General features: G+C 48.0%; 50 protein-coding genes and 1 tRNA gene (2 of these 51 only partly in view). 30 read left to right on the top strand and 21 right to left on the bottom strand.

Annotated elements, in window-relative coordinates; genetic code table 11:
- On the bottom strand, positions 1-854 hold the 5' portion of the coding sequence (locus tag ABWH99_RS08255) for a hypothetical protein (protein ID WP_375585811.1). Its footprint begins 76 nt before the window's first position; the window shows 854 of its 930 coding nt (coding positions 1-854); it begins with the start codon at positions 852-854; its stop codon lies off the left edge, out of view.
- Between the two features lie 197 nt (positions 855-1,051).
- On the bottom strand, positions 1,052-2,185 hold the full coding sequence (locus tag ABWH99_RS08250) for a hypothetical protein (RefSeq protein ID WP_375585810.1): 1,134 nt from the start codon (positions 2,183-2,185) through the stop codon (positions 1,052-1,054).
- Between the two features lie 782 nt (positions 2,186-2,967).
- Here ABWH99_RS08250 and ABWH99_RS08245 point away from each other — a divergent pair.
- Positions 2,968-4,026, top strand: a complete 1,059-nt coding sequence (locus tag ABWH99_RS08245) for a carbon-nitrogen hydrolase family protein (protein WP_375585809.1) — start codon at positions 2,968-2,970, stop codon at positions 4,024-4,026.
- A 300-nt stretch (positions 4,027-4,326) separates the two neighbouring features.
- Here ABWH99_RS08245 and ABWH99_RS08240 read toward each other — a convergent pair whose 3' ends face one another.
- Positions 4,327-5,982 carry a DUF5060 domain-containing protein gene (locus ABWH99_RS08240; protein WP_375585808.1) on the bottom strand — a complete coding sequence of 552 codons (1,656 nt, stop codon included), beginning with the start codon at positions 5,980-5,982 and terminating at the stop codon, positions 4,327-4,329.
- Between the two features lie 348 nt (positions 5,983-6,330).
- On the opposite strand from ABWH99_RS08240, the gene ABWH99_RS08235 reads away from it, so the two are divergent.
- From ABWH99_RS08235 to ABWH99_RS08205, 7 genes are all read left to right on the top strand, one after another.
- A complete protein-coding gene (locus ABWH99_RS08235) occupies positions 6,331-7,356 on the top strand; it encodes a hypothetical protein (protein WP_375585807.1) in 1,026 nt (341 codons plus the stop codon).
- A 90-nt stretch (positions 7,357-7,446) separates the two neighbouring features.
- Positions 7,447-8,100, top strand: coding sequence for a hypothetical protein (locus ABWH99_RS08230; RefSeq protein WP_375585806.1), 654 nt, complete (start codon positions 7,447-7,449; stop codon positions 8,098-8,100).
- Positions 8,101-8,109: 9 nt separating this feature from the next.
- Positions 8,110-8,721 carry a hypothetical protein gene (locus ABWH99_RS08225; RefSeq protein WP_375585805.1) on the top strand — a complete coding sequence of 204 codons (612 nt, stop codon included), beginning with the start codon at positions 8,110-8,112 and terminating at the stop codon, positions 8,719-8,721.
- Between the two features lie 928 nt (positions 8,722-9,649).
- Positions 9,650-10,102, top strand: a complete 453-nt coding sequence (locus ABWH99_RS08220; protein WP_375585804.1) for a nuclear transport factor 2 family protein — start codon at positions 9,650-9,652, stop codon at positions 10,100-10,102.
- 319 nt (positions 10,103-10,421) lie between these two features.
- Positions 10,422-10,943, top strand: coding sequence for a hypothetical protein (locus tag ABWH99_RS08215; protein ID WP_375585803.1), 522 nt, complete (start codon positions 10,422-10,424; stop codon positions 10,941-10,943).
- 127 nt (positions 10,944-11,070) lie between these two features.
- Positions 11,071-11,265: a hypothetical protein gene (locus ABWH99_RS08210; protein ID WP_375585802.1), complete on the top strand. Its 195-nt coding sequence runs from the start codon at positions 11,071-11,073 to the stop codon at positions 11,263-11,265.
- Between the two features lie 39 nt (positions 11,266-11,304).
- Positions 11,305-11,475: a hypothetical protein gene (locus ABWH99_RS08205; protein WP_375585801.1), complete on the top strand. Its 171-nt coding sequence runs from the start codon at positions 11,305-11,307 to the stop codon at positions 11,473-11,475.
- 243 nt (positions 11,476-11,718) lie between these two features.
- Here the strand turns inward: ABWH99_RS08205 and ABWH99_RS08200 are convergent, their stop codons facing one another.
- From ABWH99_RS08200 to ABWH99_RS08185, 4 genes are all read right to left on the bottom strand, one after another.
- On the bottom strand, positions 11,719-14,196 hold the full coding sequence (locus ABWH99_RS08200; protein WP_375585800.1) for a TonB-dependent receptor domain-containing protein: 2,478 nt from the start codon (positions 14,194-14,196) through the stop codon (positions 11,719-11,721).
- The gene (locus ABWH99_RS08195; RefSeq protein WP_375585799.1) at positions 14,159-15,532 is read right to left on the bottom strand and encodes an HTTM domain-containing protein; all 1,374 of its coding nucleotides are present in this window, start codon (positions 15,530-15,532) and stop codon (positions 14,159-14,161) included. The genes ABWH99_RS08200 and ABWH99_RS08195 overlap by 38 nt, the downstream gene beginning before the upstream one ends.
- A 35-nt stretch (positions 15,533-15,567) precedes the next feature.
- Entirely contained in the window at positions 15,568-16,671 is a 1,104-nt protein-coding gene (locus ABWH99_RS08190; RefSeq protein ID WP_375585798.1) for an imelysin family protein, read from the bottom strand.
- Positions 16,672-16,754: 83 nt separating this feature from the next.
- Entirely contained in the window at positions 16,755-17,903 is a 1,149-nt protein-coding gene (locus ABWH99_RS08185; protein ID WP_375585797.1) for a DUF4856 domain-containing protein, read from the bottom strand.
- A gap of 380 nt (positions 17,904-18,283) precedes the next feature.
- Between ABWH99_RS08185 and ABWH99_RS08180 the strand changes: the two genes are divergently transcribed.
- Positions 18,284-19,075 carry a helix-turn-helix domain-containing protein gene (locus ABWH99_RS08180; protein WP_375585796.1) on the top strand — a complete coding sequence of 264 codons (792 nt, stop codon included), beginning with the start codon at positions 18,284-18,286 and terminating at the stop codon, positions 19,073-19,075.
- 396 nt (positions 19,076-19,471) lie between these two features.
- Positions 19,472-20,896 carry an arylsulfatase gene (locus tag ABWH99_RS08175; RefSeq protein WP_375585795.1) on the top strand — a complete coding sequence of 475 codons (1,425 nt, stop codon included), beginning with the start codon at positions 19,472-19,474 and terminating at the stop codon, positions 20,894-20,896.
- A gap of 27 nt (positions 20,897-20,923) precedes the next feature.
- Here the strand turns inward: ABWH99_RS08175 and ABWH99_RS08170 are convergent, their stop codons facing one another.
- The 3 genes from ABWH99_RS08170 to rfbA form a co-directional block, all read right to left on the bottom strand.
- Positions 20,924-22,711, bottom strand: a complete 1,788-nt coding sequence (locus ABWH99_RS08170; protein ID WP_375585794.1) for a sialidase family protein — start codon at positions 22,709-22,711, stop codon at positions 20,924-20,926.
- Positions 22,712-23,318: 607 nt separating this feature from the next.
- Positions 23,319-23,678 (bottom strand): response regulator, encoded by a 360-nt coding sequence (locus tag ABWH99_RS08165; RefSeq protein ID WP_375585793.1) that lies wholly within the window; start codon positions 23,676-23,678, stop codon positions 23,319-23,321.
- A gap of 179 nt (positions 23,679-23,857) precedes the next feature.
- The gene (rfbA, locus tag ABWH99_RS08160; RefSeq protein WP_375585792.1) at positions 23,858-24,733 is read right to left on the bottom strand and encodes a glucose-1-phosphate thymidylyltransferase RfbA; all 876 of its coding nucleotides are present in this window, start codon (positions 24,731-24,733) and stop codon (positions 23,858-23,860) included.
- 266 nt (positions 24,734-24,999) lie between these two features.
- Between rfbA and ABWH99_RS08155 the strand changes: the two genes are divergently transcribed.
- From ABWH99_RS08155 to ABWH99_RS08125, 7 genes are all read left to right on the top strand, one after another.
- A complete protein-coding gene (locus ABWH99_RS08155; RefSeq protein WP_375585791.1) occupies positions 25,000-25,719 on the top strand; it encodes a hypothetical protein in 720 nt (239 codons plus the stop codon).
- Between the two features lie 78 nt (positions 25,720-25,797).
- Positions 25,798-26,811, top strand: coding sequence for a pirin family protein (locus tag ABWH99_RS08150; protein ID WP_375585790.1), 1,014 nt, complete (start codon positions 25,798-25,800; stop codon positions 26,809-26,811).
- Positions 26,812-27,897: 1,086 nt separating this feature from the next.
- A complete protein-coding gene (gene ppgK / locus ABWH99_RS08145) occupies positions 27,898-28,644 on the top strand; it encodes a polyphosphate--glucose phosphotransferase (RefSeq protein ID WP_375585789.1) in 747 nt (248 codons plus the stop codon).
- A gap of 6 nt (positions 28,645-28,650) precedes the next feature.
- Entirely contained in the window at positions 28,651-29,667 is a 1,017-nt protein-coding gene (locus ABWH99_RS08140; protein ID WP_375585788.1) for a phosphotriesterase, read from the top strand.
- A gap of 37 nt (positions 29,668-29,704) precedes the next feature.
- Positions 29,705-30,031: a hypothetical protein gene (locus ABWH99_RS08135; protein ID WP_375585787.1), complete on the top strand. Its 327-nt coding sequence runs from the start codon at positions 29,705-29,707 to the stop codon at positions 30,029-30,031.
- Between the two features lie 209 nt (positions 30,032-30,240).
- Positions 30,241-30,843: a DUF1080 domain-containing protein gene (locus ABWH99_RS08130; protein WP_375585786.1), complete on the top strand. Its 603-nt coding sequence runs from the start codon at positions 30,241-30,243 to the stop codon at positions 30,841-30,843.
- A gap of 205 nt (positions 30,844-31,048) precedes the next feature.
- Positions 31,049-31,876 carry a universal stress protein gene (locus ABWH99_RS08125; RefSeq protein ID WP_375585785.1) on the top strand — a complete coding sequence of 276 codons (828 nt, stop codon included), beginning with the start codon at positions 31,049-31,051 and terminating at the stop codon, positions 31,874-31,876.
- Positions 31,877-32,015: 139 nt separating this feature from the next.
- Here the strand turns inward: ABWH99_RS08125 and ABWH99_RS08120 are convergent, their stop codons facing one another.
- On the bottom strand, positions 32,016-33,416 hold the full coding sequence (locus ABWH99_RS08120) for a BNR repeat-containing protein (protein ID WP_375585784.1): 1,401 nt from the start codon (positions 33,414-33,416) through the stop codon (positions 32,016-32,018).
- A 362-nt stretch (positions 33,417-33,778) separates the two neighbouring features.
- On the opposite strand from ABWH99_RS08120, the gene ABWH99_RS08115 reads away from it, so the two are divergent.
- The gene (locus ABWH99_RS08115) at positions 33,779-34,660 is read left to right on the top strand and encodes a TSUP family transporter (protein ID WP_375585783.1); all 882 of its coding nucleotides are present in this window, start codon (positions 33,779-33,781) and stop codon (positions 34,658-34,660) included.
- A 293-nt stretch (positions 34,661-34,953) separates the two neighbouring features.
- A complete protein-coding gene (locus tag ABWH99_RS08110) occupies positions 34,954-36,399 on the top strand; it encodes a sulfatase (RefSeq protein ID WP_375585782.1) in 1,446 nt (481 codons plus the stop codon).
- Positions 36,400-36,897: 498 nt separating this feature from the next.
- Here the strand turns inward: ABWH99_RS08110 and ABWH99_RS08105 are convergent, their stop codons facing one another.
- The 5 genes from ABWH99_RS08105 to ABWH99_RS08085 all read right to left on the bottom strand — a co-directional run bounded on the left by ABWH99_RS08105 (position 36,898) and on the right by ABWH99_RS08085 (position 43,240).
- Positions 36,898-39,492 carry a family 16 glycoside hydrolase gene (locus ABWH99_RS08105; RefSeq protein ID WP_375585781.1) on the bottom strand — a complete coding sequence of 865 codons (2,595 nt, stop codon included), beginning with the start codon at positions 39,490-39,492 and terminating at the stop codon, positions 36,898-36,900.
- Positions 39,493-39,502: 10 nt separating this feature from the next.
- Positions 39,503-40,918, bottom strand: coding sequence for a sulfatase (locus ABWH99_RS08100; protein ID WP_375585780.1), 1,416 nt, complete (start codon positions 40,916-40,918; stop codon positions 39,503-39,505).
- A 299-nt stretch (positions 40,919-41,217) separates the two neighbouring features.
- Positions 41,218-41,451 carry a hypothetical protein gene (locus ABWH99_RS08095; protein WP_375585779.1) on the bottom strand — a complete coding sequence of 78 codons (234 nt, stop codon included), beginning with the start codon at positions 41,449-41,451 and terminating at the stop codon, positions 41,218-41,220.
- Positions 41,448-42,779 (bottom strand): S8 family serine peptidase, encoded by a 1,332-nt coding sequence (locus ABWH99_RS08090; protein WP_375585778.1) that lies wholly within the window; start codon positions 42,777-42,779, stop codon positions 41,448-41,450. The genes ABWH99_RS08095 and ABWH99_RS08090 overlap by 4 nt, the downstream gene beginning before the upstream one ends.
- A gap of 41 nt (positions 42,780-42,820) precedes the next feature.
- Entirely contained in the window at positions 42,821-43,240 is a 420-nt protein-coding gene (locus ABWH99_RS08085) for a (deoxy)nucleoside triphosphate pyrophosphohydrolase (RefSeq protein ID WP_375585777.1), read from the bottom strand.
- 101 nt (positions 43,241-43,341) lie between these two features.
- Here ABWH99_RS08085 and ABWH99_RS08080 point away from each other — a divergent pair.
- Positions 43,342-43,417, top strand: a tRNA-Gly gene (locus ABWH99_RS08080).
- Positions 43,418-43,646: 229 nt separating this feature from the next.
- Here the strand turns inward: ABWH99_RS08080 and ABWH99_RS08075 are convergent.
- Positions 43,647-46,199 (bottom strand): phosphoenolpyruvate carboxylase, encoded by a 2,553-nt coding sequence (locus ABWH99_RS08075; protein WP_375585776.1) that lies wholly within the window; start codon positions 46,197-46,199, stop codon positions 43,647-43,649.
- A gap of 238 nt (positions 46,200-46,437) precedes the next feature.
- Between ABWH99_RS08075 and ABWH99_RS08070 the strand changes: the two genes are divergently transcribed.
- The 10 genes from ABWH99_RS08070 to ABWH99_RS08025 all read left to right on the top strand — a co-directional run bounded on the left by ABWH99_RS08070 (position 46,438) and on the right by ABWH99_RS08025 (position 54,797).
- Positions 46,438-48,744, top strand: coding sequence for a putative monovalent cation/H+ antiporter subunit A (locus ABWH99_RS08070; protein ID WP_375585775.1), 2,307 nt, complete (start codon positions 46,438-46,440; stop codon positions 48,742-48,744).
- 3 nt (positions 48,745-48,747) lie between these two features.
- Positions 48,748-49,158, top strand: coding sequence for a Na+/H+ antiporter subunit B (locus ABWH99_RS08065; protein WP_375585774.1), 411 nt, complete (start codon positions 48,748-48,750; stop codon positions 49,156-49,158).
- Between the two features lie 2 nt (positions 49,159-49,160).
- Positions 49,161-49,514 (top strand): Na+/H+ antiporter subunit C, encoded by a 354-nt coding sequence (locus ABWH99_RS08060; RefSeq protein WP_375585773.1) that lies wholly within the window; start codon positions 49,161-49,163, stop codon positions 49,512-49,514.
- Positions 49,511-51,022 (top strand): proton-conducting transporter membrane subunit, encoded by a 1,512-nt coding sequence (locus tag ABWH99_RS08055; RefSeq protein ID WP_375585772.1) that lies wholly within the window; start codon positions 49,511-49,513, stop codon positions 51,020-51,022. Before ABWH99_RS08060 ends, ABWH99_RS08055 begins: the two co-directional genes overlap by 4 nt.
- A gap of 7 nt (positions 51,023-51,029) precedes the next feature.
- The gene (locus ABWH99_RS08050; RefSeq protein WP_375585771.1) at positions 51,030-51,509 is read left to right on the top strand and encodes a Na+/H+ antiporter subunit E; all 480 of its coding nucleotides are present in this window, start codon (positions 51,030-51,032) and stop codon (positions 51,507-51,509) included.
- The gene (locus ABWH99_RS08045; RefSeq protein WP_375585770.1) at positions 51,506-51,781 is read left to right on the top strand and encodes a cation:proton antiporter; all 276 of its coding nucleotides are present in this window, start codon (positions 51,506-51,508) and stop codon (positions 51,779-51,781) included. The genes ABWH99_RS08050 and ABWH99_RS08045 overlap by 4 nt, the downstream gene beginning before the upstream one ends.
- Entirely contained in the window at positions 51,774-52,160 is a 387-nt protein-coding gene (gene mnhG / locus ABWH99_RS08040) for a monovalent cation/H(+) antiporter subunit G (RefSeq protein WP_375585769.1), read from the top strand. The genes ABWH99_RS08045 and mnhG overlap by 8 nt, the downstream gene beginning before the upstream one ends.
- The gene (locus tag ABWH99_RS08035; protein WP_375585768.1) at positions 52,147-53,298 is read left to right on the top strand and encodes a lactonase family protein; all 1,152 of its coding nucleotides are present in this window, start codon (positions 52,147-52,149) and stop codon (positions 53,296-53,298) included. Before mnhG ends, ABWH99_RS08035 begins: the two co-directional genes overlap by 14 nt.
- 103 nt (positions 53,299-53,401) lie before the next feature.
- Positions 53,402-54,439 (top strand): aspartate--ammonia ligase, encoded by a 1,038-nt coding sequence (gene asnA, locus ABWH99_RS08030; RefSeq protein WP_375585767.1) that lies wholly within the window; start codon positions 53,402-53,404, stop codon positions 54,437-54,439.
- 160 nt (positions 54,440-54,599) lie between these two features.
- Positions 54,600-54,797: a cold-shock protein gene (locus ABWH99_RS08025; protein ID WP_014020889.1), complete on the top strand. Its 198-nt coding sequence runs from the start codon at positions 54,600-54,602 to the stop codon at positions 54,795-54,797.
- Positions 54,798-54,869: 72 nt separating this feature from the next.
- Here the strand turns inward: ABWH99_RS08025 and ABWH99_RS08020 are convergent, their stop codons facing one another.
- The 4 genes from ABWH99_RS08020 to ABWH99_RS08005 form a co-directional block, all read right to left on the bottom strand.
- Entirely contained in the window at positions 54,870-55,814 is a 945-nt protein-coding gene (locus ABWH99_RS08020) for a DUF4097 family beta strand repeat-containing protein (RefSeq protein ID WP_375585766.1), read from the bottom strand.
- Complete coding sequence (locus ABWH99_RS08015; RefSeq protein ID WP_375585765.1) at positions 55,798-56,187, bottom strand: TM2 domain-containing protein; 390 nt, start codon at positions 56,185-56,187, stop codon at positions 55,798-55,800. Before ABWH99_RS08015 ends, ABWH99_RS08020 begins: the two co-directional genes overlap by 17 nt.
- Entirely contained in the window at positions 56,172-56,474 is a 303-nt protein-coding gene (locus ABWH99_RS08010) for a DUF2752 domain-containing protein (RefSeq protein ID WP_375585764.1), read from the bottom strand. Before ABWH99_RS08010 ends, ABWH99_RS08015 begins: the two co-directional genes overlap by 16 nt.
- A 149-nt stretch (positions 56,475-56,623) precedes the next feature.
- Positions 56,624-57,671, bottom strand: partial view of an oxygenase MpaB family protein gene (locus tag ABWH99_RS08005; RefSeq protein ID WP_375585763.1) — the 3' portion only. The gene runs 32 nt beyond the window's last position; only the last 1,048 of its 1,080 coding nucleotides appear in the window; its start codon lies off the right edge, out of view — the gene reads right to left on this strand; its stop codon occupies positions 56,624-56,626.

Below are 57,671 nucleotides of genomic sequence, written 5' to 3'. Positions count from 1 at the left end.
GCATAAAAGGGCTTGTCTAGCCCTTCGATATTCATAATTCTCCCAATTCGGTATGGAACGATGATTTCATTGGAAAGAATGGTATCGTGGGAAATGATTTTCAGCACCTGTTTCTGAAAATCCTTGTATTTGGGGAAGTTTTTTGGAAGGTTCAATTCGTTTTGTGAGAATATTTCTTCGTTAATTCCTTCATCATAGTAAACGACTGTCCCTTTTTCTGTCACAAAAAGCTGTCTTATCGCCCCATCAAGCATTCTGCTTCCAGAGATATATTGATATTTCTCTTCGTGTTCGCCATTATCCAAAAAGGTTGAAGGTTTAAAATTTACCGTGTGTAGGTAAGAGCCTCCATCAGTAAGGTCGAAGACATGAAGCATCGGTTCATTGCTTAATGCCAGGTGAAGTCTGGTACCCGAAATACCAAACTGGATCCAAGGCCTTTCATAAAATCTATCAGAGAAATACCTCGAGGTACTGGGGATCCTAATAAGTGGTACCGAACCTCCTGTTGTCGGATCAATTTTTTCTAACAAAAAATGGTCTCGGATAAAATGTGGATCGTAAGGGTTTGCCCCATCCCTGCCGGGATAGTAACTGACCAACGAATCGTTCCAAAAATCCAAATTCCGAAAAAATCCCCCTCCGTCGTGAGCCTGGCTTGGAAATGGAAGGGTTATCTCTTGCCTCAAGGTTAGATCCGGATTCAACTCGTACAACCATCCCATGAAACTCGCTGCAAAAAGCCTTCCGTCATCCGTGTACCGGAGTTGGGTTGGGTATTGAACTTTACCAGGGCCATCTGTTGGGTAAGACGTTTCGTGATGAATTTTTCCAGTGGAGTCAAATGCAATCAATTTATTTTCCTGAAAATTAAAAAACACTCCTTTCCCATTTCTAAAATCTCCACCATCAACACTCCCCAGGTAGCCTACCTGAATCGAGTCAAGAATCAAGAGTTCCCAATCGGTTGAAAACGTATCCAAATCCGAATTTTGCATTTTTGAACATGCGATTTGGGAGATCGACAGCATGACTAATACGAACCTAAAATTCATTTTTCCACCAGTCTAAGCTTGTAAAAGGTAAGGTAATTTTGTTCCTCACCGATAAAGTCATCATCTCTAAGGGCGTAAAAGGCCTTGTCCGCAGATTCGATCGTCAAGAAAAATTTGATTTTTGAAGGAACCGGCAACTCGTTGGACCAACCATACCCATGCCTGTAGATTTTAATATAATGCTTGCGGAATTCAGGGTATCTGGCAAAATTCTCTTTTTCCCTTAATTTGTAACTCACAAAAGTATCTTCATCGATTCCGCCGTAATAGGTGACAATAACATGATCCGGATCAGCATAAATGCCATGAATCTGAGCTTCATTCATTCTAGTATATTCCTTATAGGTAACGGGGGTTTGCTGTCCGGGAATCAATTTGAAGTCACTTGGATCCATATCGATGCTTCTTTTCCAGCGGATACTATCACCCATCTCATACACATGAATTTTCGGTTCATTGGAAAAGACAAGGTACAAACTGTCATTTTCTATGGCAAAATTGATCGAAGGACGACCAAAAAAATCATCACTGCTGTACTTCGAACTACGCGGTGTTCTAACAACCGGTTTGGATGTTTTTGATAGAGGATCATATAATTCCAACAGCGGATAGTCTCTGTAAAAATAGTCCATATATGGACTGACGCCGTTTCGCCCCGGATACCACAGCAGTATTTTTTCATTCCAAAAAGCGATATTTTTCCGGTTGTAAGCCCCTCCCCTGCTTTCACCCATAAAGGGCATTTTCAGACTCTCTTTTAAATTTAGCGCGGCATCAAAGCGATAAATATCGCTGAATGAGCTTGTCCCGAAATATTCCCCATTGTATTCAACCAACGTCTCTAACCACTTAACCGATCCTGGACCCTCTTTGGGGAATTCTTTTTTTACCAAGATATTCCCCAAGGAGTCAAACTTCGTCAAGGTGTTGCCTGATATGTCCTTAACAAGGCCAGCCCCATTGGAAAAAATTCCCTCTCTTATCTCTGCTAAATGATCCACCTGAATAGAGTCTAAAATCACAAGTTCCCATTCGTTTGAACCGGAACTTTTGCCAGCGCGGTTTTCGCGGTCGGCACACCCATAGACCGATGCCATTAGCACTAGTAGAAAAATACGAAAATTGACCATTTTGAAATATCTAGTTAAGTAGAAAAACGCTCAAATCACCCACCTCCCCGACGCTATCAGGTACGGGCAATATAGCGGTTTTTATAGGGTATACCTTGGTCTTACCCGCATCTTTTTGGATTAACTGGCTATCACATTTCTTCGCCTTCGCCTAGGTTTTCGCTGTAGCTACACCTTCCGTTAGTTTTAGGTATTCCCTTCCTTTAGCAAGAACGGATTTTCTCCATTAAGCCTATCTGCCACCGGAATGTGCGAAATTAACTCCTAAGAAGGGACCTCAAGCGTTAGAGCTAAAACCATTGTTTAAAATTTTTCCCAACCGTTTTTGAAATAGCATTGACCCAAACACCTGATTGTTAACAACGAAAAATTGAAATAAAATAAATCAAGCAAATGGATAAGCCACTTATCAAACAATGGCTTTGTGCGGAAAAGGTGGCTTCACCACCATCCCATGCATTAAATTTGCATAAATCCCTTCTTCCATTTTATGGCGATTGTACCAGTAGGTATACTCGTTGATGTATGGCTGACCATCCCTAACCGAATGATGCGTTCCAGTACACTGAAAAAGTAGATTTTGCCAGGCTCTATCGTACGTTACTAGAGGATTTCCTTTTACAGGTTCCACGATTCAAATGACCCTTTTCACGCCTATTTCTGGGCATGGTGACAAAAACTTAACTCATTTCTATAACCAATGAAAAAGGTTCGGTAAATTACCACTGCTGTAACCGTTTCGCTTACAAGCCATAGATTGAACCGCATTAAATTAACAACGTATGGATACGAAACCCAATCCCCGTAGAAAATTTCTAAAGACAGCTGCCCTTACTTCTGGTATCTCATCGATGGGCATGCTGTCTGTCAACGGCCAGTCGTTGCTAGCCCCGGAAGTTTCGGAAAAACTACCCCGGGAAGTCTGGGTGGCAGGTATTTCACAAACAGATATATACGCGGACACGGCCGAAGAAATGTTTGAACGGATTTTTTCCATTATGGAAAAAGTCCTGGTAAACCAACCGGACATCATCTGCTTACCGGAGGTTTTTCACACCTCCAACGTGGGTAAAAAATATACCCTGCCGGAGAAATTAGCCCTCTCCAATCGCGTTTTGCCCCGCATGGCGGCTTTTGCTGAGGCTAACCGCTGTTACCTGGTGGTTGCGGTAAATACGGAAGAAAACGGCAACGTATTTAATTCGGCCGTATTATTAGATAGAAATGGCTCTCGGGTTGGAGAATACCGGAAAATCCACCTGACCGAAAATGAAATAAATAACGGACTTACGCCCGGTCCACTTGACCCGCCAGTATTCCAGACGGATTTTGGGAAAGTAGGCATACAGATATGCTTTGATGTCATGTGGGACGACGGATGGAAAAAATTGAAGGAAAAAGACGCAGAAATCGTTTTCTGGCCCTCTGCTTATGGAGGGGGCCGGAGCTTGCAGGCAAAAGCCTTGCTTCATCGGTATGTACTTGCCACCAGTACCCGAAAAGGAAGTTCCAAACTTTGGGACATTACGGGCAGCGAATTGGCACAAACCGGGGCTTGGGAAAAAAATTGGTATTGTGCCCCTGTGAACCTGGAAAAATCATTTTTACATACCTGGCCTTTTGTTAAGGATTTCGATAAAATCAAGGAAAAATACGGGCGGAAAATTCGCATAACCAACTTTCACGAAGAAGAGTGGTCGATAATTGAAAGCGTATCCCCGGAGGTTAAACTTGCAGATATCCTGAAAGAATTTAACCTAAAAACTTACGACCAACACCGGCATGATTCGGAAATGGCGCAAATCAAGGCCAGAAATTCCATGACGTTGAAAAAAAGCTAACGAATCTGTTAAACTAGCTTTTTTGTAAACATTTTGAAAAATGAATCTTTTCGTTTAGTAAATAAAACGTTCTCCCTGGCTTTGGTTCGTTATTTACCCAAGAATAAGGTGGCGTTTCTTTGGCCTGCCATTCCGAGACCTGACTTTTTAAAAAACACAGAAACCGGGATGAGGATGAGGGCTTTTCAATTCATTGATTTACAGGTTTTAAAAAAATACGTCATCGGTCATCTAAAAATTTAAAATAGAACCAGAAAAAGACATTCTGAAACGCACTAAACTGAGCACCTTATAAAAATGCTAGTCCAGCTTCCTTATCAGCAGGACCCAGTCTTCGATAGAGGGTGCTACAAGCCTGTGTTGTCCCCCCATGATTCGCCCACTTCTAACCCAGGTACCTGCATCGGGATCAAACCATTGTGGCTTATACTCACCTTCCTCCAGATACAGTTCAACATAAGGAACCGCTCTGGCTGGAAAGTCGGTTTCCGGGTTTTCTCCCGATGGGTTTGCCAGGTAAATGATTATGTTCTCTTCGTCCCGGATGCATTTGTAGGTAAAAGGCGCATTACCCACCATCCCATCATCGGGTTGCATCCCTACCAGATCGATGCCTGCGGTAGAAAAGAATTGATGGATATGCCGGAAATCATGCCCGCCCTGGAAAAGAATGCCCTTTTTATTGGCATCAAAATAACCGGAAACACCCTTTTCCATCCCTTCGAATGGAATATAATCGTTACTCATCTGGCCACGGGGACCAATATTGTGCCCACCGTATGCTTCATAGGTTCTCAGCCCCCCATAGGTTGCATGCCCTCCTGAAAGAAGAGAGGCCCACATCAGCCTTCTGAAAAAATACCGTCTGTGAGCAGCAGGGCGATACAGTTCGTACCGGTCCTCATCGTTGACAATCGGTTGCCTGATTTTTTTTCGGTATTCCAGAATTTTTAAGCCAGCTACCTGATCCAGGTCTTCCAGGGTTACAAAATCGGACCAGGTCTCCTGCACAAAATCATAGCCTTTAAATCGTGACTGATGATTGGTAAGCAAGGTTCCCCAGGGTTCTCTGGCAGCCATGTCGCTGCCCATCAAGTGGATGGTTTGGAAATGAACCTCTCTTCCGGATAAACTATCCTTGGTTACGATCACCATGTCGTTGGACATGGTCCATTGGATGTTGGGAAAGGATGACCAGCGGGCCTGGGCGTACTGCGCCACTTTTTGGGCGGCCGGATTGCCCGACGCATAGCTATTGATAAGGTCTGCATCTTCCGCGTAGGGAATCAATTGCAACACCATATGGGGATGATTTTCCAGGGTGTAACTAATCCGGCGTTCTATTTCCCGCCAGTAATTCAAGGCAATGGTTTTACCGTCTCCCTCGAAAAGATCACTTACCCCCGAACGTTCCATAGCAAACCAGGTCCGTATTTTAGTTGCCCCCATTTCACTCGCCTGGTCGATGTATTCCTTCCAGAATGGTTCTGAAGCCACGACAAACCGGTAGCCGGTATCCCCGATATGCAGAAACCAATCTCCATTGTCATAGGCAAATTGATAGGGATCTTTGGGATGAACTTGCAGCTTTCCTTTTAGCTTAGAGGGCAGCACTTCAAATGATCCGGACAAGCCGTCCATGGCCGGGTCATTGGACTTGGATTCCCATGTCCAGATTCCCGGTTCCTCACAATACGCTCTGGCCTTAAACAATGATCCACCATCGTTAAACCCATCCACGGTGACGCGGCTACCTCCGGGCAAGGTAAAAACAAGTTTCAGGTCCAGTTCATAAAACGGATCTTTCCCCTTTTCGGAAGTGTGGAAACTCAATTCGTACACACCATAGTGAAGGGCCTGTTTCGAGTCCCGTTCCATGACGTTTTGGCCCACACAATGGTTTGCCGGGGAAGAGAAAATTGCGATAGTAAAATAAAAAGCGATAACTGGTCTCATGGGAATACCTACCTGATTAAATACTCGGTGCTTTGATAGTATTGGCGAATGCACGACCCAATTAAATGAAATTCACGAGCTTTTCCTAAATCAGGACGCATCTAAATGCAGGCATGTTACCTTCGAATTATGTCTGAATCAGGAAAGGTATTGCGCTACCGGTTTTACACTTATTTTGGCCGGGAGAAAATCAATTCATCGACTTCAGGATTCAGTTCTACCTGTTGCAAGGTGATACTTTGCATAGTTTGACCATTCATCCTTCCTTTTGTAAACTAAGGAATCATTATTTACTAGTGGCTATGAAAGTGCAAAAAAAATGAATACAAATTGATGCGATGATTCGACATGAAAACTCACTACCGACACCTTAGATGCAATAGTTTTGCGATTATTTACCTTTTTTACATATTATTTTATGTTTTTATTTTTTATTTATATTTAATTTTTATATATTTACTTAAAATAAAATATTATTCTAATCCCATGCCAAATAAAACAATTACCTGGCAGGAAGATTTACGAGCTAATAATCACTCGGAATCTCCAAGATCACGGTTATCAGGAGTTCTTTCCATTACTACCGGGAAAGCAGGTGATACCGAACCGATTACTGTCCATGCCAGTCTTCAGGGAACCCTTGTAGGCATACCCCTGCCTGACGGAAAGATGGGGAAGATGGTCTCCGATACCGATCACAAAAAAGCATGGTTCAAGGACCTTGTAAAAGTGACAATGAGGCTGACGGATCAGCATGGACAGGTTTATCTTCCGCTTTCGAGAATTCAATCCAGTCCCGGAACGGTAAATTCTTCTGGTTCTATTACTAGTTCGATAACTGTTTCATCCGGCGTAAATGCGAGTGTTGGTTTTTTCGGAGGTACCCCCACCGGAAATGTTGGTGTGAATTCAGGAACCTCCAACACTAATTCTTTTAGCGAGACGCTGAATGATTTTATTATTCAGGAAGATGCTGATCGATCCACGGTCTCCCATACTTATAAAATGGTGACGATGGCAAATGGTGCTAAATATGAACGTCCCGCCGACCTGCTTCCCCCCTCAAAACTTAACTTTGCGAGCGGCATAATAGATTTATTCACTCCTTTAAAACTCTATAATCCACCTCCACAAGCGATACACTCTATGCCATTCCTTGACCAGGCTTATTGGCAGGCAGGTGATAATGGATTAATCTCAGAACCAGTGAAAATCGAAATCATTGTTGAAGTCCATGCTGCTATGTTTGAAGCAACTGGCACAGCCAATGTACCTACTAATCCCCATGCCGCAACTTGGATAGCACACCACAGGCACTCGGTTCCCCTGGAATTGGATAAACTGGTTCAAACTACACATAGCGCTCCCCTTTAACAGCGTGAAAACCACGAATCCAATTCAGTTTTATTACCATAATCAAGGGATTCTTTCAATGACTCATCCTATCACATAAAAAATTGAAGTATGGCAATGAAAATACCCAATGTTCCAAAGAAACCTTTTCTTGGATTAGAAAAGGTGCGAAACGGTTGGATAGAAGCTTTTCAAGATTGGAATAAATATTTAGATGATCCGACGGGACATGCCAATGATACGAAAGCGGCTTTGGTTGGCAAGTTTTTCTATCTATTGGGCCTTAATTCTCCTTCGAGAAAGATTACTGATGACGAAATTGCAGCTTTGGAGTATATTATTTTCTCTTTAGACAGGGTGAAAAACATGTCTGATAATATGAGAAAAATATCACAAATAGACAACAATAGCATAGTTCAGATGATGACTTCTAACGATTGTAAGCCAGGTGTGGAGTTTCTCAAAGATATATTTCAAATTGATATCGTTGCGCCCACCCTTTTTACAATCGATAACCCACAACTAACGAATCTGGATAATGTAAGAGACCTTCAGGCAGTATATGCCGTTGTGTCCCTACCTGGATACGATGAAGGTTACACACTACCTCCAAAACCCAGGACATTTGATGAATACGCCACAGACGAATCAACATACGATCCCATGCCAGAGGGTCCAGCGAATGATCCATCTGCGGATCCTCCCGGTGATCCGGGGATTGGTACAGATAGCGATCCTTCCAGAGATGTCATAGACGGTAGATAAATAGAAAATATGAAACCCTACATAGGACTCGATCAAATTAATCGGCATGTATATGAAGCAACATCTAGTTGGCAGGACTATTTAAACGGGAACGCTGACTGGTGTAATACGACCCTGGCTTCACACGTAATTTTCACCGGAGAACTGAAGACGCCCTGGTCTCCTATTCGGCTTGCAACTGCCGATGAACTTGAGGCACTGCGGCAGTTAAGCAAGTATGTTGACATTTGGCAGCTACGCCCGTTTGTTATCACACGACGGAGTCTGTTATACATTCACCGCAGATGCGAAGCTGGGGTTGAATACCTTAAAGAGAGCTGTGGCGTTGATATACACATTGATACTTCGCCGTGGCCCCAGCGCCTAAGTGACCAACCACCCGGGTCATTTCAAAACTTTACCGAATTTCTGAATCATTCTTCCACTATTAGCATCAACCTAACCGGAGGTCTCCCTGCCGGCCCTAAATTGACTCGTCCTAAGAATTTTATAGTTAAAGCAAACTCAAAAACCGGTCAGTATTATGGCCCAGAAGATCCTGATTATAATTGCTATGAAGATTACGACTTGTGGTTTACAGCACCTGAAGCCGCAGCCATCGCATTGTGGCATCTAAAATAATCAGATTATATTTTTATACTATATCCTGAAAACGGTCCTTTTTTACAGGGTCAACCGAAAGAACACTACCAATGACGGCGAGACAATGACTTCTTTAGTCATTTCGGATCGTACCGTTTTTCATTTTATCTGTTTCAAATCTCCGAAAATTATAGCAGGTTAGCGAGGGTATTGTCTGATGCGACCCGTCTACCCTACGCCTATTGGCGTGAATCGAGATTTAGTTACCTCCCGATCAAGAAAATGCAAACCCGAGGCAAGCAATTCCTGGACCCATGCGCCGCGGTAGAGTTTTGTACTTTTTTTCGGTGCCGATTAGGAATGGGAGTTTGCAGCAATTCGATAAGCGTATATCCCAAAATACGCGTCGGGTATCCATTCGGTGCATGATTTTTTCTAGCCCACCTTTTGTAAACTGACAAAAAAACAACCCTGTGAGCCTTTTACTACAGAGCTTCCCGCGTATCAGGCAAAGTCGGAGTTGGACAAATGCGGAGCCTGTTTGCCTTTTCGCTCGCCCATTGGCACCTGCAATATCCGGACTGAAAGTCCCTGGTTTTATGCTGTTTTTTTGACGATGAAACGTTTGTATTAATACTTGGAACATTTGACCTACTTTCTCCCCCAATCATTCCCTAAGTTTGTTTTGAATCTCTACCGGCAAGCATTCCATTTACATTCAGCCCTGCACGACGGAGACCATTACAGCCTTTCAAATCTTTTAATAAGAATCAATGCTGAGAAGGACCAAAACCCGTAAAATAGCTACTCTCTCTGATTGGCATTCGTGGTGTACCTATTGGCAAGTGCCCGACTGTTTGTCCACGAAAAGCTGAGCACAAGCCACCGGAGAACAGCGTCCATAGACCCTCCCAAAAGATTTATTACTGCTTATTTTACCTACCTATAGTTCACCAACAAAAAAAGAATGAAAAACACAACAAAAACCAGCAAAACAAATCAGGAAATTACGGTTAAAAAAGCCATTTGCATGGATTTTTTTTCTGCGTTTCAAGATTTGGATCCCGACCGGATGCTCCGCCTGTGCAGGCCTGAGGGAAAAGTATCGTTTATCCCATTGGGTAGCGGCTTTAGCGGAAAAATTAAAGAGGTCGGAATAGGTATTTGGTCTGCGCTCATGGATTCGTTTCAAGATTTGGAAAATACGGTTATCGACCTGCAATACAACCAGGCCGAAAACGAAGTGGCTTGCACTGTAGAGATTTTCGGGACACAAGAGAAGGACTTTGCCGGCCTTCCCAGCCAGGGAAAATTCTTTGTTTCGGAGCATATTTTCATTTTCCGTTTTAATGAACAATCCGAGATCGAAGAAATAAAAGTATTCTGGGACCACGAGCATTTTGTCGAACAACTTTGCTGACTTCCGCAGAGGGTAGAAGCAAAAGCGACCATCGCCACCAAGATGGAAATGGTACCACCAAATAAATGGATCAACCCCTCATTTACGCCCGAACTGCTGATACTCTTCAATACAGTCCCCATTACTGCACGCAGGTGAAAACCATCGAACTTGTCACTGGCTAGTGTATACGCTGCGAGACCGGAAATGAGCAGCTACGAATAACGGAAACTTACTACCCAAACAAATGCAATCTGAAAGGAAAAGGAAGGCTTGAAAAGAACGCTTCCCCTTCCCTACGCCCAATTACCCCGACTGATCACTAATAAACCCGTTACCAATGAAAAAATATTGTATTTCTACCACCTTTACGCTTTCCAGTATTTCCTACAGGTTTGGACGAATTACCCATGAAATTGAAAACCATAACCTGAAAAAGAGTACCCTGCAAACAAAAGGGGGACCGCTCAGGAAAGCAGGTTGCTATCAGGAACTTCCTGACCAACCGAGAACGAAACCGCTGAAGCAAGCCGGAGTTTCGCGGACCCATCGGATAGCAACCGATGCTACTTCAACGGAATGCACGGAAATCACACCCTTGTTAAAAAACGGCACCAAGGTCCCCAGCACCGCTGCCGAGGCTACCCCACCCGCAATCAGAGCAGGATCTACACGAAAAATCAATGTGCGGGACAAACGGACAAACGCCATACACCCGATTTGCTGGACCAGGTATTTTCACCTTCACCTCAGGCAGGGATTCTCTACACCTGCAGGAAATAACCTAGTTAGCCAGAAGCAATGGTGGAAAACACCCCGAACTTTTACCTTATCGCTAGCAGGTACCCTAGATTGGGAATAGACCCATACATAGGGTTACTGAAACCTCATGAACGGGGAATCCGCCGCAATCGCCGGGAATCGGTACATAGCGAGCCGATTCTTGCCCAAACTAATCGACCGACACTACTCTCAATCGAAATCCTGCCATGAACAAGATGATACACGACGCATACCGAAAAAAAGTACTAAAAAATGCTACCGAAGCGTATTTTGAAGGCTTGCGGAAAAAATCTTTTTCGCTGATCCCCTTTAGTGACGAGGTTATCTTTCGTGCGCCGATCGCTCCGGGAGGCGTTCATGAACCGATCGTAGGAATTATCAACCTGTACGAACACTGGTAGCAGCCCCTGGAGCCACTTTTGGAGGGGATCTCCATCCTTGTGCTGGATCATTTTTTTAACGAAGAACAGACCTCCGTCATTAGTAGGACAGCTATTCATTTAAAGTTTTCGGATATCAAACTACGGGTAGCCGACCGTTTTCTGATCGACGAGGCAGGTCAAATCATCGAACAGGAAAACTATTTTGACGCCAGCCCACTCAGAAGGTAGCCCAGTCATTGAATTCGATGTTGCAACAAGCCGAATTTGCAACTGCTAAGATTAGAAAAATAGGCTATTTGTGGATTAAAAATCGGGGTACCCTTAGGCAGGACTTCTTCTAACCCTGCCCGTATACCTCTTAGTAGCTGCGTGGAACCTTTCTTTCCGGATTTATGCGGCCTTTATTACCGGACTTGTCGAATGTATCAGGTCCGATACTCCTTGTGTATAAAATAAGCAGACGTCTTCCCGTCAAAAATTCATTTCCAGGGTGGCATAAAAACCGCGACCGTCCGCCGGAATGATGCCCGGTCCCGGATAGGCGTCTGCCCGGCGGGTGAAGTACTGCTCGTCAAAGAGGTTGTTCACACTGACCTCAAGTGCCAGGGACTTCCATCGGTAAATGGCAGAAATATCCGCCACGGCGTAGGAAGGAATCAGACCCTCCACCGCTGTGGCCGTCCGGACCGCATTCGAGGCATCGGAAAAATGAGCATCGACGTAGGAATATTGGGCCGAAACCGAAAGTCCCTTGTATCGTGCGGTACTTCCCAGTTTTACCGTTACCGGAGGAACCATCTCCACCTTTTTGTTGCGAATGGCCGCATCCTGGGTACGAATGTACCGGGCATCTATCAGGGAAAAGTTGCCAAAAAGCGTCCATTTTATCCGCTCGCTGTCCTTCCCCAGGAAATCGAGAAGGGATACTTCACCGAATGCCTCCAGTCCCATGTTCCGGGCATCGGCGATATTGGTACGGTAGCGGTAGTCGTTAAACAACACCGAATCGGTGCGAAGTACCTGTCCGATTTTCCCAAAATACCGCAGGTAAAACAAGGTCACTTCGTAGGTATACCGATCGCTTTTACTGCCTTTTACTCCTACATCCGCCGTATACCCTTGCTCGTCCGTAATTGCAGGATCCACCCGCAAATTCGGATTATTGATGCGCAAATCGGTGAAATTAATGGCCCGGTAATTCTGTGAAATATTTGCATAGAGCTCCAACGATTCGCTGTGCCGAAAACTCGAGCCCAGCCCGAAGAGCAGAAAACTGCGCCGGCGCTCCAATTCTTCGTCAAAACGGTTTTCTACCAGGACATTGCCGGCCCCATCAAACACGTATTGTTTGTAATAGCCATCTGCGTAGGTTTGGATATTTTCCAGCCGAACCCCAGGAGTCAGGCTGAATTTAGGGCTGAAATTGATGATGTTTTCGGCAAACAGAGCGTAGTTACGGTTGGGAAACGCGTAATCCGAATCCTCCAGATCATCCGGATTCAGGTACCGGAAATCCGCATCAGCCCCCCGGCTTCCCCAACCTTGTTTGGCCGTGGTGGTGCCATGGTATACACGCGTACCTACCAGAAAGGTCTGGGTCTCCTTGCCCAGACGGTACCAATGAAGCAGCCGGGTTTCGTTACCGAAATTCCGGAAGTCTCCGGAAATCAATGTCCGCTCCTCTCCAAAGTCGGCCACGTTAATGCGCTCCAGGTTACCGATGGATTGCCGGGACGCCAGCAAGGCGAAGTTGCGGGTATTGAGTTTCGTGCGATCGGAAAACTGATAGGTAAATGCCAGGGCGGCAAGATTCCAATCCACGTTAAACCAATTTCGGTCACGAAAGGAGCGGCGCGGATTTTCCTCAAACTGCCGGTCGGTCAGGCCTCCCGCTTGCTGGGTGAGGTAGGTCATTTTGGTAAGCTCGAGACTGGCGGATAGTTTTTCGCTAAAGGAATAGTCCAGGGAGGTATAGAAGGTATGCGCTGAAAACCCGGAGTTGGGACGGTACCCATCCCCCCTTTTGTGTTGGTAAAAAGTGTAGTAGCGAAGGTTTCCTACGGTACCCTCCAGGCTATTGAAGGACCCGAAGTACCCCCAGGAACCTGCGGATTGCCGGCTTTTTAGGCGTATTTTGGCGGCTTCGGTTCCTCTGCGAAAGCGGAAGTTAAGCATGCCGCCAAACTGCGTGCCGTACTGCAGGGAAGCGGCACCCCGCACAATTTCGATTCGCTCCAGAGCCTCCACAGGAGGCGTGTAGTAAGACTCCGGATAGCCCAGCGCATCTGCAGATATATCGTAGCCATTCTGCCGTACGTTAAAATTGGAAGTCCGGTTGGGACTGAGCCCCCTGCCACCGATCCCCAGTTGCAGTCCTGTTTGGTCGCTCTCCCAGATATTGAGCCCGGTAATACGTGAATACACCTGCCTTGCGTTATTTGTGGCGGTGTTGGCAACCATTTCTTTAAGTACGATGACTTCACTCTTGCGGCCGTCGTACACGCCAAAATTCTCCACGGAGGCCAAACGGGCGGCTGCAAAACTCTCTGACCTGCTACCATCCACCTGTACGTCTTCGAGCTCGTTTTCAATATCGGCCAGCACAAACTCCAACCCACTCTTGTCCCCCTCGACAAGGAGCGTTTGTGCGGCCATCTTTTTGCCGAGGCAAAATGCCACCAGCGTCTGTTCTCCGGCCGGCACCCCTTCCAGACGAAAGCTGCCCGACGCATCGACGGCAACTCCCAGACTGCTTCCTCGTACCACTACCTTGGGGATACCTGCGCAGGCTTCCCCCTCCATGTACACGGTTCCGGAAACGGCAAACGATTGAGCCCGACCCTGAAAAGAAAGGACCAGTCCTGCAAACAGCAACAACAGGGGTAACCGCCGCCCGCTTGCTGCTGTTTCCTTATCTTTTATTTTGTATGTTTTCTTGCAATGAGGCATTTTTCACATTTTTTTCAAAAGGGAGGATCCACGTTTTGGCTTGGAAGGAATCGGTTTCCTTCATCAGGTCAACGGTGGGGTCTATGAGTAATTGGCTGGGACGCGCATTGAGGGTGACATAAACCTCAGCTCGTACCTGGGGATTCTGCAGTCCTTCTTCGGCGTAGTGGGCCCCGAGAAAATGAGCAAATTGAAGAATCATATCGGGCTGCATGGCCATTTGTTTTTCCTGATGGGCGTTCAAAAACTCCCGGTTATCGACAACACCCTCCCGGCCTGTTTTCCCATCTTTTACATAAAATGTGGCGGTACCCGCCTTCTCCATAAGCATGACACGCCAGGCAAACCGGTATCCTTGTTCGGTCCAGAATACGTTCCCCTCGTACAGCAAGTACCGCCAGGGAAACAGCAATTGAAAGGCGAAATGAACCAGCAACACCGCAGCAAGTAGCCGCTCCCTCAACCGAATCGGGTTTTGGGGAGCCAGGGCGACACGCGGACGCTTTTCAAAATCAAAGAAAATAAGGGTTCCACCCATCATCACCAGTGGGAAAATTCCAATTTGAAATAGCAGACCGGTAAGGGAATGAAAGGCAACGACCGTGAGGTAGGCCCAAAAACGGGTAGGTGCATAAAGCAGGAAAAAAACGATGAAGCAGTCGTACAACATCCCAAACCAGGAAAAAATATAGGGCGTTACCGACCAGGCGAAAAAGGGGCCCAGTACCGGTACCGTGTCGTGCGCGGGGAGCCAGATTTTTAACGGTAATGCCAGAACCAACCAATCGTAGTTGATCTTGGCAAGCCCCGCATAGAGGTACACAATGGCGATCTGGAACTTGAAAATGAACAGGACCCAGCGGGGAATGAACGCATTCCGGTCCCATAGCGGCGGTGGCGAGGGCACGATACAGAGCAAGGCGCAAACAATACTAACGTAATAGTAATGGTTGAGGTAGTACGTCAGGTCGATGAGTTCGGTATAGGTGAAAGTCAGGAACAACGTCAGCGCCGACAGGCGGTACAGCCAGCCTGTACCCAGCATCACGCCAAAGGCTGCCAGTAGCATCAGCCAATGGATGGTGTAAAGGATCTCCACCAAAAAAGGCGTCACCCATCCAAACCCCCAGTAATGAAAATGAACGATCGGGTCGGAATAATGGTCTTCGATCCAGCCCAGCCACATGAACCGTGCGGTACCAAAGGCCATCAGGAGGCCAAAAAACCCCCGAAAGACAGAAAAGGGAGTCGCCCGAACGCGCTCCCTCAGTGTAGTCGAGAGGACTTCCATACGCATGGAAGCCAATAAATCAGTAAGGAAAGTTCTTGTCAGCAAAAGACACAATCAATTGATAGTTCGATTTTTTTCGCTTAGTCTCCGTCCCCACTGCTGAACGTGATCGAAATACCGAGCAAGGAGGACATGTCGCTTTTGTAAAAGCGGGTCTGCTTTTGGAGTTCCGTGTGGAGCCGATCGGCGGATTCCGGAGAAAGCTGAATCTGCTCCGACAGGGGTGGTGAATCCGGCAAGGCTTCCAGCGCAGCCCTTACAGCTGTCATCTGTGCTTCGGTGGCCTCAATAAGTGCCGGCCCCCCTTCCACCGATTCCAGGTACTCCCGGAATCCGGGACCATTTTGCCCCTGTCCTCCACGACCTTGCCAGATCCGCTCGATGGCTTGAAGGTGTTCTTTTAGCATGGTGGTGGAAGTGCCGGAATACCAGGCCTCTACCAACTGTGGTTCTGCTTGCGTTTGGCCCGGTCTTCTGCCCAAAGGCAAACCCAGCTTGAAATTTTTTGCACTTTCAAAGCTTTTTACAAACTCGTTGTACAACATGGAGGTGCTGCTTCCCACATCCGTACCGCGATTTTGTGTAAATTCGGAAGCATAGCCGCCATTCCAGGCTGAGAGTACCTCAGCAATCCGTCGGTCAATATCGGCTACGGCTCCCAATAGGAAGTCCTTCCTGTTTTGGGAAGCAAAAGCTGCAACCAGGTCGGCCTCTGATTCGTTCGTTCCGAAAATCAGGTATTCCACCGCCAGAAAACCCCGGGCATCGCGATTGAAATCGTTAAAATTCGGAGATCCCGCGATGGCTGCTTCGATTTTCTCCCCGGACACAGGAAAGGTTCCCACTTCTTCAAGTAGGGACCTGCGAACTCCCTCTTCCCCTGCCGGCCCAAAATTGTAGGCATTGGCATATTGCCAGGAGGAATACGCAGCCTGCCAGGCGGCTTGCAAGGCCTGCAAAGCGTTCATAGTTGGATTTTGAGTAAAGCTCTCGGCGCTGCTCCCCAAAGCGCCGACACGTGTCTGCAAATCGGTGTAAGCAGGGATAATAAGGTTCTGAGCCATGTTTTCCAACATCTCGCCTCGATCGAAACTATTCTGTATCGGTGTCTCACCCTCCTCACAGGCAGCAACACCTATCAATAGTGCCAGCAGCAGAGCGGTTGGGTACAATCGTCGGTTCATAATTTCTTTTGATTTTTAACCAGGTAAAAACTGAAAAACAACCCGCCAGACAAAAAGTTTGGAGGGTCGTATCCCGGGACAGCTTAGCGCCCTTGTTCGTTGACCCAATTTTTCTTGAAATCCTCGATATCCTGGGTACTAAATTCATACAAGGACTTGAGCTGGTCAATTACTTGTGTGAGTTTAGGCAATTCATTTACGGGGTCAGTTGCAAACTTGTAAGAGGTCGGAACACCGTCCTGAGGTGCATGTAGCAGGACCAGCAATTGGTCAATTTGCGCATCGCTGATGCGTTTGTCTGCCTGAGGGATGGTACGCCAGCCATGCAAGAATCCCACGGCTTCGCTGTACGCATGCAGGGCCGCACCTACATCATCGGAAGATGGATTGGTAGCGCTCAATCGGCTGATCGTAGAATGGCAGTAGTTGATGATTGTGGCAGCATTGGCCTTTTCCCAAAGCAATTTCACTTCTGCGATGGCCTCGTCTTTTTCCGCCTGATATTCTTCTCCCGCCTTGGTGGCGGCCTGAAGTTTCAAGAAAGCCGCTTTTATTTGGGAATACAAGCCATTGCCATCGTTCTTATCCCGGCGGGCGGCATAGTTGGCCATGAAACGATCCCGTACGTCCGAGGCAACATTGGAAGAACTCGAATTGGAAAAAGCGGGGGTAGCACCGAATATCGCCAGGGCCTGATCTACCTCATCGGTAGTCATTTGGGAAGAGAAAAGCGCGGTAGCATGGTTATACAGGGCTGCCCCAAACAGACCTTTCTCTATCATTTGCTCCAATTCCAGTCCGTTTTCGTCAAAAAGGTATCCTCCCAAGGTACCCCCCTGCCCCGTGGGCTCTCCCGGGGCATACACGGACCCACCGCTGGCCTTGGCCAATTCATCCAGCCAACCTCCGGTACCGGAGATTTTACCGTCATAATAGGTGGTCGTAACGTCTTCTACACTTGGATTTCCCGCAGCGTAAAGGCTTTCCAGGGTCGGCAGGTTAACCGTTTGCCCCTGACGACCTCGCTGCATTTCAGTGGTCAACGCAGAAAGCTGTGTCAATACCGCTGCCTGAGTGGCGGCTGCAGTGGAAAAATTAGAACCATCGTAAGCGGTAGGAATCTGCAAGTCCGGGCGAATGGGGTCTTCCCCATTGTCGCAAGAAAAACAGGCAAGCCCTAGTGCAAAAACAGCGCTGACCCCAAGATAGCGGTTATCAAACAATCGTCTCATTAAGAAATACTTTTTTTTCCAAGAATTGATTTCGTTTCGGAAAACGCTTCCCCGCGTTTTCTGATGGCAAAGATATAAAAGTTTTGTTTATTTAAACTAATTCTAAATAAAAATCAGAAAAAAGTAAGCTTATGGGAGATGCAAGACAGCCAATGCCCCTTTTGCAACCCAGCGCGTGGTCAGCGGTAGCCAAAACACGGCCGATCTCCCCTCCGCTGTGTCCCATCATCCCGAGGCCAAGCCCTGGCTGACTATCTCTGCCTGGTTTTTTTAGGTTTGTATCTCATGTCGGGTAAATGCCGGGTAAAATCCTTGGAGGCTTCGGGTCAGAAACGGATACTTTTTCGGAAATTGCCCGGGGTAAACAAGCAGAAATCACCATGAAGCAACCGTCACTCGGAAACAAAATAGCCGAACTGAGGAAAGCAAAAGGACTGACTCAGGAAGAACTGGTCCAACGCTGTAACTTAAATGTGCGCACCTTGCAACGCATTGAGGCAGGAGAAGTACAACCCCGCCCCCATACTGTCAAAACCCTTTTTGAGGCATTGGAGCACCCCTGGGAAGCAATTGCTGCGTCCCCGCCACCTCCTCCTCTTCATCCCCTGTATTTCTACCTCTCTCTGGCTGCAGGCATTGTCTATTTCTTCCTGGTGTATTTCGAAATAAGCATGGAACTTGAGTGGATGGAAACGGGAGAAATGGCAATTTCCTACCCCCTGGCACTGGTAAAACTTTTCACCTGGCTAACCTACACGGGATTTCTCCTGGGCTGGCTAGTCCTTGAAAAGCAGTTTCCAAATGCCGTTTTGCGCATTTCCTTATGGGTTATGCTGGGTAGTAACCTGACCTGGTATTCTCTGGATTTTTTCGCGATTTTTTCCCAAGACCTGCGGATGGAATCCTATTACCTGGTAAAAATTATGACATTTGGGTTTGCGTACGCCTTCTTAGGAGCGGGATATTTGGTACAAACTTCCCCCTGGGAAAACCTGTCGAAGGTAGTCGGCGCGTTGGGACTGGTTGCCGGAGTTTTGATTTTTTCGGGTATCGGTGTGATTTTGGGACTGATCCCACTCACTTTATTTGAGTTGGGTCAGCTTGCACTGCTGGTTTGGGCAGTCAAAGGCTCGCAAATTTACCCCCATTCCCCCTCCGCAGCTGCCCCTTGAGAAAACCGAGGACAACCATCGCCGGAAGTCTGATCCAGCCGGCGTGCACCGCTGCCAGCTGTTTTATGTAACAGAACGAAGAGTAAAACACGATCGCACCGGCTTCTTTTCTCTTTTTTGAACCGGAGGGAGCGGAATGGTGCCCGCCGCAATGTATCGTGCGGCCCCATGCTTCGGCAATATCCCGGAAAATAGCCTGGAATTGCGGGAAAATTCAATTTTTATTCCTTCTTTAGAGGGATTTCCCTGGCTTCCTGGTGGGAACTTTGATCGACAGCTGTGAATGCCGACAGCTAATCGGGTGTGGCTGGTTGGCTGACCGAATCGATCGGAATCACGGAACCAACAAAAGGACCATCCCATCTGCAGCCATCTGAATTAAACGAATACAGCCCTATGCCTGTCACATCATCCAAATGCTTCCGCTGTCTGCCTTTACCCTTCCTTACTATTTTGGCAGGGGTGTTGGTTTCCACCATTTTGCCCACGCGGGCCCGCCAATCCGAAGAAGCGCCCCGACCCAATATCGTATTTATCATGGCCGATGATTTGGGCTACGGGGATACCGGCCCGTACGGTCAGGAGCACATTCAAACACCCCATATCAACGCACTTGCAGCAGAGGGGATTCGTTTCACCCAGGCTTATGCCGGAGGACCGGTCTGTACTTCCTCCAGAAGCGTATTGATGACAGGCTTGCATAACGGCCATACCGTCGCCAGAGACAACGTCCCGCATTATTCGACCTACCTGCGTTCCGGGGATGTCACCCTGGCGCAGGTACTTAAAGACGCCGGCTATCGGACAGGGGGTGTGGGCAAGTGGTCTTTGGGCGATGCGCGCACCGAGGGACGGGCAACGGCCATGGGATTTGATACATGGACCGGATACCTGAATCAAGACCATGCCCACTATTATTACCCAACCTATCTGGACCACGACGAGGGTAAAATCCAGCTTCCGGACAACCCTATTCTTAGAAATCACTACAGCCATGATGTCCTGACCAATGCCGCCCTTAATTTTATTCGGCAGGCAGCGGACAAACCCTTCTTTTTATACGCAGCCTATACCTTACCGCATTTCTCGGCAAAGGAAGAAGACGTGCACGGATTGACTGTTCCCAGTACCGGCCCTTACACAGAAAAGGACTGGCCGGAACGGGCAAAAAAATACGCTGCCATGGTTCACCGGCTGGACAGCGACCTTGGTAAAATCATTGCCCTTCTAGAGGAGCTGGGAATCCGGGAAAACACCCTGGTTATTTTCACTTCCGACAACGGGGGACACAGTGCTACCTGGAAAGGGTTTGCCACCAATGGCATACTGAGGGGTTATAAGCGTGACCTGTACGAAGGAGGAGTCAGAGTCCCCTTTATCGCTTCCTGGCCCGACAGAATTCCCGCCGGGATGGAATCAACCGAGGTTCTGGCATTTCAAGACCTGCTTCCCACCTTTGCGGCCCTGGCGGGTACAACCCCACCACAGAATCTGGACGGAATATCCCAGGTCGAGGCACTGAAGGGCAATCGGGTTCCCCGGAGAGAACGGGTATTGTATTGGGATTTCGGCCATGCCCGCGAGCGATACGACCAAGCCGTCCGATTGGATGATTGGAAAGGCATTCGGAGGGGGAAAAACCAACCGATTGAACTCTACAACTTGGCAGCCGACCCCGGGGAGTCAATCAACTTGGCGGAGAAACATCCGAAGGTGGTGGATAAAATCGCAGGGCTTATGGAATCGGAAGTAACTCCTTCGCCACGGTATCCGGTAGGGGAAAGGTACCGGGGAGATCCCATCTGGAAAAAGGACTGGTAGGCCCGCAGGCCCCTTTTATTCTCCTGCCTATTCCTGACTTTGCGCTCGCATGACTTCCGATACCGAAAGGGATTTATTGTAGATTTTCACCTGCCTAACCGGGCCGGAATTGATTGTCCAACGCTCGGGTAAGTAGATGGCTCCCAGGTCCGGTTCGTACCGGGTCCATCCGTATTGGCGGCTTTCTCCACCGTCTCCCAACACACCGTCCAGCAGAACCTGAATAACCTTGGGCCCGTTGTCGACAAGAAAGGAGAGACGATGAGGCGTACCTATCGTTAATTTACCCGGATCGGAAGTCCAACTGCTCTTCTTTTCCCCAGCCATCAGGCTAAGCCGCACCTGTCGGTAGCCGGCCGTTTCTACGAGGATACCGTCTCCGTTCTCCTCCCGCATATCCAGCAGCACCTGCCCGGGATTAAGGGAGGAAAACATCAGATCCATCTCAAGGGTAAAACCTCCAACCGTATTCCCGGCATCCACCAGAGGACGCCTCCGAAAGGAGTCATTGACTTCCAGTTGAACCATGCCTTGCCCGGAATGGATCTGCTTCGTAAAATCCGGTATCGGCGCAGGCAATTCCGCAGCAGCCGCAGGCTCAAGTTGAGACCAGAGTCCTTCCAGTAACGCTTCCTCTACGGGTATCAATTTGCCGCTTGCCTTATTGGTGGTAGTGACCCAATACTTCCCCTCCTGTTCGATCAGGTCCGGATAACTGTACCGCCCCGTTTCGTAGGATAGGTCTGTCCCATAAATAAAAATCTCGGGTTGAGACCAGTGTATCCTTCCGTCTTTTTCTATGCCTCCTGCGATCCAGGCGGGGTTGCGGTCCGAAAAATCGTCGCCGCTGTGGTGGTGGTACCAAAGCAGGTACTTGCCGTTGCCGCACTTCCAGATTCTGGGGCAGGCGCGGGGATTTTTAATTTTTCTGCCATCGGCATAACGGGCTATCTGCGGCAGCGACCAACTTTTGCCACCGTCCCGGCTGTAGGCGTCCACAGCATAACCCGTACGTGTCCGGTACATGCTGTACAGGTCTCCGTTGTTCAAGGGCACGACATTTTGCTCTTCCTGAACCGAACCAAAGGCGGGATTTCGAAGGCCCTCTTCTCCTTCCGGGAGCAGTTTCCAGTGCACCTTCTCTACCTCCCTTTCGGTCGCAATGTTATCGCTCCAAACGAACCACCCCTCTCCCTTGTCAAGCATGTATTTTCCCAATTTGGTGAACGCAAACAGCATACCGCCTGCATAGGAAATGGGTTTACCGATTCCCCACATGATTTGCACCTCACCCCTCCAATCGTTGCCACGATCCACGCTGGTTTTTCGTATCGGTAACCGATACCTTTTTGACCAGGTTTTCCCACCGTCATCGGAATACTTGTAGCAGTACCAACCCAACATGTCGTTGCGGATGGGATTTCCGTTGAGTGTGGTTACCTCCTCGCCGTTGTAGATATAAAAGGCATACACACGTCCGTAATCCGTTTGGTAAGGCATTACCCAAGAGGCTGCCGGGCCCGAAGCTGGCTCAATGGCGACAGGTTCCGACCAGCTAGCTCCCTGATTGACTGAACGGGAAGCGACCACGTGCTGCCCCATTTCTCCTTCGTGCATGCTCCCGGTAGTGAACACACACAACCAGGTTTTATCCGGCAGTACCACCACGTAGGGCTGGTCGATGTACCCATTCTCGTAAATGGGCGTTCCGTTGGCAAAATTTCGCCAATCGCTCTTCTGCGCACAGGCAGGGCCAGTCAAAAAGAGGAAAGGGAAAAAAAAGAGGGTGCCCAAAACGGCGGTCAGCGTTTGCATGATTGGAAAGGAGAAGAGGTTAACCCGGATTGTGCATTCGCATTCGTGGCTGCTCTTCCCGAATATCGGGAAGGACTTGTGACGCAAGAAAATCAGTCAGGTTGGAGCCTGAGGCGTAGCGCCCCTGGAGTAACGCTACAAGCGGAGCGAAGCGGCTGATTGTAAAGCATTTTAAGTACGCGCTAGAAATTCCAATACATGGACCGGGTATAATTGACTTTTGACAGATAAAAGTAAAATTTTCTCCGGAAATCCCAGGTATCCCGGTTTCATTTTTTCCCCATGTTTTTGCCATCTCTTCTGCAGACGGGCAGAATACGTTCGTTCGCAGCAGCCATGGGATCTGATCGGGCTTTTTTATCTGAGGGCGAATGACCCGCACGAGCTAGTAAATGCTTCCGGCTCCTTCGGATGACCGCACCGCCTCGAACGAGGTTCAGGTCTACAACCCCTCTGCGTTAACGCCAGGATCCCAACTTACTGGCTTAAAATCGATAGGTACCTATTCGCCCCATTGGAAACTGTATATAAAAACATAGGTCCCGGACAATGTCTGGGACCTATGCGCTTTCGATCAAAAATTAATCTTAAACCCTACAAAAAGACGTTAATTCCGAAATATTTTCGGAATGCTTTCCCGCACCGATAGCTTGGAAAGAAATTTCTTTACTTTACGATTTTTATTCGCTTTTTCATGGTCTCGCTCATCCAGAGAGCCGCTGAGTATATAAACTTCTGACTCCTGATCTGTCGGAGTGAACTGCTCCAGAAAATCCCAACCGTTCATATGGGGCATAACCAGATCCAGAAACAAGTACCGGGGCTGAATCTCCCGTACCCTATGCAACGCTTCGGCTGCGGAATCGAACGTATGAATGCGACAGGGACCTTGCACATTTTTACGTATAAACCTTTCCGTAACAAACGTACTCACTTTGTCGTCATCAACCAAAACAATATCCACCATTGAACTACATTTATTACTCTTCAAAAAACATATTCCTTATTGCAAACATAAGACAAAAAAACATACTTCGCAAGCGGATAACTTTTTTTATCAATTTTTTTGCTTTTCAAATCATGTTTAATGCAGTTAAAAAATAGACAGGGGTGTAGGGTTACCTGTGGAGTAAGCAACCCATTCGTTTAGAAATTTAGATTTTGACTGACTAGTTTCTTCAGGTATTCGCCGTAGCCGCTTTTGCCCAGTTTTTCGGCGGATTTTATCAACTCTTCCTGGTTGATAAACCCGTTACGGAAGGCGATTTCTTCGATGCATCCGATTTTCAATCCTTGCCGTTCTTCGATCACTTCAACAAATTGCGCCGCCTGAAGTAGCGACTGGTGGGTACCGGTGTCCAGCCAGGCCGTACCGCGATTCAATATCCCAACATTTAACTTGTCTTTTTTAAGGTAGGCGTTGTTGATATCGGTTATTTCCAGTTCTCCCCTGCTGCTGGGAAGGATGTTTTTTGCAATCTCTACCACCTCATTGTCGTAAAAATACAATCCCGGAACGGCGAAGTTGGACTTTGGTGCGCTTGGTTTTTCCTCGATACTCAACACTTTGTACTGGCTGTCAAATTCAACCACACCGTATCGCTGTGGATCGTTCACATGGTAAGCAAACACCACGCCTCCATCCGGATCGGTATGGTTTTTCAGCGTACTGTACAATCCGGTGCCATAAAATATATTGTCTCCCAGAATCAGCGCTACTTTATCCTGGCCAATAAATTTTTCACCAATAATAAATGCCTGGGCCAAACCCTCCGGCTTTGGCTGAATCGCAAACTGGAATTCGCAACCCACCTGACTGCCGTCGCCCAGCAGTTTACGGAATGCCTGGTGATCCTCGGGGGTGGTGATAATTAAAATTTCCCGGATACCGGCCATCATCAATACCGAGAGCGGATAATATATCATGGGTTTGTCGTAAACCGGCATGAGCTGTTTGCTTACGGCAATGGTCAAGGGATAGAGGCGGGTGCCTGAACCCCCGGCTAAAATAATACCTTTCATAAAAACAATACGTTAGTCAAAATACATACAGAGACAGCCCGGGGGCAAAACAAAAATAACGCAAGACCACAAACAAGAGAAAACCGAAACGAACTTGCCGGTAGCCTACACTAAAATTTACATGCAACTAAAATAGGTAATAATTCTTATCTGTTGAAATTTTCTTGCCAATTACATGATTTTTTTGGAGCTAAGATTCAACTTCTCCGCAAGAAATGATACTTTTAACCGTTAGTAGATGAACCAAACCGATACCTAGGCCTGCCATGAAAAAAACACTAGCCGTAGCTCCGCTGCTACTACTTGTCTGCCTGCTGCATCCCTTGAGTGGATCCGGTCAAAACTTTTACAAAGAGAAAATATCCAGAGACCACTATTTCCAGGCGGGCCTGGGAGTTGGGGCCATGTATGCAGACAATTCCGGTAGGATTCGCGGATTAGACGTTAAAATTGGACCTGCTGCTTCGGTTACATACGGCCGAAAAATCCAGCCACAGCTCGACCTGCGAGGTTACCTGGGTTTTCAGCGTTCGAAAAGTCAGGATTTGGACTATTTCACGCCCCAGGTCATTGACACCTGGGAGGCCGGGGGGCAAGCAATTGGAAGCAAAAATAACATGATTTTTTTGGATCTGATGCCTACGCTTCAGCTATTTGGCTCTGAAAACCATACCCGAAGAAAACGGTTCAACCTGTACCTGGGAACCGGGATCGGTCTGCTGCTTAATCTAAGTGAGGAGACCCGAATCGAAGGTACTGGTAACACAAGCAGCAACCACACGCGGATTGTTGGCTACCTTCCCGTGCGCGGCGGCCTTAGCTATAAATTGGACCTGTATACCGATATCGCGTTTGAAGGAACTGCCCTGGTCTCGTTTTCGGATCAGCTTGATGGAAACGAAGGCTTTAACCGATTTAACGATTATCCCGTTTCCGGACAACTTATCTTCAGGCGGTACATCAACCCCATTAAGGGCGTCAACTAAACCGGACAATCCAGTTCCGGGAACTTTTATCAGCGGAAAAACCTTTTTGCATGTATATACATGTAAATTCATCCGACTATGACTGCAACACTAAAAGCAATTCATCCGCTAGGGTTTCATTGGCAAACACAGGATCCCTTTCTATTCTGTGCCCATCATCAGGACGCTTACCCCGAAGGAAAGCCCGACCTATCCCCCGTCTCCGGTCTAAGCGGCAGGCAAATCGGACAGGATTTTTCGGGCAAAGACGGGTGGAGCATGTACCACGGAAGTAAAGTACCGGGTTTTCCCGCCCATCCTCACAAAGGCTTTGAGACCGTCACCATCGTGGAAAAAGGATTGGTTGACCACTCCGATTCGCTGGGCGCAGCCGGTAGGTTTGGAAATGGAGATGTGCAGTGGATGACGGCAGGTAGAGGAGTCATGCATTCGGAGATGTTTCCCCTGCTCGAAGAAAAAAAGAAGAACGAATTGCACCTCTTCCAAATCTGGCTCAATCTCCCACAGGCAAAGAAGCAGGTCCCGGCGCATTTCAAAATGATGTGGAAAGAAGATATCCCGGTCACGACCCTGAGCGATGCAGACGGAAAGCAAAGTCAGTTTAAATTGATTGCAGGAGACCTGGGCGAACTGCAGGCTCTCGAAGCAGCGCCCGATTCCTACGCTGCCAAACCTGAAAACGAAGTGGCCATTTGGTTGATCAATGCCGAAGCTGGAGCCGTATTTACCCTGCCTGCCGTTGGGGAAGGTACCAATAGAAGTTTGTTCTTTTATGCGGGAGACCGTATCGAAATAGCCGGGACACCCGTTTCCGCGAAGCACTCGGTAGATTTGGAGGGGCAGTCCTCCATCTCGGTTAAAAATGGCGCAAAGCCGGGACACTTCCTCTACTTGCAAGGAAAACCCATACGGGAAAAAGTGGTTCAGCACGGCCCGTTTGTCATGAATAGCAATCAGGAAATTCAGGATGCCGTTTACGAGTTTCAGCGCACCCAATTCGGGGGTTGGCCCTGGTCCAGCCACGAACATACTCACCCCCGCGAACGGGGTCGTTTTGCTATCCATGCGGACGGGCGCGAAGAAATCAAATAATAGTGGCAAAAACCGGCGGAAAACCTCGCCGATTTTTTATAAGGTGCCGGGTTTGTTCCAACATGCATCCTTGCTCTCAGCACTTTTATGGGCCTGTGATGGTACCGCACTACCCCCCTCCAAGTGTCTTTCCTATGCTTTTTCAAAATTGGGTAAGAATCGATCCTTTCACGTTGACCCACTTGCTCTTCGCCTCCGCTATGCGTCGTGGGAAACCTGTCCCGGTATTTTTATCGGATACACTGCCTGGTCCGAGCCTGCATTGGTCGGCCAGTACCTACCGGGTACCAAGGAGAGGAGGTTCGGTTCCGCATCCGGTAGCGGGCGATAATTACCCGGCCATTCGTTCGATGGAGCCAGTCTCCCGGGTAAGCTCACGGAATACAACCCGCAGGTTGTTCGCTTTGGCTACTGTAATTATGTCGTTACGATAGCTGCACCCTAGCTACCGTTCCTTGAAAAGGCGGGTTCCAGGTAGGGGGCTATCAGGACAGGTGCCAAGACCGCTGCGTAAATTGCCGGCACTTCCTTTCGCCAAACCCTGGCTTCCTGAACGTGTACGCCTATAAATTTTGCGGGGCCGCCCACGCAGGCGCAGGCAGTTTGCATCCACCTGCCAAGGGCGGGAATCGTATTTTTTTGTTTTTTCAGGTACATGGCTGTAAATCTAACCTGCCGAAATGTTTACCGCTACGAAGGGGGTAAAGCCGATTGCTTCCACTCGCTGCAGGATTCCCGAAACACAATTATCTGTATCCGGTGCGAAGGAATACCATTGATGTCCAAACCGTTATTTTTGTATCAGTCGCCGCCATCCCATAGATACCCGCGCTGCCGAGCGGACCAGGCTGCCCCAACCTTTAAGAAAACCGCTACGCTAAGGGCTAGTTTCTAGGAAAATTTGCTTGTTTACGTACAATTATCGAGGTTTAGCAATAGATAAGAAGAAAGCCAGGAAGATTTTTGGTTTTATGGAATGATTCGGTTTGTTTTCGTATTTTCGTATTGGCGAAGAACGTATTCAGGCTAATTTTTGCTAACTTGATTTGCCGAAATTAATTTTTGTTGGAACATAAAGGTATTTGAATGGAAATATTAGGATTGGATATAGGAGGATCCGGAATCAAAGCAGCCCCGGTAAACATCGAAACAGGGGAGTTGACAGCAGAGCGGTTCAGGGTTCCTACACCCATACCTACGAAACCAGAAAGCGTTGCGGAAGCCGTCCAAACCCTGGTCAATCATTTTGCATGGAAAGGCCCCATTGGTTGTGGGTTCCCCACGGTAGTAGCCAATGGCCGATGCATGACCAAGAGCAATATTCACAAAAGCTGGGTGGGTGTTCCGGTCGATGAATTACTCGCCGAGAAAACAGGCCTACCAGTAGTGGTGATAAACGATGCCGACGCGGCAGGCCTGGCAGAAATGACCTTTGGTGCGGGCAAAGGCCAAATGGGGTTGGTGGTTACCGTTACCATTGGTACAGGACTGGGTACCGGAGTTTTTTACAACGGACAACTGATCCCAAACTTCGAATTGGGACGCATCTATTACAAGAATGGGGAAATCATCGAGTATTTTGCTGCCGATTCGGCAAGAAAAAAAGAAAACCTCAGCTACAAAGCCTGGGGAAAACGCTTTAATAAATTCCTGAAACATACCGTAAGAATCATTTCTCCCGACTTGTTTATTTTGGGCGGAGGAGCGAGCAAAAAGCTGGATAAATTCGAAAATGAAATCACCGTAGAGGTTCCGGTTATCGCCGCCGAGAATAAAAACGAGGCAGGCATCATCGGAGCGGCCGTGGCGGCCCATCTGAAATTAAACGCTTAACCGACGATGAAAAGCTTTTGCTGCCTTTTGTTGCTGATGGTGCTATCCGGTGGGATAGTGCGTAGCTATGCCCAGGAACCTGAGATCATGACCGTTCGAGGTCCACTGCCTGCTGCACAAATGGGTAGCAGTCTGATTCACGAGCATTTGCTGGTCGACTTTATCGGTGCAGAGGAAATTACCCCTTCTCGCTGGGACCGAAAGGTGGTCGCCCAGCGGGTTCTTCCATTTGTGGAAGCCTTGCCGGCAATGTCTATCCAAACCTTGGTTTCCTGCACCCCGGCTTATCTGGGACGAGATCCCGAATTACTCCTCGAACTCTCTGAGCGCACCGGGGTGCATGTCCTCACCAATACTGGATACTACGGTGCGGTAGACAACAAGTATTTGCCTGCCCACGCCTTTTCATCCTCCGCCGAGACGCTTGCCGCTATCTGGACCGACGAGTGGACATACGGGATAGGAAAAACGGGCATTCGACCCGGATTTATTAAAATCGGCGTGAACAGTGGATCCCTCTCGGACCTGCATCAAAAATTGATTACCGCGGCAGGAATAACCCATCGGCAAACAGGCTTAACAATCGCTTCCCACACGGGTCCTTACCTACCCGCAAAACAGCAGGTGGATCTATTGAAAGCAATTGGGGTACACCCCAGCGCATTTATATGGGTACATGCGCAAAACGAACCCCTCCTGGAAAACTATTCCCTACTTGCCGAGGAAGGCGTATGGATTAGCCTGGATGGCATTCGACCTTCCAATCTGGAAGACTACCTGAAAAGACTACGCTATTTAAAAGAGCAAGGTTGGCTACCGCAGGTGTTGATTTCCCACGATGCCGGCTGGTACCGACCGGGTGAACCCGACGGAGGCGAGTTTCGGGATTTTTCAACCATCAGCGAATTATTCCTACCCCTGCTTTTGGAGAACGGATTTACACAAGATGAAGTTGATCTGCTACTTGTAAAAAACCCGGCCCGGGCTTTTTCCATTGAGAAGCGGCTGCTTCGCGAAGAATGAACAGATTAGCAAACGTAGAAAACCCAATAAAAAAGGTATGGATTTGAATGAACTGAAATATGGTCCAGGTTTCACAATGATGAAAATGCCATTGTACGGATGTGTGCTTTTGTGGATGCAACCCTATGTCGAAGAAATGTCCGAGGATGAATTTTTTCACTTTATTGGCACCATCAAACGAGATGGGCTGACGCCTGAACAAAAGGAATCCATAAGAGAACGACGAAAATCGCATCCGAACGCCATGCCGCCGGAATTTGGTGCCTATTTGAACATTACCCTGGACTGCATCTTCCAGGAAAACATGGGAAAACTGAAACGACTGGGGTACACCCTGAACCCCGATCAGATTTCCATCGATTAAGCTGAATGGCAAGCTAGTTGCCGATGTATCCTGGGGGAGCAATTGCTGCCTATCGGAGCGGTCGTTCCGAGAAACAACGCGGAATCTTCGTTTTGTTGAGAAGACGCTGGGACCGGAGAAGCTGAAAAGGAATGGCCGGATTTGACATTTATTCACTGGTTTCGAAAAACCGATACCTATTTGCAACAACACATAAAACCCAATGTATCATGAAAATCAAAATCACACTATGCGCCGCACTGATGGCCCTAATGTTTGTTCACCTGGCAGCAGCACAAGATGTTGCCATGAAATCCATCTTTAACGGAAAAAGCTTGAAAGGTTGGACGGTACAACCGGAAGACAATATTTGGTGGAAAGTGGACGAAGGAACGATTTACGTGGAAAATGATCCCACCAAAACCGGCTCTACCCTGTGGACAAAAAAAGAATACGGGGATTTCGTAGTTCAAATGGACTTCCTGATGGGAAAGGGAGTAGTCGATTCCGGTATTTTCCTTCGCTCGGAAAAGGACCAGATACAGATCGGAATTTCCGGATCTCTCAAGCGAGACATGACGGGATCTCCCTATATTCCAGGAAAATCCTATCCGGTAGAAGCAAAAGGAGTAGCGAATCTTCTCAAAATGGACGAATGGAATACCATGAAAGTCAAGCTGGTCGGGGAAACCTACACCGTATGGCTCAATGACAAGGAAGTGATGACTTATACTTCCGAAAACATGCCTGAAAAAGGCCCTATTGGCTTGCAACTACACCCGAATAACGAAATGAGTATCCGGTTCAAAAACATACGGGTAGGGAAACTATAGGAAACAAAGGACGAGAGAAAAAGATATCAACGGAAACTATCAGCTTCTCAGGTGACATCCATCATGTTTTTTTAAAATACATTTTGTTTATTTTGAAATATTCTAGAAAAGCAATCGATGAGTCGCGTTCCCGTTTCTCATTTTCAGGATCGGTTTTCGCTGCTCATGGGTAGAAAAAAAGCCTGTAACCAAAAAAACAATCGCCATGAAACGAATCATTGTTCCCGTTGATTTTTCTCCCTACAGTGAAAATGCCTTTCTAACGGCATCGAAAATAGCTACCCGGGGAGATGCCTCCATTACTTGTGTTAACGTCGTTACGTCTGATTTGGATTGGAAAAACCTATCCGAGTCGGAGAAATCAAAACATACCGAGATTCTCGATCTCGAAGCGGAGGCAAAAGATAAGTTGAAAGCCTTCATTGTGACCCACAAAGTAAAAAACACTCCCATTGAGGCGGTGGTAGAAGTGGGCGTGCCCGATCAGGTATTGGTGGATTTGGCCGAACGACAAAAAGCCGACCTGATTGTCATTGGTGCCTATGGCAAAGGCTACGAGTCTGGCAAATTCATCGGATCCACCACACAGAAAGTGATGCGGCAAGCCAATTGTCCCGTATTGGGCGTTAAAAAAGTCCTGGACGGTAGAGCCATGAAAAAAATGGTATTTGCCTCCCTGTTTAACGAGGCCAGCCGTCCTGCATTTACGCGCATGAAGCCCTTGATTAAAACGATCGGCGCATCGGTCTATTTCCTGTTCATCAATACACCGGACAAGTTTACCGACAGTGCCCGGGCAGAGTCTTTGATGCGGACCTACGCCTCCGGGCAGGAAGACCTGATCATCCATCGGCATATTTACAATCACGAGGAGGCGGAAAAAGGGATTGTCGCCTATGCTTCCGAGCAAAATGCCGGAATCATTGCAATCGCTTCCAATGTCAGAAAATCCAATTCCTCCTATCAGATCGGGGTTACCGATACCGTTTTGTTCAAATCGGATATTCCGGTATTGAGCGTGAAATTTGAATAAGGGTGAGAATGGCCGGGGATGGGTGTCCCATTCCCGGCCTTTTTTTTGATTTCAAAAACGGAACGTCCCTTGGAACTGTCTGGCCCGCTCCTACCTCCAACGCTTCTCTGCCCTGAACCCAGGATATTGATCGGTGGGATCAGTCGGTACCGGTAGCCAGCTTGTACAAATAAAGCCTGCTCGGTTCGGGCCAGGGTTTCTCCCGGGGTCGATCGCGGTTCCGGTTTAGGGTTTCCCATTTCAACACGTACCGAACGCCCTTTGCCGGTGACTGGCCGATATCCCCGGATGTACGTACCTCAAGGCCCGGGAAATTGCCCTCCACCGCCACTTGCTCATCAAAAGGCGGGGCCTTCTTCACCTCTCCAATGGTCTCAAAACGGTCATTCAACAAGATGGTACCGTGACCGTATTGAATGTGCCAGTAGTCCAACTCGTAAAAGCCGTCTGCCCGCTTCCGAAATCCCTTGATCCGCACTTCGCTATTGATACTGCCGTTACCGGAAAATTCCCACCGGTAATCCCAGTCGGTAATCTGTGTGTACACCCAGCCCTTCGCTTTCAATTGTGCGGTGTAAAACTGTAGATTGCCTTCGGTATCGTATTTATGGTAGGCAAAAACGGGGAGGTTTTGATCATCGAGTACCATGCGGGCAGCTAGATTAATGATGCCGCCTTTGACGGGAATGGGGTCCACTATCAGCGAGGTATTGTCAAGGGTGGCCGGCATGCGGATCGGCTCTCCAAAGGCATCGTACCAGTTTTTCAAATCCGGGCTCTTCATGTACGAAAGGTCGTGATTGGTGGAGCAGTCGGGTGTATCGCGCCAGACCCAGTACACGTGGTACCACCCGTCTTTCAGTAGCGTGGGCTGGCTCTGGTAGGCATTCATGGCTCCTTGCCCATCGGTCAGGGGGGTATCCAACAATCGGGTCCATTTTTTAGTGGTACAATCGTAGCGGTTGTAGATTTCGTTGCCATTGCCGCTGCCACCATCCCTGTAATGAAAGAGCAATTCGTTTTCCCGGGTGGTCATAAAATGTGGGTAGGTACACCGGCTTTCATTTTCGCCGATCATCTTCATGTGCTGCTCCAGTGTGGAAATATCGTGGGGCCTTGTGCTCCGAAAGTAGGTAAGCGGATGTACGTGCATGTTCCCGGAGAGGTGTATATACCCCTCTTTGTCAATACCCAGGGTGACCGAATTGTGGCTATCCCAGCCGAGCACAGTACTGGTGCCCCCGTGTGTTTCCCGGGAAGTTGCCGGCAGTACATGTAAGTCAAATTTCGGCTCATTGAGGTTACGCTGTCCCACCACCATGTTGCGCTGGGCATTGTAATAGGCGATGTATTGCCGGTCACCCTGGGTGAGCAGGCAAAACCCTACAGGGTGTCCTGCCCAAACCTCATCAATCAGCAGGGTCTGGACAATCGACTCCTGTGTATTGGTTTCATCGATCAGGAGGGGCCTCGACTTCGTTTGGCCAATTGAAGGGGATGAAATCACCCAAAAACAAAACAGCAACAAGAATACTTTCATACCGACCAATTTTACCTTTAAATATGCTGCCTGATTTTTAGAATTCAAAACGATTATTGGGTAAACGGTCGCTAGGCACCAAAATCCTCCTGGGGCAGCAGGAATAAAAACGCAACAGGACGCCTGTAATGGACAAATAGTTCCTCTTCTTACATCCGTCTTTTCCAGGGAACGATTCCTATTTTCTTGGCGGGGGTCTCTGATTGATTTTCCTGACAAAACCAACAGGGTTAACATACCACACATTTTGGATAAAATACCGTATCCTGAAGACTGGTTGTCATAATACATTTTTCAGTAACTTGACTTCGATTAGAAACTAGTATTATCCGGGACCATGATTACGTTCAATGTGATTGCTCATGAGTAGTGTTTTAAAAGTAATTTTAGGAATCATGACGGGAACGTTTGGGTTCTACTACCTCACGGACGTTTTCAGGAATAGAAAGCTATTTTCCGATAAAAGTTGGCCGGGACTCTTTGGAGCCGGATTTATAACAAATTTTTTCGACACCTTGGGAATTGGGAGTTTTGCACAACAGACGGCTATTTTCAAGTTTTTCAAGCTGGTCGATGACCGGTTGATTCCCGGTACAATGAATGTTGGAAACACATTCCCCACTGTTGCGCAGGCATTTATTTTCATGACAGTGGTTCAGGTGGACCCTTTAACGCTGGTATCCATGTCAACAGCCGCACCTCTGGGAGCATTGCTTGGTGCCGATCGTGTGTCGCGGATGTCCCGCCACAGAATCCAGATGGGGCTTGGTTTTGGTCTGCTTGCGGTGGCTCTAATCATGATTGCCGGTTTTTTGGAGGTGATGCCTGTGGGCGGCGAGGCCATTGGATTGAGGGGTTGGAAACTGGCCGTAATTGTTGGGATGAGCTTCGTTTTTGGCGCCTTGCAAACCGTCGGAGTCGGGTTTTATGCGCCCTGCATTGCTACGGTATACGCGCTCGGAATGCATCCGCTCACCGCCTTTCCAGTGATGATGACAGCAACTGCCTTATTAATGGTAGCAGGGGGTACACAATTTGTCAAAAAAGGAGCCTATGACAGGAAGGTTTCTTTTTCGCTTTCTATTGCCGGGATTTTGGGGGTATTTCTGGCAGCTTTTGTTGTCAAATCATTACCGCTTTTAGTTCTCAAATGGGTGGTTTTGTGTGTCATCCTCTATACCTGTGCGTGGATGTTTCTTTCTGCTGGCAGAAAAAAAACCGAGTTGAAAATTAAGGTGATTTAAATTCAATGAATCTGGGTAAAGCTTTCTCGATCATCCTTTATACGAGCCCCTGGTAATCATCACACCTTCCTGGATGCACTAACTGCGGATTTTGCGGAAAGCCTAATCAACTAAGCCATACACCTCTTCATTCACGAATCTAACAAACAAATGGGGGGCGCCTGAATGACTGCATGCGATTCATTTGTTCGAAAACGCTTATCAATTCATTTGTGGCTGCCTGGCCAACAAACATCTTTCGTAAATCAACCAGTTCCGGCTTTCGGCAACCTTACCCTTTACTACGTTACACGATGGACAAATTTATAGTAATATCTATTGTTTTGGTTCAATTATTTATGGGCGAAACACGTGCCGGGGAAGAAAATCGTCCCCCAAACATCGTGCTCATTGTGTGCGATGATTTAGGTTATGGAGACTTATCCGGTTATGGATCCGTCTGGAACCAAACGCCGGAAATTGACCAGCTGATGACAGAGGGCCTTCGATTTACCCAATTCTACGCGGGAGCACCTGTATGCACCCCTTCCCGAGCGGGACTGATGACTGGTTCCTACGCCCGTAGAGTAAACCTCGATTTGGACACAGATAACCGCTGGGTGCTATTTCCAAAATCCTCGAAGGGAATCAACCCGGAGGAAGTGATCTTACCAGAAATCCTTAAAGATGCCGGGTATGCTACCGCCATCGTTGGAAAATGGCACCTTGGGGATCAACCTGAATTTCTGCCAATGAACCACGGATTCGATTTTTGGTACGGTATGCCCTACTCCAACGACATGGGAGTCCGCGTAAACGATGCTCCCCTTCTTCCTTTGATGAGAAATAAAGATCTGGTAGAACGAATCACAGGCGGAGCAGCGAATCGGGAACACCAAGCCACTTTGACTCAGAAATATACCGAAGCAGCGGTAATGTGGATGCGTGAAAACAAAGAATATCCATTTTTTCTCTATCTCGCTCATACGATGCCCCATGTCCCCGTGGCAGCCAAGGAAGCTTTCTATCAGCAAACCAATCATCCCAACGAACATTATGGAGCAAGTGTGGCTGAAATCAGTTGGTCCACCGGAGAGATAATGCAGTACCTCAAAGAGACACACCTGGCTGAAAACACGTTGGTGATTTTCACTTCAGACAATGGGGGAGCACAGAGGTTTGGAGCGAGCAATGGTATATTACGGGGGAATAAGGGATTGGTCTACGAGGGAGGAATCCGTGTCCCTTTTATTGCCTGGTGGCCCGGTAAAATCCGCCCGGGCACCACCTGTCATGCGCAGGCATCTTTTTTAGATTTGTTACCGACCTTTGCTGCATTGACCCATGGAGAAGCGAAGGGGGAGATAAAAAGGGATGGGACCGATATTTCATCCTATTTTTTTAATCCTGAAAAAGAGAGGGCACCGAGGCCATTTTTTTACTGGCACGCAGGATACCTAATGGCAGTGCGGTTCGGTGATTGGAAACTCAATCTATTAGCAGAATTTTCGGCTCGCGAGCGTGAAAATATCCTGAAGAGCACTTATAACATGACCGAATTTCCAGCAAATATTGAGCTGTACAACCTTAGAGAAGATCCGGCAGAACGTTTGGATCTATCCGACGAAAATCCTGAAATAGTAGCACGGTTGATTCGGATGGCCCAGGCTGAGAGAAAAGGACTGGGCCAGTATGAAGAGCTCGGGCCGGAAGTCCGAAAGACACTGTTCATAGAAAACCCCAAATACCTTTTCGACTAGTTTTGGAAGAATGTCTAACGGTTCATTTGATCGTTAAAAAAACTCGTAACCCAATCCGAAAACCCGGCGGCAGCTTAGCAGAAACCTACAAAAACAAATTGGATTCCGGCGACTTTGTAAACCCATGCGGTATGTTGGTTCATCCTCTCGCGAATAGGCTGTTCAACCGATATCCCTTCCCCGGTATTGCGGTTTGTCCTTCCACATGCCTGCGCGGGAATCTCCCGGCTAAAGCCAAAACGCCAGGTAGGCAACCAACTTTTCTCATCCCTTTTAGACAGACCATATCATCGCAGCTGCCTATTCGATTCCCCATACCGTTTGGATCCAACGACAATCCCCGGATCGGCGGCCCGGACGGATGGGGAATGCTAAGCCAGCCCTCCTTTCCTGCTTACTCTCAAACATTGCCAGCAGAAACTGCCGGGCCTTCTCTAAAAAAAAGCCAGCGAATGCGGCGCGTGCATGCCGAGGGGGCAAAGGCCCACTTGCCGTACATCAATCGGTGGATAGTGAGCGGACTTTAATGCTACGAAACGCGACCTCAAATCCTTCGTCCTGCAACGCGATGCGCCCACTTTTTTGCTCGCCCCAATCGGGTTTTCGGCGGCTGTTGTGTATCCCTTTCTCACGGTCCGCATACCACTTTTCCGTCCATAGTTGGTAGGTATTCACTTTTTCCCCGTTTAGCCAGTATTCCACCTGTCCATTATTAACGGTAAGGACTGATTCGTTCCACTCGCCAAATTTTGTGACCACCCTTTTGTTCGGCGCATAGAGGGCATACAGGGAGGCCGCTCCCTTGGCCGGGTCCCTGGCCAGGGGATTATGTTCGTTGTCCATGAGCTGCATTTCGATACCGGTTTCCCACACCTTCTGGTAGTTCTTTCCTTCGTTTACATGAAAAAAAACGCCGCTATTTCCTCCTTTTGAAATCTTCCATTCGAAAATTAGCTCGAAATCACGAAAGGGAAGATCCGAAACGATGTCACCGGTCGATCCATCGGCACGGAATTCACCCTCCATTACGGACCAGTTGGGCGTAATGGAGTCGAGGTTGTAGCCGGTCCATCCATGTGTCGATCTTCCATCAAAAAGCAATTGCCATCCTTCCTCCTTTTCCCAGAAGGACAGGGTATTGGACCTGGAATGCGAGGGTTTTCTCGGTCCGTAGTGCGGGACTTCTTTCCCAAACTCATAGGCACCCAGGTCGGGAGCTTCCCCGGTATAGTCGTCGTTGATTCCAGGCAGATGTACGCCCTGATCAATCACGGAGGCCCCCTCCTTGAGCGTGAAGTCGAAGTCTTCTGCCGTATAAATGGGATAGGCATTACCCAGAGCCTTGTTTTGCGCATTGAATGCTTTAAACCGTGGAGCTGCCGCGTTCTTGAAAATATCGTAATCCACTACCATACCGTGACGCTCCTGCCCGGTCATTTGCTGAAAGGCTTCCAAGCTTTGGTACCGTTCGGCGGTATTTTCTCCGGAATAATCGTATCGTTCGCCCGCCTTCGGTGCGGCATACCCTATAAAGGGATCCCGTTTCCGGTACCCATTGTAATCAAGAGAGGAATACCCTGTGTACGTGTACAGCCCCAAGGTGGGCAGATCCGCGTCGTCCGAAGGTAAAAACAGGTTATTTCTTGCATGTACGTTTGATCCCGGTTTATCATCCCGGGTAAAAATCCCCGAAGAAGTATTGTGGTACATCAGCATCCCTGAGGGAAACATTCCCCAAAACTTAAATGTGGAAGCATTGCCGCTGTTGTATACCACGTTTCGTATCCAATAGACCGGACCTCCCAACACAGGCTGGTTCGACAACGCCTGTTGTCCCGAATTGATGCCACGATTTCGAAACACACGAATATTGTGGTTGCCCCCGTCAGCTTCGATAAAATTATCGTTGTATAAAAAAAGGTCGTTGTTGTAAAAATCGATGGCAACCGCTTTCTTTTCAGGGTCTGTTTCGGGCCTGGCATGTGTACAAATATCAATCCCATCAAAAAAATAGGCGACGCTATTGTAGCAAACCGTATGGCCCTGCCCGTGAACTTTTACCGCGTAGTAGGACTTGATTCGCTGGGTCGATTTACCCTCTTCCAACTTGCTATGGTAAACGATATCCCGGTCTTCCCTACCGATAAAGGTATTATCGGCTATGTAAAAATGGCGAGAACCTTCGAATTGACCCTGAATGCCGATGCCGATATCCAGAAATGAGCAATGCTTCACAGTTAACCCCGAGCATCCGTAGGCATTCATCAAGCCGGCTCGTATGGCTACTTCCGTATTTTGAAAGGAAATGCCCTCGAAATAGTGATAGTCTGCAGCCGTAACATCAATCAATACCCCGCTCCCATTGCCGTCAAAAACAACTTCGCCATCTCCTGCCGCCTGGATAACGATCGGTCGCTCCGCCGTTCCGTCCTGGGTAAGAAAATAGGTCCCATCAAAAGTAAGCCCGTGGTAGTCCCGGTAATTTTTGTAGTCTGCCTTGTATTCTCCGGCATGAACGATGATTTTATCTCCGGCAACCACCGGATCCGTAGTAAGCACCCAGTCCGCATACCGGGGGTAACCGTAATAGGCGTGCAATAACCCATCGTAGGAGGGTTCGATGCGTTCTCCTGCCCAATCTTTTGGATACACGTGCCGGACTTCCCCTCCTTCGTATGCCAGGGGCTCCTTTCGCGTACGCACTTCCCGTACGATCTCTGATACTCCTTCTACCCCATCGGAGTCCGTTAGGACAAATTTGCACTCGTAAGCGGTATCCGGTGCGAGATCCAGGATACTACCAGCAAACATGTTCTCTGTGGTGTACTGCCATTCCGGGGTTCCCGCTTTTTCGTTGCCTATCCGTAAAAGTGGCAAGGCATTTTTCCATTCGCCTGCCCCTTTCTCCCGATACTGAACGGCTACTCTTGCGTTCCTATTCGCATCACCCGAAATATACCATTCGAAACCCAGACAGCGTAGCGTGGACGGTTCAACGATAAATTTTCCCGCGGAGGTACGGTCTTGCGCCTGAATTGTCAATGCGGGTACCAGTATGGCTAGAGACAACATCAATAGTCTGAGGTTAATCATCGTGTATGCATTATTTTTCTACGAAAGAAGGATTGGGAACAGGCATTTGCACGCCTCTTCTCATTCGCCAATCATCCAGATAAGAATATAGGGATTTCGCCAGGCCCGGCAGTTGTTCCGCTAAATTTTGGCTTTCACCAATATCCTTGGCCAGGTCGTACAGCTCCAATTTATGGCTTTCGTGCCAATGAATAAGTTTCATATCCCCGACGCGAACGGCACTCGAGGGCTTCATTTCCTGCCGAGGCATGTAATGGGGATAATGCCAGGTAAGTACCCGGTTGAATTTCGCCGCCTCTCCCCATTTAAAGACAGAAAGCAGATCCATACCCTCGATTCGACTGTCAAAGAGTGGACTGCCCACTGCGCTCAATAGCGTGGGTACCAAATCGTGAGTAATCGCCAACTGAGAGGTCTTTGTCTGCTCCGGAACGACGCCGGGCCACCGCACAATCAACGGCACGCGAATGCCTCCTTCGTAGAGTAGAAATTTCTCTGCGCGAAGCGGATGGTTGTCCGTTACATGCGTTTCGGAGAGCGAAAGAACCCCTCCATTATCGGAGGTAAAAACCACCAGGGTTTTGTCTGCAAGCTCCAAGGAATCCAACGTTTTTAGTACACGCCCCACTGCCCGATCCAGCCGAGCGACCATGGCTGCATAGGTTGGATTATTTTGTTCTCTGTATGGCTCCTTTTCCCGAAAATAGGCAATGGTTTCCTCCGGCGCTTCCAGGGGTAAATGGGGAGAATAAAAGGGCAGGTACAGAAAAAAGGGACGATCCCGGTTATCTTGTATAAAACCGATCGCTTCCCGGGCTATGCGATCCGTCAGGTACTCGCCTGGTAATTCGTTCAAAATTTTGGGATTTTCGTAGGGGGGAAAGTACGAAGCAGGCCTTCCGGACTCCCAAGCCCCCACATTTCGGTCGAAACCTTGATTTTCCGGCCAAAACTCCTCTGTTTTGCCCAGGTGCCATTTCCCCATGATGGCCGTGGTGTATCCGATTTCCTTCAAGCGTTCCGCCAGCGTGACTTCTTCTACCGGAAGCTGCTTGGTCCAATCTGGAGGCAACAATGGCATCTCTTCAAAATCACGGTCAAAAACCGCCGTAAGCCGCAGTTGGCCGGGGGACTTGCCGGTCATCAAGGCTGCCCGTGTAGGTGCGCAAACCGGAGCCGAAGAATAAGCATCGGTGAAACGTAACCCCTGCGCAGCAAGCCGGTCAATGTTGGGAGTTTCGTAGTATGGGCTCCCATAGCAACCCAGATCACTCCATCCCAGGTCGTCTGCCAAAATCAGAACAATGTTGGGCCGATCCGGACTTCCTTGTGCCACTACTTCGGAAAAAGTAAAGAAATACCAAAAATTTACACCTTTCCATACATATACACCTATAATTACGAGTTTACTAAATGATGTTTTCATTCAACGGATGGGTTGGGTTCGTCAAAAAGCGTCCCGCAGGAGCCATTCCGGTTGCCGCGTTTTTGATAGAGCGAACCAAACTCAGCTAAAAGTAAGACTACTGGAGGCTAATTTCCAAATCCAAACGAGCTGCCCGGACAAAAGCAATCCGATTACAAAGGGACAAATACCCGGTAACACGGATTTCTTATCCATCGGTTCGGATGATTTTTCGGACTTGCACGAATTTTCCTGTTCGTCCCAAGGATTTCAGAAATTCATATAGGGTACCTCTCCACCGTCCGGAAAACCACGGTTACCTAATCCCCATCAGCCCCGAGCGCACGGACTTGCCGGTCTTCTTCGATATGGCGAATACCGTTAATTTTTAGTTCCTGCAAGTTTTTTTCCTTACCGGAGCTACAACCACTGATCACACCGGAAAGCTTCAAAATCCGATGAATGGTACACCCTTTTTCCTGAAGTCCTTTTGCGATCCGCTCAATTTCCGACTCCAAGCCCGGCTCTATGGAAGCAATAAAATTTCGTTTCATGACGGCTCTAAGACTTCCTGTGGTGATTGAACCAGACCGATCCCAACATCACGGCTGGGCAAAGGTACCGGTCTTGCCTGCGCGAGAAGTTTATCCCATAGTTCCCGGGCTGTGATCTCGGGAAAGGCCTCCAAGAACTGTGCTGCTACCCCGGCAACAAACGGCGTCGCCATGCTGGTCCCACTTAAAATGGCGTATTCCTGGGGCAGCTTCCATGAACTAAAAATCTCAACGCCTGGGCCGGCAATATCCACTAATCCTCCATCTGCGTTCAGTCCGCCACAGGAAAAGTCGGCCACCTGAGAACGCCGATCGAGCGCCCCTACCGCCAGGATGTTCGGACAATTGGCCGGATGATTCACGGGACGAATCAACCCTTGTCGGCGCCGGCTATCGTTTCCCGCAGCGGCAATAATCAGCGTTCCCATGTCCATGGCCTTTCCTGCAAGCTCGTTGTAGATGGACGAATACCGGGTATTTTCCTCTACCGAGGCCCCCAGTGACATGGAGATTACCTTGCATCCTTCGTTTACCGCCCATTCCATACCTGCGAGTATCCCACTATCGCTACCGACCCCTTCGTTTGAAAGCACCTTGGCCACGTACAGATCCGCCTCAGATGCGGCGCCGTAACGGGCGCCGGTACCTCCCCGCCGTCCTCCTACCGCGATCCCTGCGCAATGCGTGCCGTGCCCGTTGGTGTCCTCAACAGGTTCCCCCGGAATAAATGATTTCGACACCACATTTCTTCCGGCAAAGTCAGGATGTGCCTGGTACATGCCCGTATCCAGCACTGCCAGTTTTACACCCTTACCGGTGTACGTGTTGTCTAAGGCTGCCAGGGCGTGCAGTCCCCAATACGCCTCGTCGTTATTTTCAAAAACCGGCAGTGGGTCCACAGGATCGGGGCTGGGCCCGGGGACGGGAGGATCGCTTTTTCGGCCAAAAAGGCGACACAACAATTGCCAAAGGACCTGCGCAAAATTTCTACTTTTCGGGCCGTCCAGAGCATAGAGGTAGCGTTCGGGTTCTTCGTATTGAAAGCTGCTGCGGGCGTACACCAGCGACTTGATTTGCTCGTCGTTATTGGCATTGATGACGGCGACACCAAATTTTTCGAATACGATCCCATCCCCTTCTTCGAAAGCTTTCAGGTAATCTTCTTCGTGTTTTCGATAGGCACCAGAAGGGGCCAGCCGCAGCGCGGCTTCCTTTGCCTCCTCGTCAATGTTTTTCATACTGGCTCCTGGTGAGAGCATCACCAGCTTTTTTCCGGTGTACTTTGGTCGGTCCCCCGAGGGGACCTGGAAGGTAGTGTAGGGATCCATGGACGGTCGGCTTCAGTTAGTTGTTAATAAGAGTATACTCCTTAAAAAGGTACGCTTTTTTCACCAAAAAAACCAAAGCCCCCTCGCTGTATTTGCTGAACGACAGGCAAATCGGCTTCTGCCCAGTCCAGCTCCCACAGGCGTTTTAGAGGCATCCAGCGGAATGCCCGGTGTTCGGTCAACTGTGGAAATTCATTCCCCACCCTTGCCAGGTAGGGAACCAGGTAAATGGAAGTAGTCTCGTATCGGTGGTATACGGGCTGCATGCGCTTTTCGGGAACAATAGTCATCTCAAGCTCCTCACAAATTTCGCGTATCAGGGCCTCTTTCTCGGTTTCACCCGCCTCTACCTTCCCGCCGGGAAATTCCCACTTCAAAGGCATGGGCATCGTTTCGGATCGTTGCACCGCAAGAACTTCGGCCTGGGAATTGTAAATGACTGCACAAGTAACCAATAACATGCCCGAAGATAGGTGACGATCGGTAGGTGAAAAAAAATATTCCGATTTTTTGTGTCGCCCGATAAAAATGTAAAAAAAGTATTATTTTCGTTGGTCCACTTGCGGGTGTAGCTCAGTTGGCAGAGCGTCAGCTTCCCAAGCTGAAGGCCGTCGGTTCGAACCCGATCACCCGCTCCACACCTCTCCTGGCACCGGTTTTTTTGCCACCCCCCATCAAAATCAAGTCACCCACAGTAAAAAAAATAGGGTAAAATACCCTAGTCTAATCGGTTCTGACAGGCATCGGTAGGGCTCAAATCAATCGCAGGCCCCATAAAAGCTTCCCGACAATTGCCCATCACACAAAAAAGCCCCCGGTAACGCTAGTACCGGAGGCTTTATTATAGGAAAGAAATACCCTATCCTATCAGGCTGCGTTTCGAGCCGCATTGATGATACCAAACATGGTGCGTAGGATTAGTTTTTGCAACGCTGTATCCTCCTTCCCTTGTTCCAAAATCGTCTGAATGGCATATTGCTGGATGGTAATCAGCGGGAGTACAATCCGTTCGCGAATTCCAATGGAATCCTTGCTCAGCGGGCTATCTTCAAGCAAGCTCTCCATGCCAGCAACTTGCAGGATCTTTTCGTAAGAAAGCTGGTATTCTCCGTACATCAACTCCCAAAATCCGCCGAACTGCTCGTCGTCCTTGAGGTAAGCCGTGGCAGGATAGAAGGCCTTTGCCAGCGATTGCATGGAATTGCCCAACAGGGAACGGAAAAACAAGGAGTCTTTGTACAGCTGCTGCACATCCTTCATTTTTCCCCGCTTTTCCATCTCCTGGATGGCCTTTCCTACACCAAAGAAACCCGGAATATTCTGCTTCATCTGAGCCCAGGCACCGACGAAGGGAATGGCCCGCAGGTCTTCGAACTTCATGCTGCCTCCCTTGCTCCTTTTCACCGGTCGGGAACCTATATTTGTCATCCCAAAGAATTTGAGCGGCGTAACTTTTTCCAGGTAAGGGACGAATTGGGGATGGTTTTTGAGCTCCTTGTAGGCGTGGTAACTGATCCCGGCCATTTCCTCGATCAATTCCTTTTGGGTTTCGGTCAGGCTATTTTCACTCGAAGGGTAAAGGTGGCTTTCCATCCCGGCACTCAGCAGTTGTTCCAGGTTATAGGAACAACTCACCGGCTTGCCGTAGTTGGCACTGATCGTTTGCCCTTGAATGGTGATCTGGATTTCTCTGTTTTCCACATTCGGACCCAGTGAGGCATAGAAATTATGAGTATTTCCACCACCTCGTGCCGGTGGTCCCCCTCTGCCGTCAAAGAAAATCACATCAATCCCTTCTTCCCTGGCCACACGGGTCAATTCTTCTTTGGCCCGCAAAATCGACCAGTTGGCCCGAATGTACCCGCCATCTTTGGTTCCATCGGAAAAGCCCAGCATGATCGTCTGCTTGTTTCCTCGGTGGGTCAGATGCTCCCGATACACCGGATTATGGTACAGCGATTTCATCACACCCGGCGCTGCCGCCAAATCGTCAATGGTTTCAAAAAGGGGAACAATATCCAAAAACAAATCGCCCCCCCTTGCCAAAAGCAACTTGTTGAGCTGGAATACTTCCAACACGTGCAAGGCGGACTGGTTGTTTGAAATGATGTACCGGTGGCATCCCATGGGACCGTTTCCTTTCTGAATATAGGCGATGGACTCAATGCTTTGCAACATTTCCCGATGGAAGGAATCGTCCAGGGTATCTATGGCTGGCAATTTATCGGTGGCCAGTATTTTTTTGATTTTGCTTTCTTCATCGCCCTCGTGGTAGGCAGCGAGTGCCGATTCTCCTTCGCTGGCAGCGATAATGGCGTCCCACAAGCTGTCGTGTTTCCTGCTGTCCTGTCGTACATCCATGCTGGCAAAATGAAAACCAAATACACGAACTTTGAGGATGAATTCATCCAGTAGTTCCAGGGAAAGGCCGCCATGATCTTCAATGATTCCCTTTCTGGCTTTGTAAAGGACTTCCAAAAGATCGTCTTTGGAATGAAACACCTCTCCACTGACGCCAAAGAGTGTGTTGTATATCCCTCGCTCGGCAGCGATCAAGTGCGTTTCCACATTGGAAAAGGTAAGTCGGCGTCTGATTTTACGAATGTCCCGATAATAGCATTTCAGAATGCTGTTTTGCAATTTATCGGCCACTTTCTTGGTGATGTCATGGGTCACGTACGGATTACCATCCCGGTCTCCCCCTGGCCAGAAGCCTACTTTTAGTAGATTGGGGTTTTCCCAATCGTGCAATTGGATCCCTAATTGATTGAGAATGCGGATCATGATATCCGAAATACTGGGGTAAAAGACGTATTCCAGAAACCATGTCAGGCTTACGGCTTCTTCGTATGGAGATGGCTTCTCTTTGTTGATAAATGCCGTTTTCCCCAATTGCCTTAGCAATAAATCGATGTCGCCGAGGTCGTTTTTCCTTATGGCCTGTTCCAAATCCGTTATAATTGCCAACACATTTCCGGGATAGAACTGGGTGGGGTGGGCAGTTAGGGTCAACCGAACCGAGAAATTCTTTAATTTCTCAATTAACTCCTTCTTTTTGTGGTCATTATCGGCTCTGGCGATAAGCGCCGTCATGGTACCCTTCCCTTTGATATCGTTGAATTTTTCGTACGCCGCATCTTCTATGGAATCAAATAAAACCACCTGCCGTTCGATGTATTGCACCATTTTAAACAGGAGGTCGTGCCGGTCTTTTTCGGGTTTATCCCCCATCAGTTCCTCAAAGAACTGCTGAATAATTTCTTTAGGCGATTGGTTTTTTTGAAATCCACTTTGACACGCTTCAGACAATATAGGCAGCAGGGTGCCGGTTCGGTATATTTGGTCAAAAGGAAGATCTAAAAATAAACTGTTATAAATCGTAAAGCGCTTAGCGACTTCAGTTTCGTAGATGTTTGCCATGATAATTTGGTTAATTATACGGATTCGTAGTACTCAAAAATGCACATTTTTTTCCTTCTTTGCACCACTCCCGACCGAATTTTTGCCCGGAGGATAAGCTTTCACGGTTATATAACTTAGCCTCAGCGGATTACTCAAACGGCCGTATTGCCGTTCGTAGAATCTGCCGCCGCCGGACCTTCCCATCGAATATTTTTTGTATTTTAGCTTTCTAAAACCACCTTCTAAACCAGCGCAGATGTTAACCGCAGTGATCTCGGGATTTATCTTTGCTTTATTGATCCCTTTTATTTTAGGACGACTAAAATCAACGTCCTCGTTGTGGGTCGCCCTTTTGCCGCTTAGTCTGTTCGGGTATTTTCTTTCCAGGCTCAGCCTAATCAAGCAAGGAGGGCCAATTAAGATGAGCTACGAATGGGTGCCCTCCATCGGAATCAATCTTGATTTTAATCTGGACGGTCTGTCGCTGTTGTTTGTTCTATTGATCAGCGGTGTGGGTACCCTCGTTTTTGTCTACACTGCTGCCTACCTGAAAGGCCATCCCTACCTGAACCGGTTTTATGCCTATCTTTCTCTTTTCATGGCCTCTATGCTAGGCTTGGTTCTTTCTGATAACATTTACACCTTATTCCTTTTTTGGGAGCTTACCAGCATCAGTTCGTTTTTCCTCATTGGATTCAATAACGAAAGTGACGCTTCCAGAAAATCGGCATTGACGGCGCTGGGAGTTACGGGATTTGGAGGATTATTTCTTCTGGCGGCCATGGTAGGACTGGGGCACATCACGAAAGCGTATCAGATTTCCGAAATGATCTCCATGAGCGAATACATCAAAAATGATTCGCTATACGGGTGGGTGTTGCTTTTCTTATTTCTAGCGGCATTTACCAAATCCGCCCAATTTCCCTTTCACTTCTGGCTGCCAGGAGCCATGAAGGCCCCTACTCCCGTATCTACGTACCTGCATTCCGCCACCATGGTAAAAGCCGGGGTGTATCTTTTGGCACGATTTACACCCATTCTGGGTAACCACGAATGGTGGAATGGACCATTAATTATCATTGGGGGAATAACCATGGTCTACGCGGCAATCCATTCGCTCTTCCGAATCGATTTAAAGGGGATATTGGCCTATTCGACCATTTCTGCGTTGGGTATCCTGGTCTTTCTGATAGGGTTGGGTACCCATGAAGCCCTTTTGGCGGCATCCGTATTCATCCTGGTCCACGCCCTCTACAAAGCCACCCTGTTCCTGGTCACGGGTATCATCGATCACGAAACCGGAACACGTGATGTTTCCCAGCTGAGTGGGCTGCGGAAGGTACTTATGCCCGTAGGAATCGCTGCACTGCTCGCCGCTTTATCCAATGCCGGCATACCACCGACCTTTGGGTTTGTAGGAAAGGACCTTATCTATGGAGCCACCTTAGGCATGGGCGACCTGGCCTGGCTGTTTACTTTTTTGGCTATTCTGACCAATGTGGCTCTGTTGGTCGCGGGTTTTTTCGCGGGTATCAAACCGTTTATCGGAAAATTACCGGAACGGTACGCAGCGGTGCATCTCCCCGCCCCGGCCATGTACCTACCCCCGTTAATTCTGGGTATCCTGGGTATGCTATACGGGCTGTTTCCGGGCATGCTTGAAGGGGGCCTTATACAACCGGCAGTTGCAAGCCTGATTGGTACCAGGCCGGATTTTCACCTGCAGCTCTGGCATGGATTCAATCTTATTCTTCTATTAAGCGGGGTGACCATTGGCTCAGGGGCCCTCCTGTACCTCTTGCTGAAGCCCTCCGAAAAGCTATTGAAAAAAGCCACTCGTTTTGAACGGATTTCTCCACAGGCCCTTATCACCGGGATTACGGGTGTTTTCAGCAGGCTGGCAAAAGGGTGGACCCGTTTTTTTCAAAACGGATACCTTCGGTATTACCTGATTACCATTCTAGGTTTTCTTTCCTTATTGTTGGCTTATCGCTTGTTTGTGGGAGTGGAATTGTACATCGACACTGAAAGCATGACGCAGGTTACCTTTTACGAGGCAGTCGTCTTGCTGATTATGGGCGTGGCCATCTTTTTCACCGTGTTTTCCAATTCCAGACTGGTGGCAGTAGCTTCTCTGGGAGTGGTGGGATATTCGTTTTGCCTCGTCTTCCTTTTCTATTCGGCCCCGGACCTGGCCATGACGCAGTTCTCCATTGATACCTTGACGGTCATCTTGTTTGTACTGGTCTTGTACAACCTGCCAAAATACCTCAAATTATCCGATAACCGGGTTCGTATTCGAGATGGTTTGCTCTCGCTGATCTTTGGCGCGTTGATCAGCATACTTGCCATTGAAGTCATGAACGAATCTATCAGCAAGGAAACTTCTGCCTATTATGCGGAAAATGCGTACGTCCTCGGAAAAGGTAAAAATGTAGTAAACGTTATTTTGGTGGATTTCAGGGGATTTGACACCATGGTGGAAATCACCGTACTGGCCATTGCCGCGATTGGTGTATTTGGTTTGCTGAAACTGCATCTTAGAAGCACTGAAAAAGAATAATTCATGAAGACAATCATATTCAAAACAGCCTCCGTTTACCTGCTTCCTTTGCTGTTACTTTTTTCGGTTTTTATTTTGCTTCGGGGGCATTACCTTCCCGGAGGTGGCTTTGTGGGAGGACTGATGGCATCTACGGCATTTGTGATTCATTCGTTCGCCAACGGGGTGGAGCACACCAAAAAAATTGTCAAATTTCATCCGGGCTTTCTAATGCCGGTTGGTTTGGCACTGGCACTGCTTGCCGGTTCCCTGCCTTTATTTCTCGGGGAAACGTTCATGACCGGCTTGTGGATGGATCAGCCGGTACCCGTTATCGGGTCAGTGGGAACCGCTTTGTTTTTTGATACCGGCGTGTATTTGGTCGTTATCGGAGTTACCCTTACCATTATTTTCACCATCTCTGAAGGCTTGTAGGCATGGAAATACTACTGGTAATCATCATCGGCTTATTGTATGCGGCGGGCATTTACATGATGCTTCGGCGAAGTTTGGTCAAATTAATCATTGGTCTGATTTTGTTGGGAAACGGGGCGAATTTACTCATTTTCCTATTGGGTAAAATTGTAAAAGGTGAGCCCCCCATCATTGGTTCTACCGAAAAGATGTTGGGAGAAATCTATGCCGACCCGGTACCCCAAGCCCTGATTCTGACCGCTATTGTCATCAGCTTCGGTCTGCAGGCTTTCGCCATTATCCTCATAAAAAGAGCCTATAAAGTAGTAAAAACAGACGATCTGGACGAAATGAACGCAACCGACGAAGATTTATGAGCAATCCATACATTGTTTTACCGGTATTATTCCAGCTTTTTGTTGCGGTGACCTTGATGTTTTCCTGGAACAGAAAAAACCTACAAAAGCTCATTTCTGTAGTGGGATCGCTGCTAGCCCTGCTGATAAGCCTGGCCCTTTTGGTAAAGGTCCATCGGGAAGGCATACAGACCATGCAGGCAGGCGGCTGGATCGCTCCCTTTGGAATCACCTTCGTAGCCGATGCGCTCAGTGCCCTTTTGGTGGTATTGACAGCCATTTCCGGATTGGCCGTCAGCGTGTTTTCTGTCGGAAGTGTGCGCAATGCGCGGATAAAGTTCGGGTATTTCCCCATCATGCATTTACTAATAATGGGACTGAGTGGTGCTTTTTTGACCGGAGACATTTTCAATCTCTATGTCTGGTTTGAAATCATCATTATTTCCTCCTTCGTGCTTATCACGATCGGTGGAGAAAAAGCCCAACTGGAGGGAGCTATCAAATATGTAGCCATGAATCTCCTGGCCTCTGTGGTGTTTTTAACTGCTATCGCCATTCTTTACGGCCTGACCGGCAGCCTGAACATGGCCGATCTTTCGCTGCAGGTGGCAAATGTATCGAACCGGGGCCTGGTGAATGTCACCGCGATCTTGTTTTTGGTTGGTTTTGGGATAAAATCGGCTGTTTTCCCGTTGTATTTTTGGCTTCCCGCATCGTATCATACGCCTCCTCCGGCTATTTCGGCGATTTTTGGTGGACTACTTACCAAAGTCGGCGTATATGCCATGCTGAGGGTATTCACGTTGATATTTATTCCGGATGATTTTCTTACCAATCTCATTACCGGGATGGCGTTACTAACCATCTTGTCGGGTGGTTTTGGTGCATTCATGCAAAATAATATCCGAAAGGTTTTCAGCTATCTCATCATTTGCCACATTGGCTTCATGTTGGCGGGACTTGGTATTTACAGTACGGTTGCCCTTGGCGGAGCTATTTTCTATCTGGTGCACGACATTGTGGTTAAAACCAACCTATTCTTGGTTAGCGGGATCATTTTCAAATTCAGGGGCACTTATTCCATGCGCCTGTTGGGGGGCTTTTACAAAGAGCAACCCGTGCTGAGTCTGCTGATGGCTATCCCTTTGTTTTCCCTGGTTGGCATTCCGCCGCTTTCGGGTTTTTGGGGTAAACTACTGCTGATACAAGGTGCCATGGACCAAAGCAATATTTTGATGATTGTCTTTATACTGTTGGGAAGTTTCCTTACCTTATTCGTCATTGCAAGACTGTGGGCAGAGGTATTCTGGAAAGACGCACAGGATTTACCAAAAAAACCGCATATCAAATATTTTGATGAGTTAAAACCTCTGAAAAGACAAGCCATGCTGGCATCGATGGTTTTTTTATCCGTGCTATCGTTGGCCATTGGATTTGGTGCAGAGTGGGTGATGCAATTGGCGCTGCGCATCGCTGAAAATCTAATGGACCCTTCCCCCTATATCCAAGCCGTGTTGGGTGCTAACTAAAAAAACAATGATAACAACCAGGTTTCTTAGTAATCTATTGCTCTCTTTTATCTGGCTGGCGGTGACCGGCACTTTTTCCTTCGTGAATTTTGTGTTTGGGTTTGTTCTCAGCTTTTTCACGCTGTGGCTTATCTCCACCAATCGGACTGACAACAAGTATTTTTACCGGGGACCGAAGGTTATCTCTTTTATTTTTTTCTTCCTCTATGAACTGATAAAAGCCAACCTACAGGTAGCGTTTGACGTGGTGACACCCAGTTACTACATGAAGCCTGGAATCATCAAAATACCGCTTACCGCAGCGTCTGATCTGGAAATTACCCTTTTGGCGAATTTGATTTCCCTCACTCCCGGCACACTAAGCCTGGATGTATCCGACGATCGAAAAGTACTGTATGTACACGCCATGTATGTCAATGATAGGGATGCTTTTATCGCGGATATAAAAAACGGATTTGAACGAAAGCTATTGGAGATTTTGCGATGACTATAAACGACTATTTGTACCTGGTTATTTTGCCCGTACTGGCATTTTCCACCTTGCTGATATTTATCCGGTTTATTATCGGACCCACACTTTCCGACAGGGTAGTATCCCTGGACTTATTGCTTACTACCGGCATCGGGATCATCACTATCTACAGCATCCATACCGATCAACCGGCTTTCCTGGATATCGCGATGATTATGGCGCTAATCGCATTTCTGGGGACCGTAGCCTTTTCCTATTACTTAGAAAAACGAGAGAAAAATGAATGAATATTGGATCCTTGGACTGAGCTCCCTCGGAGCACTGTTTATCTTGCTGGCCTCAGTAGGCGTATTGCGAATGCCGGACCTGTACCTTCGAATCTCCGTTACGACCAAGGCAGCGACCCTGGGGATCGGTTTGGTTCTCATTGCCGCCGCCATTTATTTCAACGAAGTAGGCATTACCTCCCGGGTATTGGCCATCATTTTATTTATGTTGCTTACTGCCCCGGTGGGTGCCCATATGATAGGCAGAGCATCGTATTTTACCGGTGTCAAACTATGGAAGCATTCAAAACTCGATGATCTCAAAGGAAAATACCATCCCAAAAGCCATGAACTAGCGAGTGATCTCGAAACAGCTGAAAAAGAAAATGAAACGAAATAGATGGATTATCCTGCTTGTTCTTGTTTTTTCCCTGGCATGTGGAACAAACCAAAAATCAGCAGACAAACTAACCCGTACCGACATGGATACTACGTATGCATTCCTACTTGGAACCTACACCGAACTCCCTGAGCAAGGCATTCATTTGGTGCACTACCGCCCGGAAAAAGGAGGCTTTGAGGTGCGTGCCACTGCTTCCGACCCAAGCAACCCTTCGTTCCTTATCGCAAATAAAAAGCAGACCCTGGCTTTCTGCGTGGAGGAAAACAGTGGGGCAGATGGCGGAAGAGTCCGTTCATTCCAACTGACTGAAACCGGCTTTTCGGCAATCAATTCCGTTTCTTCCATGGGGAACGGCCCTTGCTACCTCAGTCTGGATCCAAGCGAAAAATTCCTGGTCGTCGGCAACTACTCCCAGGGAAACTTTTCGGTGATTCCGGTGAGCGGCGACGGGCATCTAGAACCTGCCATTCAGGTAATCCAGCACGAGGGTAGCAGCGCACACCCTCGCCGGCAACAACAGCCGCACGTACATTCGACCGTGTTTCATCCTAAAGACGGGAGGTTATTGGTAGCCGATCTGGGTACCGACGAAGTGGTGGTATATAACGTTACGAACGATCCGGAGAAACCCGTACAAGTAACGCCACACTTCCGGCTAAAGGTAGCTCCGGGCGCCGGTCCCCGGCACATGGTTTTCAACGAAGCGGCAGATCTCTTGTACCTGGTCCATGAAATTACCGCAGAAATCGGCGTATATCACTACGAGGACGGAGTGCTCCGGCACCAGGAAACCCATTCCCTGCTGCGCGAGGGGTTTGAAGGAAAGGTGGGGGCTGCAGAGGTCCGCCTGAGTCCTGAGGGAAAGCACCTTTATGTGTCCAACCGAGGAGATGCCAACGAACTAATCGTATTCGGCGTTTCTTCCGCCGGATTGACACACCTACAGACTGTGGCTTCCGAAGGGGAGGCGCCCCGTAATTTCAACCTTACGCCCGATGGCGCCTACCTGATCGTTGGAAACCAAAATTCAAACCGCCTGCTGTCCTTCCGAAGGGATGAGAATAGCGGCCAGATCAGCCCTACTGGCGAGTATCTTGACGTCCACAAACCCGTTTATATAGACTTCCTTCCTTGAATCCGTGATTCCGCCGCTGCCGTTCGGGGACTCAAGTCTTTTCCGTAATATTGGGCCGATTTCGGCTTAGTCGACCAAACAATCCAATTGTAACGCAACTAAAATGACCGCAACGAATGTGCAAAAGTACCGCAGTTTATTGAATAGGCGGGAAACAGAAAAGGCCATAGACCTGATCAAAACCACGTTTCCCGTAGCAATGGCTGAAGGGTTAAACCTGATTAAAATTTCCTGCCCACTGGCAATTATGGATGGTACAGGAATCAACGATGACTTAAACGGCATCGAACGACCCGTAAAATTCCCCATCCGAAATCAATCCGATGCAACTGCCGTGGTGGTTCAGTCGCTGGCAAAATGGAAGCGTTGGCAACTGGCCGAACTTGAGGCAGAAGAGGGGGAAGGAATCCTTACCGATATGCGTGCGTTGCGCCCGGACGAAGATTATTCCCCCCTGCACTCGCTTTACGTGGATCAATGGGATTGGGAGCAGAAAATCTCCATGGAAAACCGACAGCTTGACTACCTAAAAAACACGGTAAAAACGCTTTACGGCATTTTCCTGAGGGCGGAAAGATCCATCGCAGCTATGTTCCCGCAAATCCAACCCATCCTGCCGGAAAAAATCACGTTTATACAGGCAGAGGCCCTTCTCCAAAAATACCCGGACTTATCGCCCAAAGAACGGGAGTATCAGGCCTGCAAAGAACACAAAGCGGTATTCCTCATTGGAATAGGGGATGTATTGAGCAATGGAGAGAAACACGACGGCAGGGCACCGGACTATGACGACTGGAGTAGCTACAATTCAGAGGGGCACAAAGGGCTCAACGGCGATATATTGGTGTGGAACCCGATGCTGGAAAACAGTTTCGAACTCTCCTCCATGGGCATCCGGGTAGATGCCAAAACACTGGAAAGGCAATTACGCCTCTCCGGACAGGAGGAAAGAAAACAGTTGTTTTTCCATAAGAAGCTGTTGAATGGAGAATTGCCGCAAAGTATTGGTGGGGGCATAGGGCAATCCCGAACCTGTATGTTTTTATTGCGAAAAAAGCATATTGGCGAAGTTCAATCGGGTATTTGGCCTCCGGATGAAGTCGAAAAATGCAGTCAGCAAGGGATAGAATTAATGAAATAATTTCCCCGGAAAACGGCTAAATTTAAAGTCTACCTTTATTTTATTTAAAATAGCATTTTAAGGATTCGTTAAATTTCAAAAAATAATTTTCCACAACTGTTTTTTTTGCAAAAAGAATCCTTACCTTTACTCCCATCAATACAATCAATTAATTACAATTATGAACACAGGAAAAGTAAAATTTTTTAATGAATCCAAAGGATTCGGTTTTATCATTGATGACGAATCATCAAAAGAGTATTTTGTGCATGTCTCTGGACTAATTGACGAAATCAGAGAAGACGATGATGTATCCTTCGATCTTAAAGAAGGAAGAAAAGGTCTGAATGCAGTGAATGTGAAGGTAGTAAACGCATAACATAACATTGACATCAGTTGTAGAAAGCAACCCATACGGGTTGCTTTTTTGCATTTTGGGGTACCTGTAGGGTCAGGACCCCTCCAGTACCATGCGACCGGACTGAACATTCCCTTTAATGGTTTGCCTTGCTCCGTGATCAATATACAAATCTTCGCTGCTGGACCGGTCTCCAATACTCAATCGACCGCTTCCGACTTTGAAATCAAAATTATAGTCGCTTAGGCGGGCATTGCTGCTGACCTTCATGTATCCGGAAGAGGCCGAAAAAAAGCTATCCTCGCCGAGACCGCAATTATCCGCCTGAAGCATTCCAGATGTGAGCGAAATCTCTCCCAGATTGGCTATCCGCTTTAAATCCGCCTTTCCGGAACTCATCTTTCCAGCCACCTTTCCTTCCACGTCTGACAGTTGAACCAAGCCGCTCGATCCCTGAAATTGCACGTCTCCTTTCATGCCTTCCAGCGACGCCATTCCCGAGGATAGTTCCAGGTCAAGATTTCCACGGATATCTTTCAATTCCACACGTCCGGAGGAGATTTGAACCCGTAGATTTGGAGATTCCAGATCCCTTCCTTCCACCTTCCCCGAACTTGCTTTGAGTAGAATGGATTCATTCTTTACGTGATACACTTCCATCTTTCCGGAGGAATTGTGCATATCAAGTGCCACATTACGAGGCCCTTTCAAACTGATAAATCCTTCCACGGGATTGCCGAACAGAAACGATCCGTGCGAATCGGTCTCAAACTCCACGATCAATTCATTTCCTGATTGCCTGTACCGAACACCTTCCATTCCAGGATCCGTTGATTCTACAAAAGCATTCAGGAAAACCTTGTCGGTTTCCGCGCCACCCGTATAGCTGATCTCCAGCGCTCCTCCGGATACCCGGACTTTTTCAATCCCATCGAATGAAATCTCTATATCAGAAATGGTCTCCCGGGGTAGGGAATGACAGGAAACAGCCAGCAGTAGTAGCACCACGAGCAAGGGCAACTTATTCCTTTGATTCATTGGTGTCCTCCTTTTTTATGTCTGCACTCATTGCCATTAGAGAAAGCGTCTCGTGAGCTATTTTGATGTTAAATTCATAGGCCAGACTCTTGTAATTCACCAAATCTACGATGGTGCCGATAAAACAAAGTCCTAGCGTCAGTACATACAAAATACCCAAGCCAATTTGGCCTAGGATAAACCGGTGCAGACCAGCAAAACCGAAAAAACCAATCAGGGTTAAGATGAGTATCATTTGACTATCTTTGCGCCTTGCACGGTAAACTTGTGAAAAAAGCGCTGCCTGTTCATCGTCCATGTCTTTCAGAACACCCTGAATGTATCCCAATTCCATCCCTTCCAGTTCCGGAAGGTGCTTCAATACGTTTGCCATAATTTTAGTTGTTTTTTAATAAGGTTAAGTAATTCAAATTGCCGCAAGGCGATTACCATTAGGGCAAAACTCCCGAGCGGATGCATCGCCCATGAAGCTTGAAATTCTCCATGCAGGAGAAGGTGGATGGACCTTCCCAATCCACAACCCGGACACCAGGTAAAACCAAGGTTCGCCACCGGACAAAGTCCCGCATGCGGCTCCTCTATGGCACCGAAAAAAAACAAGCCAATCAAGGCAGTAGTCCAGGTGAAGAATTCCAAAATACCTCTAGGAAATCGTATCATACCCTAAAATATACGAATAGAGTGCCAGTATTAAAAAAGGCGATTGAAGGGTATAGAGAAGGCATTGCTGCAAAACATGTTCGCTTTCGCTACGGTTTTTGTCCGAAAACGAACAATCCGAACAGCTCCAGGCAGTCAACCCAAATCGATCATCGACTCAGGGAAGGAAGGGCAATCCTAGGTTCCGAACCCAGCGATTTCTTAGTTCCAATCAAAAACTGTTTGTACAACAACGGAAAACTTGCAGGGCTTTTTCCCAATCCAAAAACCCCACTGCTTAGTAAAATGTAGAATACCCTATCCGGAATCGGCCTGGTAGTACGGATACCAAGTACCCCTCCAATCTCCGGACCCAGGTAATGCGCAAGAATGGCTTCCAGAAACGGGGACAGTTCAGGACGAAGCATCTCCTGACGATAATAGCTAAGCAAGGATTGCATCAATTTCTTTCCAGCGGGAGAGGCCTTCAAATGCCGCTTTCGAATCAAGCGCTCAAGTTCAAATGCCTGTTTACTGCTTTTGGGCAAAAAGGAGGGATCTATCCCCAGGTAATATCCTATCAAGCCCCAATACCGCAACATTCCTTCCCGTTCGTCGGGACTAACCCGTACACCCGAACGTTCCATCCCTCTGCATACCAACAAACTAAAAGTAAGATTGGTGGCTAACATGTCCTCTTGATTGATGGGTTTTCCCCAAGCCGGGTTCCAGTCAGGAGAATATTTTCTAATAAATAGGCGGGATAGCGCATGTATCAATCGAACCTTTGCAATCACCGCTAACACGCCAGTACCCACCAAAAATGCATCCGGGCGATAGCATTCCATAACAAACAGAGCCGTCTCCGCGAGTCGCTTCCCCGGGTTTTCCAGAATACGTTTGGACCGAACCAGAACCTCTGCTCCATCGGCAAATGCATAAGTAAAGGGAAGCGAATAAAATCCCAAAAGTAATAGCACCAGGGAGGAATTTTTTTCAAAAAAAAGTTGGGTTTGCCGTATTCCCACCGCATCTACAGGTGGAGGCGGCTGATAAAAAAATGTAAAATAATGGAGGAGAGAAGAAGGAAACTTTTCGGGCAAGGTTTCCGGCAGGCTTTCCCAGGAATTAATTTCCGGAACCCACTCCGGATAGCGTACCAGGTCTTCAGCGGCCAAATCGGCAAGTTCGTCCTGCCTGTCGCGTAGCGCATTCAGC

The organism is Cyclobacterium xiamenense (assembly GCF_042140265.1).
In the GTDB taxonomy this organism is placed as follows: domain Bacteria; phylum Bacteroidota; class Bacteroidia; order Cytophagales; family Cyclobacteriaceae; genus Cyclobacterium; species Cyclobacterium xiamenense_A.
The sequence above is the reverse complement of the archived record's forward strand: the minus strand, read 5'-3'. Positions and strand labels throughout refer to the sequence as shown.

Bases quoted from the DNA above. Each gene is read 5' to 3' on its own strand.
- ABWH99_RS08250 (WP_375585810.1), bottom strand. From the start codon at position 2,185: ATGGTCAATTTTCGTATTTTTCTACTAGTGCTAATGGCATCGGTCTAT.
- ABWH99_RS08245 (WP_375585809.1), top strand. From the start codon at position 2,968: ATGGATACGAAACCCAATCCCCGTAGAAAATTTCTAAAGACAGCTGCC.
- ABWH99_RS08240 (WP_375585808.1), bottom strand. From the start codon at position 5,982: ATGAGACCAGTTATCGCTTTTTATTTTACTATCGCAATTTTCTCTTCC.
- ABWH99_RS08235 (WP_375585807.1), top strand. From the start codon at position 6,331: ATGAAAACTCACTACCGACACCTTAGATGCAATAGTTTTGCGATTATT.
- ABWH99_RS08230 (WP_375585806.1), top strand. From the start codon at position 7,447: ATGGCAATGAAAATACCCAATGTTCCAAAGAAACCTTTTCTTGGATTA.
- ABWH99_RS08225 (WP_375585805.1), top strand. From the start codon at position 8,110: ATGAAACCCTACATAGGACTCGATCAAATTAATCGGCATGTATATGAA.
- ABWH99_RS08220 (WP_375585804.1), top strand. From the start codon at position 9,650: ATGAAAAACACAACAAAAACCAGCAAAACAAATCAGGAAATTACGGTT.
- ABWH99_RS08215 (WP_375585803.1), top strand. From the start codon at position 10,422: ATGAAAAAATATTGTATTTCTACCACCTTTACGCTTTCCAGTATTTCC.
- ABWH99_RS08210 (WP_375585802.1), top strand. From the start codon at position 11,071: ATGAACAAGATGATACACGACGCATACCGAAAAAAAGTACTAAAAAAT.
- ABWH99_RS08200 (WP_375585800.1), bottom strand. From the start codon at position 14,196: ATGCCTCATTGCAAGAAAACATACAAAATAAAAGATAAGGAAACAGCA.
- ABWH99_RS08190 (WP_375585798.1), bottom strand. From the start codon at position 16,671: ATGAACCGACGATTGTACCCAACCGCTCTGCTGCTGGCACTATTGATA.
- ABWH99_RS08185 (WP_375585797.1), bottom strand. From the start codon at position 17,903: ATGAGACGATTGTTTGATAACCGCTATCTTGGGGTCAGCGCTGTTTTT.
- ABWH99_RS08180 (WP_375585796.1), top strand. From the start codon at position 18,284: ATGAAGCAACCGTCACTCGGAAACAAAATAGCCGAACTGAGGAAAGCA.
- ABWH99_RS08175 (WP_375585795.1), top strand. From the start codon at position 19,472: ATGCCTGTCACATCATCCAAATGCTTCCGCTGTCTGCCTTTACCCTTC.
- ABWH99_RS08170 (WP_375585794.1), bottom strand. From the start codon at position 22,711: ATGCAAACGCTGACCGCCGTTTTGGGCACCCTCTTTTTTTTCCCTTTC.
- ABWH99_RS08165 (WP_375585793.1), bottom strand. From the start codon at position 23,678: ATGGTGGATATTGTTTTGGTTGATGACGACAAAGTGAGTACGTTTGTT.
- rfbA (WP_375585792.1), bottom strand. From the start codon at position 24,733: ATGAAAGGTATTATTTTAGCCGGGGGTTCAGGCACCCGCCTCTATCCC.
- ABWH99_RS08155 (WP_375585791.1), top strand. From the start codon at position 25,000: ATGAAAAAAACACTAGCCGTAGCTCCGCTGCTACTACTTGTCTGCCTG.
- ABWH99_RS08150 (WP_375585790.1), top strand. From the start codon at position 25,798: ATGACTGCAACACTAAAAGCAATTCATCCGCTAGGGTTTCATTGGCAA.
- ppgK (WP_375585789.1), top strand. From the start codon at position 27,898: ATGGAAATATTAGGATTGGATATAGGAGGATCCGGAATCAAAGCAGCC.
- ABWH99_RS08140 (WP_375585788.1), top strand. From the start codon at position 28,651: ATGAAAAGCTTTTGCTGCCTTTTGTTGCTGATGGTGCTATCCGGTGGG.
- ABWH99_RS08135 (WP_375585787.1), top strand. From the start codon at position 29,705: ATGGATTTGAATGAACTGAAATATGGTCCAGGTTTCACAATGATGAAA.
- ABWH99_RS08130 (WP_375585786.1), top strand. From the start codon at position 30,241: ATGAAAATCAAAATCACACTATGCGCCGCACTGATGGCCCTAATGTTT.
- ABWH99_RS08125 (WP_375585785.1), top strand. From the start codon at position 31,049: ATGAAACGAATCATTGTTCCCGTTGATTTTTCTCCCTACAGTGAAAAT.
- ABWH99_RS08120 (WP_375585784.1), bottom strand. From the start codon at position 33,416: ATGAAAGTATTCTTGTTGCTGTTTTGTTTTTGGGTGATTTCATCCCCT.
- ABWH99_RS08115 (WP_375585783.1), top strand. From the start codon at position 33,779: ATGAGTAGTGTTTTAAAAGTAATTTTAGGAATCATGACGGGAACGTTT.
- ABWH99_RS08110 (WP_375585782.1), top strand. From the start codon at position 34,954: ATGGACAAATTTATAGTAATATCTATTGTTTTGGTTCAATTATTTATG.
- ABWH99_RS08105 (WP_375585781.1), bottom strand. From the start codon at position 39,492: ATGATTAACCTCAGACTATTGATGTTGTCTCTAGCCATACTGGTACCC.
- ABWH99_RS08100 (WP_375585780.1), bottom strand. From the start codon at position 40,918: ATGAAAACATCATTTAGTAAACTCGTAATTATAGGTGTATATGTATGG.
- ABWH99_RS08095 (WP_375585779.1), bottom strand. From the start codon at position 41,451: ATGAAACGAAATTTTATTGCTTCCATAGAGCCGGGCTTGGAGTCGGAA.
- ABWH99_RS08090 (WP_375585778.1), bottom strand. From the start codon at position 42,779: ATGGATCCCTACACTACCTTCCAGGTCCCCTCGGGGGACCGACCAAAG.
- ABWH99_RS08085 (WP_375585777.1), bottom strand. From the start codon at position 43,240: ATGTTATTGGTTACTTGTGCAGTCATTTACAATTCCCAGGCCGAAGTT.
- ABWH99_RS08075 (WP_375585776.1), bottom strand. From the start codon at position 46,199: ATGGCAAACATCTACGAAACTGAAGTCGCTAAGCGCTTTACGATTTAT.
- ABWH99_RS08070 (WP_375585775.1), top strand. From the start codon at position 46,438: ATGTTAACCGCAGTGATCTCGGGATTTATCTTTGCTTTATTGATCCCT.
- ABWH99_RS08065 (WP_375585774.1), top strand. From the start codon at position 48,748: ATGAAGACAATCATATTCAAAACAGCCTCCGTTTACCTGCTTCCTTTG.
- ABWH99_RS08060 (WP_375585773.1), top strand. From the start codon at position 49,161: ATGGAAATACTACTGGTAATCATCATCGGCTTATTGTATGCGGCGGGC.
- ABWH99_RS08055 (WP_375585772.1), top strand. From the start codon at position 49,511: ATGAGCAATCCATACATTGTTTTACCGGTATTATTCCAGCTTTTTGTT.
- ABWH99_RS08050 (WP_375585771.1), top strand. From the start codon at position 51,030: ATGATAACAACCAGGTTTCTTAGTAATCTATTGCTCTCTTTTATCTGG.
- ABWH99_RS08045 (WP_375585770.1), top strand. From the start codon at position 51,506: ATGACTATAAACGACTATTTGTACCTGGTTATTTTGCCCGTACTGGCA.
- mnhG (WP_375585769.1), top strand. From the start codon at position 51,774: ATGAATGAATATTGGATCCTTGGACTGAGCTCCCTCGGAGCACTGTTT.
- ABWH99_RS08035 (WP_375585768.1), top strand. From the start codon at position 52,147: ATGAAACGAAATAGATGGATTATCCTGCTTGTTCTTGTTTTTTCCCTG.
- asnA (WP_375585767.1), top strand. From the start codon at position 53,402: ATGACCGCAACGAATGTGCAAAAGTACCGCAGTTTATTGAATAGGCGG.
- ABWH99_RS08025 (WP_014020889.1), top strand. From the start codon at position 54,600: ATGAACACAGGAAAAGTAAAATTTTTTAATGAATCCAAAGGATTCGGT.
- ABWH99_RS08020 (WP_375585766.1), bottom strand. From the start codon at position 55,814: ATGAATCAAAGGAATAAGTTGCCCTTGCTCGTGGTGCTACTACTGCTG.
- ABWH99_RS08015 (WP_375585765.1), bottom strand. From the start codon at position 56,187: ATGGCAAACGTATTGAAGCACCTTCCGGAACTGGAAGGGATGGAATTG.
- ABWH99_RS08010 (WP_375585764.1), bottom strand. From the start codon at position 56,474: ATGATACGATTTCCTAGAGGTATTTTGGAATTCTTCACCTGGACTACT.